Origin of the sequence: Kitasatospora sp. NPDC127067, assembly GCF_042724755.1 — a bacterium.
Taxonomy (GTDB): Bacteria; Actinomycetota; Actinomycetes; order Streptomycetales; family Streptomycetaceae; genus Kitasatospora; species Kitasatospora lactacystinica.
Genome location: NZ_JBHXEM010000047.1, coordinates 1 through 55,989, shown reverse-complemented (window position 1 = coordinate 55,989; position 55,989 = coordinate 1). Strand labels below are relative to the sequence as shown.

49 protein-coding genes and 1 tRNA gene are annotated in these 55,989 nt (G+C 74.5%); 20 read left to right on the top strand and 30 right to left on the bottom strand.

The window, feature by feature from the left end; genetic code table 11:
- Positions 1–54: 54 nt before the first annotated feature.
- From ACFWJ4_RS20215 to ACFWJ4_RS20175, 9 genes are all read right to left on the bottom strand, one after another.
- Entirely contained in the window at positions 55–1,191 is a 1,137-nt protein-coding gene (locus ACFWJ4_RS20215; protein ID WP_380545711.1) for an ABC transporter permease, read from the bottom strand.
- Entirely contained in the window at positions 1,188–2,105 is a 918-nt protein-coding gene (locus ACFWJ4_RS20210; protein ID WP_359910612.1) for an ABC transporter ATP-binding protein, read from the bottom strand. Before ACFWJ4_RS20210 ends, ACFWJ4_RS20215 begins: the two co-directional genes overlap by 4 nt.
- Positions 2,106–2,273: 168 nt before the next feature.
- Positions 2,274–3,365: an FHA domain-containing protein gene (locus ACFWJ4_RS20205; RefSeq protein ID WP_380545709.1), complete on the bottom strand. Its 1,092-nt coding sequence runs from the start codon at positions 3,363–3,365 to the stop codon at positions 2,274–2,276.
- Between the two features lie 346 nt (positions 3,366–3,711).
- The gene (locus ACFWJ4_RS20200; protein ID WP_380545707.1) at positions 3,712–5,067 is read right to left on the bottom strand and encodes a VWA domain-containing protein; all 1,356 of its coding nucleotides are present in this window, start codon (positions 5,065–5,067) and stop codon (positions 3,712–3,714) included.
- Positions 5,068–5,174: 107 nt separating this feature from the next.
- Positions 5,175–6,527, bottom strand: coding sequence for a protein phosphatase 2C domain-containing protein (locus tag ACFWJ4_RS20195; RefSeq protein ID WP_380545705.1), 1,353 nt, complete (start codon positions 6,525–6,527; stop codon positions 5,175–5,177).
- A gap of 3 nt (positions 6,528–6,530) precedes the next feature.
- Positions 6,531–9,164 (bottom strand): tetratricopeptide repeat protein, encoded by a 2,634-nt coding sequence (locus ACFWJ4_RS20190; RefSeq protein ID WP_380545703.1) that lies wholly within the window; start codon positions 9,162–9,164, stop codon positions 6,531–6,533.
- Positions 9,165–9,169: 5 nt separating this feature from the next.
- Positions 9,170–10,537, bottom strand: coding sequence for a hypothetical protein (locus ACFWJ4_RS20185; protein WP_380545701.1), 1,368 nt, complete (start codon positions 10,535–10,537; stop codon positions 9,170–9,172).
- A gap of 275 nt (positions 10,538–10,812) precedes the next feature.
- The gene (locus tag ACFWJ4_RS20180; protein WP_380545699.1) at positions 10,813–11,775 is read right to left on the bottom strand and encodes a glutamate ABC transporter substrate-binding protein; all 963 of its coding nucleotides are present in this window, start codon (positions 11,773–11,775) and stop codon (positions 10,813–10,815) included.
- Positions 11,776–11,795: 20 nt separating this feature from the next.
- A complete protein-coding gene (locus ACFWJ4_RS20175; protein ID WP_380545697.1) occupies positions 11,796–13,319 on the bottom strand; it encodes a hypothetical protein in 1,524 nt (507 codons plus the stop codon).
- Between the two features lie 347 nt (positions 13,320–13,666).
- Here ACFWJ4_RS20175 and ACFWJ4_RS20170 point away from each other — a divergent pair, with 347 nt between their 5' ends.
- The gene (locus ACFWJ4_RS20170) at positions 13,667–14,242 is read left to right on the top strand and encodes a nucleosidase (protein ID WP_380545695.1); all 576 of its coding nucleotides are present in this window, start codon (positions 13,667–13,669) and stop codon (positions 14,240–14,242) included.
- A 130-nt stretch (positions 14,243–14,372) separates the two neighbouring features.
- Here ACFWJ4_RS20170 and ACFWJ4_RS20165 read toward each other — a convergent pair whose 3' ends face one another.
- Positions 14,373–15,305 (bottom strand): sigma-70 family RNA polymerase sigma factor, encoded by a 933-nt coding sequence (locus ACFWJ4_RS20165; RefSeq protein ID WP_380545693.1) that lies wholly within the window; start codon positions 15,303–15,305, stop codon positions 14,373–14,375.
- A gap of 103 nt (positions 15,306–15,408) precedes the next feature.
- Here ACFWJ4_RS20165 and ACFWJ4_RS20160 point away from each other — a divergent pair, with 103 nt between their 5' ends.
- A complete protein-coding gene (locus ACFWJ4_RS20160) occupies positions 15,409–16,191 on the top strand; it encodes an SDR family oxidoreductase (protein WP_380545691.1) in 783 nt (260 codons plus the stop codon).
- 37 nt (positions 16,192–16,228) lie between these two features.
- Here the strand turns inward: ACFWJ4_RS20160 and ACFWJ4_RS20155 are convergent, their stop codons facing one another.
- Positions 16,229–16,825, bottom strand: coding sequence for an isochorismatase family protein (locus tag ACFWJ4_RS20155; protein ID WP_359906681.1), 597 nt, complete (start codon positions 16,823–16,825; stop codon positions 16,229–16,231).
- Positions 16,826–16,897: 72 nt separating this feature from the next.
- Between ACFWJ4_RS20155 and ACFWJ4_RS20150 the strand changes: the two genes are divergently transcribed.
- Positions 16,898–17,860 carry a GlxA family transcriptional regulator gene (locus tag ACFWJ4_RS20150; protein ID WP_380357638.1) on the top strand — a complete coding sequence of 321 codons (963 nt, stop codon included), beginning with the start codon at positions 16,898–16,900 and terminating at the stop codon, positions 17,858–17,860.
- Positions 17,861–17,942: 82 nt separating this feature from the next.
- Here ACFWJ4_RS20150 and ACFWJ4_RS20145 read toward each other — a convergent pair whose 3' ends face one another.
- On the bottom strand, positions 17,943–19,508 hold the full coding sequence (locus ACFWJ4_RS20145; RefSeq protein ID WP_380545689.1) for an AMP-binding protein: 1,566 nt from the start codon (positions 19,506–19,508) through the stop codon (positions 17,943–17,945).
- Positions 19,509–19,703: 195 nt separating this feature from the next.
- Positions 19,704–20,231, bottom strand: coding sequence for a hypothetical protein (locus tag ACFWJ4_RS20140; protein ID WP_380545687.1), 528 nt, complete (start codon positions 20,229–20,231; stop codon positions 19,704–19,706).
- 122 nt (positions 20,232–20,353) lie between these two features.
- On the opposite strand from ACFWJ4_RS20140, the gene ACFWJ4_RS20135 reads away from it, so the two are divergent.
- Positions 20,354–21,055: an alpha/beta fold hydrolase gene (locus ACFWJ4_RS20135; RefSeq protein WP_380545685.1), complete on the top strand. Its 702-nt coding sequence runs from the start codon at positions 20,354–20,356 to the stop codon at positions 21,053–21,055.
- 164 nt (positions 21,056–21,219) lie between these two features.
- Here ACFWJ4_RS20135 and ACFWJ4_RS20130 read toward each other — a convergent pair whose 3' ends face one another.
- Together ACFWJ4_RS20130 and ACFWJ4_RS20125 are read right to left on the bottom strand one after the other, a co-directional pair.
- Positions 21,220–22,149 carry a ribosome-inactivating family protein gene (locus tag ACFWJ4_RS20130; RefSeq protein WP_380545683.1) on the bottom strand — a complete coding sequence of 310 codons (930 nt, stop codon included), beginning with the start codon at positions 22,147–22,149 and terminating at the stop codon, positions 21,220–21,222.
- Positions 22,150–22,516: 367 nt separating this feature from the next.
- Positions 22,517–23,731: a pentapeptide repeat-containing protein gene (locus ACFWJ4_RS20125; protein WP_380545681.1), complete on the bottom strand. Its 1,215-nt coding sequence runs from the start codon at positions 23,729–23,731 to the stop codon at positions 22,517–22,519.
- Between the two features lie 209 nt (positions 23,732–23,940).
- Here ACFWJ4_RS20125 and ACFWJ4_RS20120 point away from each other — a divergent pair, with 209 nt between their 5' ends.
- Entirely contained in the window at positions 23,941–24,111 is a 171-nt protein-coding gene (locus ACFWJ4_RS20120) for a hypothetical protein (protein ID WP_380545679.1), read from the top strand.
- A 62-nt stretch (positions 24,112–24,173) separates the two neighbouring features.
- Here ACFWJ4_RS20120 and ACFWJ4_RS20115 read toward each other — a convergent pair whose 3' ends face one another.
- The 5 genes from ACFWJ4_RS20115 to ACFWJ4_RS20095 all read right to left on the bottom strand — a co-directional run bounded on the left by ACFWJ4_RS20115 (position 24,174) and on the right by ACFWJ4_RS20095 (position 27,681).
- Positions 24,174–25,046 (bottom strand): ribosome-inactivating family protein, encoded by an 873-nt coding sequence (locus tag ACFWJ4_RS20115; protein ID WP_380545677.1) that lies wholly within the window; start codon positions 25,044–25,046, stop codon positions 24,174–24,176.
- A 129-nt stretch (positions 25,047–25,175) separates the two neighbouring features.
- Entirely contained in the window at positions 25,176–25,544 is a 369-nt protein-coding gene (locus ACFWJ4_RS20110; RefSeq protein WP_380545676.1) for a hypothetical protein, read from the bottom strand.
- 170 nt (positions 25,545–25,714) lie between these two features.
- On the bottom strand, positions 25,715–26,578 hold the full coding sequence (locus tag ACFWJ4_RS20105; protein WP_380545674.1) for an alpha/beta fold hydrolase: 864 nt from the start codon (positions 26,576–26,578) through the stop codon (positions 25,715–25,717).
- A 117-nt stretch (positions 26,579–26,695) separates the two neighbouring features.
- Positions 26,696–27,256 (bottom strand): hypothetical protein, encoded by a 561-nt coding sequence (locus ACFWJ4_RS20100; RefSeq protein WP_380545672.1) that lies wholly within the window; start codon positions 27,254–27,256, stop codon positions 26,696–26,698.
- A gap of 14 nt (positions 27,257–27,270) precedes the next feature.
- Positions 27,271–27,681 (bottom strand): ATP-binding protein, encoded by a 411-nt coding sequence (locus tag ACFWJ4_RS20095; protein WP_380545670.1) that lies wholly within the window; start codon positions 27,679–27,681, stop codon positions 27,271–27,273.
- A 188-nt stretch (positions 27,682–27,869) separates the two neighbouring features.
- Here ACFWJ4_RS20095 and ACFWJ4_RS20090 point away from each other — a divergent pair, with 188 nt between their 5' ends.
- Positions 27,870–28,817 (top strand): Scr1 family TA system antitoxin-like transcriptional regulator, encoded by a 948-nt coding sequence (locus tag ACFWJ4_RS20090; RefSeq protein ID WP_380545668.1) that lies wholly within the window; start codon positions 27,870–27,872, stop codon positions 28,815–28,817.
- Positions 28,780–28,917, top strand: coding sequence for a DUF397 domain-containing protein (locus tag ACFWJ4_RS20085; protein ID WP_380545666.1), 138 nt, complete (start codon positions 28,780–28,782; stop codon positions 28,915–28,917). Before ACFWJ4_RS20090 ends, ACFWJ4_RS20085 begins: the two co-directional genes overlap by 38 nt.
- 69 nt (positions 28,918–28,986) lie before the next feature.
- Here ACFWJ4_RS20085 and ACFWJ4_RS20080 read toward each other — a convergent pair whose 3' ends face one another.
- Positions 28,987–29,577: a CGNR zinc finger domain-containing protein gene (locus ACFWJ4_RS20080; protein WP_380545664.1), complete on the bottom strand. Its 591-nt coding sequence runs from the start codon at positions 29,575–29,577 to the stop codon at positions 28,987–28,989.
- Between the two features lie 97 nt (positions 29,578–29,674).
- Here ACFWJ4_RS20080 and ACFWJ4_RS20075 point away from each other — a divergent pair, with 97 nt between their 5' ends.
- The 3 genes from ACFWJ4_RS20075 to ACFWJ4_RS20065 all read left to right on the top strand — a co-directional run bounded on the left by ACFWJ4_RS20075 (position 29,675) and on the right by ACFWJ4_RS20065 (position 31,972).
- Positions 29,675–30,742 (top strand): alcohol dehydrogenase catalytic domain-containing protein, encoded by a 1,068-nt coding sequence (locus tag ACFWJ4_RS20075; RefSeq protein ID WP_380545663.1) that lies wholly within the window; start codon positions 29,675–29,677, stop codon positions 30,740–30,742.
- 6 nt (positions 30,743–30,748) lie between these two features.
- Positions 30,749–31,747: an alpha/beta hydrolase gene (locus ACFWJ4_RS20070; RefSeq protein ID WP_380545661.1), complete on the top strand. Its 999-nt coding sequence runs from the start codon at positions 30,749–30,751 to the stop codon at positions 31,745–31,747.
- Between the two features lie 141 nt (positions 31,748–31,888).
- Positions 31,889–31,972 (top strand) — tRNA-Leu (locus tag ACFWJ4_RS20065).
- A 317-nt stretch (positions 31,973–32,289) separates the two neighbouring features.
- Here ACFWJ4_RS20065 and ACFWJ4_RS20060 read toward each other — a convergent pair.
- From ACFWJ4_RS20060 to ACFWJ4_RS20040, 5 genes are all read right to left on the bottom strand, one after another.
- A complete protein-coding gene (locus ACFWJ4_RS20060; RefSeq protein WP_380545659.1) occupies positions 32,290–32,559 on the bottom strand; it encodes a hypothetical protein in 270 nt (89 codons plus the stop codon).
- 330 nt (positions 32,560–32,889) lie between these two features.
- Positions 32,890–33,231 (bottom strand): hypothetical protein, encoded by a 342-nt coding sequence (locus ACFWJ4_RS20055; RefSeq protein WP_380545657.1) that lies wholly within the window; start codon positions 33,229–33,231, stop codon positions 32,890–32,892.
- A gap of 193 nt (positions 33,232–33,424) precedes the next feature.
- Positions 33,425–34,729 (bottom strand): hypothetical protein, encoded by a 1,305-nt coding sequence (locus ACFWJ4_RS20050; RefSeq protein WP_380545655.1) that lies wholly within the window; start codon positions 34,727–34,729, stop codon positions 33,425–33,427.
- Positions 34,729–35,949 carry a hypothetical protein gene (locus ACFWJ4_RS20045; RefSeq protein WP_380545653.1) on the bottom strand — a complete coding sequence of 407 codons (1,221 nt, stop codon included), beginning with the start codon at positions 35,947–35,949 and terminating at the stop codon, positions 34,729–34,731. Before ACFWJ4_RS20045 ends, ACFWJ4_RS20050 begins: the two co-directional genes overlap by 1 nt.
- A gap of 309 nt (positions 35,950–36,258) precedes the next feature.
- Complete coding sequence (locus ACFWJ4_RS20040; protein ID WP_380545651.1) at positions 36,259–36,543, bottom strand: hypothetical protein; 285 nt, start codon at positions 36,541–36,543, stop codon at positions 36,259–36,261.
- 246 nt (positions 36,544–36,789) lie between these two features.
- Here ACFWJ4_RS20040 and ACFWJ4_RS20035 point away from each other — a divergent pair, with 246 nt between their 5' ends.
- Positions 36,790–38,010 carry a histidine kinase gene (locus ACFWJ4_RS20035; protein WP_380545649.1) on the top strand — a complete coding sequence of 407 codons (1,221 nt, stop codon included), beginning with the start codon at positions 36,790–36,792 and terminating at the stop codon, positions 38,008–38,010.
- Positions 38,007–38,699, top strand: a complete 693-nt coding sequence (locus tag ACFWJ4_RS20030; RefSeq protein WP_380358134.1) for a response regulator — start codon at positions 38,007–38,009, stop codon at positions 38,697–38,699. The genes ACFWJ4_RS20035 and ACFWJ4_RS20030 overlap by 4 nt, the downstream gene beginning before the upstream one ends.
- A 73-nt stretch (positions 38,700–38,772) precedes the next feature.
- Here the strand turns inward: ACFWJ4_RS20030 and ACFWJ4_RS20025 are convergent, their stop codons facing one another.
- A complete protein-coding gene (locus ACFWJ4_RS20025) occupies positions 38,773–40,203 on the bottom strand; it encodes an amidase (protein WP_380545647.1) in 1,431 nt (476 codons plus the stop codon).
- 162 nt (positions 40,204–40,365) lie between these two features.
- On the opposite strand from ACFWJ4_RS20025, the gene ACFWJ4_RS20020 reads away from it, so the two are divergent.
- From ACFWJ4_RS20020 to ACFWJ4_RS19990, 7 genes are all read left to right on the top strand, one after another.
- Positions 40,366–40,995 (top strand): TetR/AcrR family transcriptional regulator, encoded by a 630-nt coding sequence (locus ACFWJ4_RS20020; RefSeq protein WP_359913593.1) that lies wholly within the window; start codon positions 40,366–40,368, stop codon positions 40,993–40,995.
- Between the two features lie 73 nt (positions 40,996–41,068).
- The gene (locus tag ACFWJ4_RS20015) at positions 41,069–41,572 is read left to right on the top strand and encodes a hypothetical protein (RefSeq protein WP_380545645.1); all 504 of its coding nucleotides are present in this window, start codon (positions 41,069–41,071) and stop codon (positions 41,570–41,572) included.
- 150 nt (positions 41,573–41,722) lie between these two features.
- Complete coding sequence (gene aroA / locus ACFWJ4_RS20010) at positions 41,723–42,970, top strand: 3-phosphoshikimate 1-carboxyvinyltransferase (protein ID WP_380545643.1); 1,248 nt, start codon at positions 41,723–41,725, stop codon at positions 42,968–42,970.
- 91 nt (positions 42,971–43,061) lie between these two features.
- Positions 43,062–44,084 carry an RNA ligase family protein gene (locus ACFWJ4_RS20005; RefSeq protein ID WP_380545641.1) on the top strand — a complete coding sequence of 341 codons (1,023 nt, stop codon included), beginning with the start codon at positions 43,062–43,064 and terminating at the stop codon, positions 44,082–44,084.
- Positions 44,085–44,268: 184 nt separating this feature from the next.
- The gene (locus ACFWJ4_RS20000; protein WP_380545639.1) at positions 44,269–45,321 is read left to right on the top strand and encodes an alpha/beta hydrolase; all 1,053 of its coding nucleotides are present in this window, start codon (positions 44,269–44,271) and stop codon (positions 45,319–45,321) included.
- A gap of 284 nt (positions 45,322–45,605) precedes the next feature.
- A complete protein-coding gene (locus ACFWJ4_RS19995; protein ID WP_380545638.1) occupies positions 45,606–46,517 on the top strand; it encodes a diiron oxygenase in 912 nt (303 codons plus the stop codon).
- A 58-nt stretch (positions 46,518–46,575) separates the two neighbouring features.
- Positions 46,576–48,276, top strand: a complete 1,701-nt coding sequence (locus ACFWJ4_RS19990) for an FAD-dependent oxidoreductase (RefSeq protein ID WP_380545636.1) — start codon at positions 46,576–46,578, stop codon at positions 48,274–48,276.
- A gap of 723 nt (positions 48,277–48,999) precedes the next feature.
- On the opposite strand, the gene ACFWJ4_RS19985 is transcribed toward ACFWJ4_RS19990, so the two are convergent.
- Complete coding sequence (locus ACFWJ4_RS19985) at positions 49,000–50,052, bottom strand: alpha/beta hydrolase (RefSeq protein WP_380545634.1); 1,053 nt, start codon at positions 50,050–50,052, stop codon at positions 49,000–49,002.
- A gap of 112 nt (positions 50,053–50,164) precedes the next feature.
- Here ACFWJ4_RS19985 and ACFWJ4_RS19980 point away from each other — a divergent pair, with 112 nt between their 5' ends.
- On the top strand, positions 50,165–50,764 hold the full coding sequence (locus ACFWJ4_RS19980) for a TetR/AcrR family transcriptional regulator (RefSeq protein ID WP_380545632.1): 600 nt from the start codon (positions 50,165–50,167) through the stop codon (positions 50,762–50,764).
- Positions 50,765–50,856: 92 nt separating this feature from the next.
- Here the strand turns inward: ACFWJ4_RS19980 and ACFWJ4_RS19975 are convergent, their stop codons facing one another.
- Together ACFWJ4_RS19975 and ACFWJ4_RS19970 are read right to left on the bottom strand one after the other, a co-directional pair.
- Positions 50,857–51,270 (bottom strand): PPOX class F420-dependent oxidoreductase, encoded by a 414-nt coding sequence (locus ACFWJ4_RS19975; RefSeq protein WP_380545630.1) that lies wholly within the window; start codon positions 51,268–51,270, stop codon positions 50,857–50,859.
- Between the two features lie 34 nt (positions 51,271–51,304).
- Positions 51,305–55,989 (bottom strand): DNA repair ATPase (locus ACFWJ4_RS19970; RefSeq protein WP_380545628.1); only part of this gene is annotated, 4,685 nt, incomplete at its 5' end.

Genomic DNA, 55,989 nt, shown 5'->3' with positions numbered 1-55,989 from the left:
CGGGACCAAAGGCGTACGACCCCGTCGGGATCGGTGGACGTCAACCGGGGAGGGTCAGTCCTCCCAGCGGAACAGCTTCCAGGAGATGCCGGTCAGCACGGCCGCGAAGAGCAGCAGGCCGCCCATGGTCGGCAGGGCGTCCATGACGCCGCCGCCGCGGGTGAGCACCGACTGGGCGGAGTTGACCAGGTAGTGCAGCGGCATGACCTCGGAGACGGCCTTCAGCCAGCCCGGGGCGCCGTCCAGCGGGAAGAACGAGCCGGACAGGAAGGACATCGGCAGCACGATGATCTGCGAGATGCCGTTGGCCGCCTCCTCGGTCTTGGCGACCGAGCCGGCCAGCAGGCCGATCGACATGAAGGCGAGCGTCGCGCAGGCCACCAGCGGGATGACCAGCCACCAGTTGCCGGTGAGCTTGAGCCCGAAGAAGCTCGTCGCGACCACCAGGAAGACGGCGGTCTGCAGGAACGCGGTCAGCAGCGAGACCAGGATCCGGGAGCTGATCACGGTTCCGGCGTTGATCGGGGCCAGCCGCAGCCGCCGCAGCACCTTGGACTTGCGCCAGTTGACCAGCGTCAGCGCGGCACCGAACACCGCGCCGGTGGCGACGGCCCAGCCGAGCAGGCCGGGGGTGAGGAACTGGATCGGCTTGAGCGACTTGTCCTCGACCTGCTGGGAGTCCAGCACGAAGGCCGGCTTCTGGCCGGTGGCCGCCTGGTTGGCGGTCTGGACCACCGAGTTGAGGATGCCCTGGAGCGCGCCGGCGCGGACCTGGTCGGCGGCGGTGTAGCGCAGCTCGACCGTGCCGTCCGGGCCCTGCTTGATCAGCGCGTCGTAGTCGCCCTTGCGGACCTTCTCCAGCGTGGCGGCCTCGTCGTCGGTCTTCGTGATGGTGAGGACCTTGTCCAGCCCCGCCCGCTCGTCGCCCTGGATCGAGTCGAACAGCTTCACCGCGCCGACCTGGGCCACCTTGGCGTGGGGGCTGCCGGATCCCTTGGTCACGCTGCCGAAGAACACCAGGAACACCAGCGGGAACAGCAGGATGAAGAAGGTCGCGGTGCGGTCGCGCTTCATCCCGAGCAGCATGGCGCGGGACAGGCTCCAGAACGCGCTGACCCGCTCCCGCTCGTCGGTGGCGGGGCCGCCGTGCCGGGCCGGGGCCTGCGGCTCGGTGGAGGTGCTGGCGGTCATGCGCGGAACTCCCGTCCGGTCAGCTGGAGGAAGACGTCCTCCAGGGTGGCGCCGCGCACTTCCAGGCCGCGCAGCGCGTTCTGCTCGGCGAGGACGCTGAGCACCGGGGCCGGAACGCGGGTGGAGACGGAGAGCGAGACGGTGTCGTCCTCCAGGTTGGCGATGTCCGCGCCGGCCGCGGTCATCAGCTCCCGGGCCCGGGCGAGCGGGAGTTGGCCGGAGGCCACGCTGATCCGGACGGTGTCGTCGATCTCGCGGATCAGCGCCGCCGGGGCGCCGGTGTGGAGGATCTTGCCGTGGTCCATGATCGAGACCCGGTCGCAGAGCACCTCGGCCTCGTCCAGGTAGTGCGTGGTCAGCACGACCGTGCGGCCCTCGGCGTTGATGTCCCGCAGGAGGTCCCACAGGTTGCGCCGGGACTGCGGGTCGAGTCCGGTGGTGGGCTCGTCCAGGAAGACGAGCTCCGGGTCGTGCGCCAGTGCGCAGGCGATCGACAGGCGCTGGGCCTGGCCGCCGGACATCTGGTCGGTCAGGGTCTCGGCCTTGTCCGAGAGGCCGACCCGCTCCAGCATCGCATCGGCCCGCTTGGGGCCGACCCCGTAGAACGACGCGAAGGTGCGGATGGTCTCCCGGGCCGTCAGTTTCCGGAAGAAAGCGGTCGCCTGGAACTGCACGCCGATTCGCGGCAGCAGTTTCGGATTGCGCGGCCAGGGCTCCATGCCCAGCAGCTGGATCCGGCCCTCGTCCGGTTTCCGGACTCCTTCCAGGATCTCCATCGTGGTGGTCTTCCCGGCGCCGTTGGGGCCCAGGATCCCGTAGAACTCGCCGGCCTCGACGGTGAACGACACCCCGTCGACGGCCTGCACATCCCCGTACCGCTGACGTATGCCGTCAGCGGATATAGCAGCAGTCATGTGGCCTGAGCCTAGGGGCTGCGAAGGCTCCTGTGCACATCCGTGCGAGCGAATTTGCGGATATTTTGAAGAGGACTCAAACAAAGTCGGGCCGGGCGGATGTCGAATTCCGCCCGGCCCGAACGGAGTTGGCGCTGATGACCCATCAGGGAATGATGTGGCGGTCTTTCAGCCGCGGTGCACGGTGATGGTGGTCCAGGCGCCGATGTGGATCCGGTCGCCGTCGTTCAGCGGGATCGCGGTGTGCGGGGTGATCGGCTCCGCGCCGCCGTTCACGGTGGTGCCGTTGGTCGAGTCCTGGTCGACCAGGACCCAGCTGCCGTCCGCCTGTTCGGCGAGCAGCGCGTGCTGGTGCGAGGCGCCCGGGTCCTCCGGCGGGACGGACAGGTCGATCTCCGGCACCGTGCCGCGGTGCTGGCTGCGCCGTCCGATCCGCAGCTGGCCGCGGCCGGTCAGCGGGATCCGGCGCTCGGGGCAGTACGGCGGGAAGAACAGGCCGGCCGCCTCGGGGCCGCTGCGGGCCATCATCTCGGTGAAGTAGTCCCGGTCGGCCGCGACCACGGCGATCCAGTTAGTCCGCACCGGCTCGGCCGGGGCGGGTTCCCGGGGTTGCTGCGGCTGTGCCTGCTGCGGCGGGGCCAGGTTGAAGGAGGTGCCGAAGTCGCCGCCGCGGCTGTTCGGGCCGGGGCCGGCCGGGTGGGCGTAGACCGGGCCGGAGTCCTCGCGCACGGAGGTGTCGGGGAACGCGCCCTCCGGCGCGGGCCCCTCGCCCCCGGCGTGGTGGCCGGGAGGTGCTGCCGGCCCGGTGCCGGGCTGGGCGGGCGGGTAGCCGTAGGTGTGCGGGTGTCCGGGGGCCTGCGGCTGCTGCTGGACGGGCGGCGCGACGGCCTGCTGGGCGGCCGGCGGCTGTCCGAACGGTGACTCTCCGAACGGGGGCTGGCCGGCCGGGGCGTGACCGAACGGCGGCTGGCCGAACGGGGGCTGGCCGGCGGGCGCATGACCGGGCGGGGCCTGCGGCGGGGTGCCGCCGTAGGCCGCCGGGATGTTCAGCGGCGGCTGCTGGGCCGGGCCGGGCGGGAGGTGGCCGGCGCCGGGCGCCTGGCGGCGCGAGGGCGTGGAGAGGTCGTAGTCGTAGCCGCACTCCTCGCAGAACCGTCCGGTCTGCGGGCTGCGGCAGATCGGGCAGACGGCCAGGCCCGCGGTGAGGCCCTGCGGCCCGGCCTGGGGCTGGACGGCCCCGTGCGGGGGCGGGGGCACCATGCCCGGGGGCGGCAGGGGTGCCCCGGGCGGCGGGACGGCTCCCGGGGGGACGGCCCCCGGCGGCATCGGCGGCGGAGGCGGCGGAGCGCCGAAGGACGCGCCGCCGTACCCCGGGTGGTGTCCGGCGTGCGCGCCGGGCGCGGGGTCGGCCCCGGGCGCCCCCGGGTAGCCTCCGTGCGCCCCCGGCGTGGGAGCCGGCGGAGTCATCGGGAAGCCGCAGAAGTCGCACCAGTCCTCGGCCTGCGACTCGTGGCCCCTCGGGCAGATCGGCATCAGGTCCCCCTCGTTTCGGGCCGGCTCGGTGCGGCGTCGCGCCGGGGTGCCGGCCCGGTCACGTCTTCAGCGGTCACTTCTTCACACGTACCGTCTTGGTCGACCGGGTCTCAAGGGTCATCGAGTCGGCCTCGCTCACGTTCTTACGGAACCGAACCGTACCCTCCTTCGGGTCCACCACGTCCACCACCTTCTGGAGCAGCTTGTAGGTGCCCTCGTTCCCGGTCGCGTGGGCGATCCGGACGGCCGCGCCCAGCTTGGCGGTCGCGCGGTCGACGTCCCCGGCCCGGTGGGCCTCCAGGCCCTCCTGGATGGAGGAGGCGAGCTCGGCCTGCCCGGTGTAGTGGGCGACCTGCGGGCTGATCCGGGTGGAGGAGGCCAGGTCGTCGGTCCAGACCGCCTTGACCAGGCCCTGGGTGAGCACCTCCGGGGTGCCGCCGGCGACCTGGTCGGGCAGCACCAGGCTGATCCGGGCGGCCAGCATCTCGTTGCCGACCGAGGCGGCCGGCACCTCGACGCAGACGTGGTAGTCGCGGCTCTCGTCGCCCCAGGAGCCGGTGGGGTAGTCGCCGGCCCGGGGCCCGGCCTCGGTGCGGCGGGAGGTCAGGTCCTCGACCGCGGGGGCGACCTGCTTGACGAACCTGACCGTGGCGTTGGCCGGGGTCCAGATCCGCAGGGCGACGTCGGCGACCTGCTTGCCCATCGCCCCGGCCATCATCGAGCGGAAGTCCTCGGCCAGGCCGGAGGGTTCGGCGACGATGTCGGTGGTGCCGAGCAGCGCCGAGGAGATCCTGCGCAGCTCGTCGATCCGCCAGTCGGTGCCCACGCCGCGGCAGTCGGCGGTGAAGTGGCCGGTCACCAGTTCGATGGTGCGGGCCAGGTCCTCGGCGGACTCGTGCTCGTTGTTGCCGTCGGTGAGCAGGACGGCGTGCCGGATGGCGATGTCGCGGCGGGTGAGGAAGAGCTTGTCGGCCTTGGCCAGCCAGGTGCCCATCGCGGTGCCGCCGGCGGCGGTGAGCCGGCGCAGCGACTCCTTGGCCTGCCCGCGGGTGGTGGCGGAGGCGGTGGCGAGGGTGCCGTCGCCGGGGTAGATGTCGCGAGCCTCGTGGGTGCCGGCGACCACGGCGAAGGCGGTGCCGTCGCGCAGCGCGTCGATGGCGGCGGCGGTGGCCTCGCGGGCGCCGTGGATCTTGCTCTTGGGGTAGTCCATCGAGCCCGAGCAGTCCACCAGGATGACCACGGCGGCCGCGCTGCCGGTGCCCGCCGGGGTGGCGTCGGCGAAGCCGAGCGGCCGGCCGCCGGAGGTGCCGCCGCCGGTCGCGGTGACGGTGACGATGGCGTTGACCTCGCGGGCGCCGTCGGCCAGGTACTCGTTCTGGAAGATCTCCACGTTGAACCTGGGCAGGTTCGGCTTCGCCAGTGTTGCCATGGGGCGGTCGGCTCCCGTCGGGTGAGGGGTGGACGTGCTCAGGACGGTGGGGCGGCCCGCCGGGCGGGCCGGCGGGCCGTGCTGCCGGGGCGTCCGGCGGGTGTCGGTCAGGCCGTCGGAGGGTGCGGCGGCTGCGGCGGGACGGGCGGGGCGACGGGCGGCGCGCCGGGCGGGGCCGGAGCGGCGGGGACGACCGGCGGGAGGGCCGGTGCCGGGGGCACCTCCGGCGGCGCCGGCGGGACCGGCGGGACCGGGGGCAGCGGGGCGGCGGGGGAGCCGATCACCGGGAGGTCCGGCAGGGTCGGATCGTGGTCCTCGTCCTCCTCCGCGGCCGGTCGGCCGGCCGGCCGCGGAGCGATCACCGGCAGGTCCAGCGCGGTGGGGGTCTGCTCGGCCTCCTCGACGGCGGCGGCCGGCGGGTCGATCGGCAGCACGGCGACGGTGATGTTGTCGTGGCCGCCGGCCGCGACCGCGAACTTCACCAGGGTCTGCGCGGTGGCGAGCGGCTCGGTGCGGGCGTCCGGGCGCACGTAGTACGCCAGGTCGGTGGCCGCCTCGGCGTAGTTCCACAGCCCGTCGGTGCAGATCAGCACCACCCCGGGGACGTGCGGGGTGAAGTCGAGGGTGTGCGGCACGACCTCCTCGGCGTCGGCGCCGAGCCAGCCGGTGATCGCGTGCGCGCGGGGGTCGGAGTAGGCCTCGGCCTCGCTCATCAGCCCGGCCTCGACCATCCGGGCCGCCCAGGAGTCGTCCTGGGTGAGCCGGAAGGGCTCGGCGGCGGCGCGGTCGTCCGGGATCCAGTACGCCCGGGTGTCGCCGACCCACCCGATGGTGACCCGTCCGCCCGCGGCTATGGCGCTGACGTAGGTGCAGGCGGGCGCGTTGAGGTCGGGGCGGGTGGGGCCGGCGCCGTCGGTGGCGAGGTCGGCGACGGCCTTGGCGGCGTCGGCGATGGCCTGGTGCATCGCCCGGTTCGGGTCCCGGCCGGCCTCCAGGGCGGTCAGCAGCGACTCGGAGGCGGCGTCCACGGCCGTCTCCGAGGCCTCGTCCGGGCGGTCGGAGGAGGAGACGCCGTCGCACACCACGGCGACCACGACCGGCTCGCCGCCGGGCAGCGAGGTCGCGGCGACGGTGAAGGAGTCCTCGTTGCGGTGGTGGCGCACGCCGCGGTCGCTGACCCCGGCGACGCCCCCGAGCGACTTCTCCATGTGGTCGCGCGGACGCGGCTGGGCGCCGCCGCAGCCCTCGCAGTAGCCGTCCGGGGCGACCTGCGGCTGCCCGCAGTGCACGCAGACCGGCCCGCGCGGCGACGGTACGGCCTCGCCGCGCGCGGCGGCCCAGCTCGTCGGCATCGAGCCGGGGGCCGCCCGGCCGTTCCGGCCGGTCCCGCAGGAGCCGCAGAAGGCGTCCTCCTGGTCCATCGGCTCCGAACAGCTCGGGCACTCGGTCTGCTGCGGCATCTGCTACACCCACGTCCTGGGACGGGCACGGTTGGCCCGTTCCACCATCTCGATCCTGATCTCGGCCCGGTCGGCCAACCGGGCGAGTACCCGGTAGGACTGTTCCAGGGCGAAGCGCAGTTCCCGCTCCTGTGCGGGACGTCCCAGTACCACCAGGTCGGTGGCCCTTCGGCCGGCGGCCGCCTCGGCGCCGACCCAGCCGAGGGCCGCGTCGAGCACCTCGACCGCGAGCTCCTCGCGGCGGCGGGAGTCCAGCCGCAGCGCGGTCAGCTGCGCGGAGCTCGCGCCGAGGTCGAGGGCCAGGTCGTCGGTGGCCGGGCGCTCGCGCAGCCGGGCCCGGACGGCGGCGATCCGGGCGGCCGTGTACTGGTTGGAGGTGGCCGGGACGGTCTCCAGGACGCGGACCGCGCCGGTCCGGTCCTCCTCGGCCAGCCGGACCCGGGCCAGCCCGAAGGCGGCGCTCAGGTAGGCGTGGTCGGTGGCCCACACCAGTCGGTAGAACTCGGCCGCGTCGCCGCCGTCGGCGAGCAGTTCGGCGCAGATGGCGAGGGCCAGCTTGGGGGCGGCCTCGCCGGGGAAGGCGTCGTAGACCGCGTCGAAGGCCTCCGCGGCGGCCCGCAGGGCCGCGACCCGCCCGCTCGCCTCCGGGCGCTCCTCGCTCTCGGCGCCGGCGCGCTCCTCGGCCCGGGGCGGGGCCTCGCTGCCGACCAGCGCGGTCAGGCCGCGGTACCAGACCACCCGCCAGTCGTCCGGCTGGTCCTGTTCCAGTTCGGCGAGGCGGCGCACGGCGTCCGGGTGGCGGCCGAGTTCGAGCAGGGTGCGCAGTTCGCGCAGCCGGCTCTCGACCGAGACGGTGGGCGCGGCGGCCAGCGCGGCGAGCGTCTCCTCGGGGTCGGGGGTGACCAGGACGGCCAGGAAGCCGGCGTTGGGGTCACCGGGGTCGACCCGGGGGACGGGCAGCGCGAGGGCGGCGGCGGCCGGGTCCAGGGGGGCCACCCGGAGCTGTCCGGCCTGTTCGGTGGGCAGCACCAGCTCGGTGTCGACGACGCGCAGTTCGGGGCCGAACAGGGTGGACGGCGCGGGCCGGGGCCGGTCGTCCTGGAGGGCCATGATCTCCCGCAGCACGCCGGTGAGCTGGTCGGCCATCTCCTCGGCGGAGGCGAAGCGGCGGGCCGGGTCCGGGTCGGTGGCGCGGACCAGGAAGCGGTAGTAGGACTCGTACCGGGCGAAGGCCTCGACCTGCTCGGGGCCGGGCAGTGAGTCGCGGTAGGTGCCGCTGTAGCCCTGGAAGTCGAAGGTGAGCACCGCGAGGGTGCGGGCCACGGTGTACAGGTCGGAGGCGACGGAGGGGCCGTCGGTGGCGATCTCCGGGGCCTGGTAGCCGATGGTGCCGTAGATCGGGCCGTCGTCGTCGAGCCGGCGGACCGCGCCCATGTCTATGATCTTGAGCGTGTCGCCGCTCTGGATCACGTTGTCGATCTTGAAGTCGCAGTACACCAGGCCCCGGCCGTGCAGGTACCCCAGGGCCGGCAGCGCCTCCAGCGCGTAGGCGATCGCCTGCTCGACCGGCAGCGGCTCGCGCCGGCCGTCCGCGGTGCGGCGCTCGTTGGCGATGTCCTTGAGCGACTTCCCGCCGACGTACTCCATCACGATGTAGCCGTCGGTGGCGCCGGTGCGCAGGTCCGGGTGCTCGGCGAAGTTGATGATCCGGACGATGTTCGGGTGGTCCACCTCGGCCAGGAAGCGCCGCTCGGCGACGGCCACCGCGAGCGCGTCCTCGTCCCCGGTGTCCAGCAGGCCCTTGAGCACCACCCACTTGTCGTTGACCCGCCGGTCCACCGCCAGGTAGATCCAGCCGAGCCCGCCGTGCGCCAGGCAGCCCACCACCTCGTACTGCCCGCCGACCAGGTCGCCGCGGCGCAGCTTGGGCGTGAACGAGTACGGCGTGCCGCACTTGGTGCAGAAGCCGTCCGGGCGGCCCGGGCTGCCGTTCTTCTCCCGGCCCACCGGGGCCTCGCACTTGGAGCAGAACCGCTTGCGCTCGGGCACCTCGGGGTTGGCCAGTACGGCCCGGGACGGGTCGGCCGCCTCGACGGTCGGTACGGTGACCAGGCCGGCGCCCAGCCGGCTGCGGGTGCCCGCGGTGCCGCCGCCCCGGGTGGAGCGGACCGAGAGCGAGCGGCCGCTGCCGGTGCGGGTGGAGCGGTGCGAGCGGGAGCGGCCGGACATCGTACGGGCCGAGCCGGTGCGGGCCGACATCGAACGGGCCGGGCCGCCGGAGCCGGTGGGGCCGGAGCCGGGGGAGACCCGGGCGGAGGGGACGTAGGGCTGGGTGACGCCGGTGTCGCCGCCGGGCGGGGTCAGGCCGCACTCGTCGCAGTAGCCGTCCGGGTCGATGGTGCCGGAGCAGTCGCGCGGGCAGGGCGAGCCGGGGCCGGCGGCCGCCGGTGCTCCGGTTCCCGGTGCTCCCGTCGGTGCTCCCGTCGTAGGTGCTCCCGTCCCCGCGGTCCCCGTCGTCGCCCCCCCGGGCGTGGCGGTGGTCCTGGCCGCCGGGGCCAGCCCGCACTCGTCGCAGTAGCCGTCGGCGTCGATCCTGCCGCTGCCGGAGCACTCCGGCCGTTCGCACGTCCCGCCCATCAACCTCAGCCCCCCTGAACCTCTCCGTCGGCCGGCGGCCGGCCGGCCGCCTCCTGAGCCTGCCCGGTTCCGGCCTCGGTGTGGGCCGGCCGCAGCGACTGCTGGAACCGGGCCACCGCGGCGGCCGCCGCCCGCAGGTCGCAGGGCGCGCTCCACAGCAGCCAGCGCGCCTTCTCGTACCGCTCGATCACTTCCGGGTCCTCGGAGACCCGCAGCCGGGCCGCCATCGCCTTGTAGGCGTCCAGCCGGCCGCGCAGCTCGGCCCGGACGGCCAGCGGCTGGGTCACCTCGGTGAGCGACTGCCGGGCCCGGGTCAGCTCCTTGGCGGCGGCGTCCTCCAGCGTGTCCAGCAGCGGTGCCAGCCGGCCCCACTGCCCGGCCTGGCGCAGGTCCAGCGCCGCGACGATCCGCTCGCGCAGCGCCGAGGCCGGTCCGGGCACCGCCGGGACGTCGCTGGACGCTATCTTCGCCAGCACCTCTCCGCGCGCCTGGCGGGCCTCGGCCAGAGTGGCGTCGGCCCGCTGGAGCAGGTCGCCGACGCCCTGGAGGCGGTCCTCGGCCTCGTCGCGCAGCCGCAGCAGGTCCTCCAGCTCCAGCCGGACGCCGTCCAGTGCCCGCCCGGCCCGGTCGAACCGCTCGGTGTCCACCACCCCGGCCGGGCCGGCGAAGGCCGAGCCCTCCGGGACCGTGCCGCGCTGGGCGGGCACCCGGGCCGGGCGCCACAGCGCCAGCGGGTCCCCGCGCACCTCGGTGCGCAGCTCGGTGAGGTCCTTCTCGATGCCGGCCAGGTCGTCGCCCAGCGGGTGGGCGCCGGTGCGCACGCCGAGCGAGGCGGCCAGGGTGCGCACCCGCTGGAGCTCGGCCAGCAGCAGGTCGATCCGGGCCGGCAGCGCCGACCAGACCGCGTCGGCGGCGCTGACCACCTCCAGCACGGTGGCGTACCAGGAGTTCATCCGGGTCATCAGCGCGTCCAGGCTGATCCGTTCGACCAGCTTGGCGGGCGCGCCGAGCACCTGCGGGCCGTCCGGCACCACCCCGCCCGGGACGGTCACCGCGTCGCCGGTCAGCAGTTCGCTCAGCTCGGCGAGTTCGGGTGTGCCGGGCTTGGCCTTGCGGGCCCGGACGGCCCGGGCCGAGGCCAGGGCCTCGGAGTAGCGGTCGAACAGCGCCCAGAGCAGCGGCAGTCCCTTGCCGGCGACCGACCAGCGCTCCAGGGTGCGCCCGGACAGCTCGGCGCCGTCCAGCAGCCGCAGGCCCGGGTGGTCCTGGAGGGCGAGCAGCGCCGATTCGACCGCGTCCCGCTCCGCGCCGAGGCGGGCGAGCGCGCGGTCGACCTCCTCCCGGCTCAGTACCGGGCCAGCCGATGCCGCCACCGCGGTGTCCTTCCTTCCTCGCGTGCGATCCCGACGTACCTGACGTGCTCGACGTACCGGACGTGCGGTCCCACGACAACCCCCGTGTCCACCACCGGTCTCCCCGTGGTGATCGTCCCGAACCCTAGCCGGTGGCCGTTCGGACGGAGCGGGCGCGGGGCGTCAACGTGCCGTCGACGCCCCGCTGACGGATCGTGCGCCACCTCCCCCGCGCCGTCCCCCGCGCCGTTCTGCGCCGTCCCGCGCGCCGCCCCCGGACCTGCCCCGACGCCGGATCAGTGCGGTGCGGGCCAGTAGTGCTCGGCCTCGTTGAGCATGTACGGCTTGAGCCAGCGTTCGTACGAACGGGTCCAGTCGCCGCGCGCGTAGTAGTCGGCCAGGACCTGGTTGACCCGGGCGGTCAGGTCGGTGCTGTCCTTCAGCATGGCGACGCCGATCACCTCCGGCTGGGCCTCGCCGTCCACGATCCGCACGGTCTGGTCCTGCGCGGCCTGGCCGGCCGCCAGGCCGTTGTCGGTCATGGTGGCGTCGACCTTGCCGAGCTGCATCAGGACCAGGCAGTCCAGCTGGTTCTCCACCGTGACGACCTGCCGGGCGGTCTTCCTCTCCTTGACCACGGTCAGGGCGGTGGAGCCGTCGGCGGCGCAGACCGCCTTGTCCTTGATCGCGTCGTCGATGTTCTTCGCCGGCGACGACTTCGGCACCAGGACGCGCTGGCTGATGTTGAAGTACGGCTTGGAGAAGGCGACGTCCTCCATCCGCTTGCAGTTGATCGTCATGGTGCGGACGATCAGGTCGACCCGGCCCTTCTTGATGGCGTCGATCCGGTCGGCCGTGGCCACCGGCTTGAGCACCACCTTGTCCGGGTCGCCCATGACGGCCGCGCCGATCGCCCGGGCGAGGTCGATGTCGAAGCCCTCGATCTGGCCGGTGTTCGGGTTGCGGGCGCCCCAGCGGTAGCTGTTCTGGTCCACGCCGATCACCAGGCTGCGCCGGGCCTTGACGGCCTTCACGGCCGGGCCGTCGTCGGTGCTCGGCGGCACGCTCCGGTAGACGTCGCAGCCGTCGGCCTGGTCCTGCTGGTCCTGGTGCACGGCCAGCGGCACGGCGGTCACGGCCGCCGGCGCGGCGCCGACCGGGCCGCCCCCGGTGAGCACGGCCGTGCCGGCCGCCAGCAGCGCGAGCGCGGCGGCGGTCCTGGTCCTTCTCCTCGATCCGCTGGATCCTCTGGTGCGCATCGCGTCTCCCCCTCTGCCCGTCACCGGTACTCGGCCAGTCGCCGGCCCAGGCCCCGCAGCGCGGCGGTCGCGGCCACCAGGCCGAGCAGCGCGGCGGCGACGGCGGCGGCGCGCAGGTCCCCGCCGGTGCCCTCGGCGGCCTTGTCGAAGCGGTCCTGCTCGATGTCGGCGGCCCGGGCGAGCGCCTTGTCGGTGGCGTTGAAGGCGGCGTCGGCGGTGGCCGCGTCGCCCTTGGCCGTCACGGTGGCCTCCAGGGCGCCCTGGTAGTCGGCGTTGTCGACCTCCTGGGTCCGGGCGGCGTCGTGCCGCCGGCGCCACTCCTCGAACTGCTTCGAGGCGTCCACGACGCTCGGCAGGGCGGCCGACGGCGCCAGCCGGACGGCCTGTGGCAGCGAGCCGTTGGACCGGTCCGGCGGGAGGTCCTTGGCCCCGGCCAGGTGTTCGGTGGCCTTCGTCCACTGGTCGGCGTACCTGGTGGTCGAGCCGCGGGCGACGAAGTGCAGGTTCTCCGCCAGCCGGGCGGTCAGTACGTCCACCCGGGCGGTGTTGAGCGCCCGCAGCGGGGCCGCGCCCTCGCGGTTGCTCCGCTGGAGCGCCGAGCTGGTGGTCAGCCCGGTGACGGTGAGCCACAGGGCGCCGGACAGGACGGCGGCGGTGGCGCCCAGCAGCCCGATGTTGAACACCCGGTTGGTGCGGCGGAACAGCGTCAGCTGCACCCAGGCCAGCGCGGCCAGGGCGACCAGCGCCAGGCCGTACGCCGCCCACGGGACCGCTCTGGCCTCGGCGTAGTCGTCGGACAGCTCCCGGTTCTCGACGGCGGCCAGTTCGGCGGCGGTCGGCAGCAGGACGGTCTGCATCTGCTCGGAGGCGTACCGCAGGTAGGCGCCGCCGAGCGGTATGCCCTGCCGGTTGTCGGCCCGCGCGGTCTCCACCAGGCCGGCGTACACCGGGAGTTGCTGGTTCAGCCGGGCGAGCGAGCCCTGCGCGGGCGAGGTCGCGGTGGTCCGGGCGGCGGCCTGGGCGATCAGCTTGGCGGCGGTGGCGATGTCCTGCTCGTAGCGGTTGCGGACCTCGTCGGGCTCGGCGCCGGCCAGCAGGAAGCCGCTGGCCGCGGTGGTGGCGGCGTCGGCCAGGTTGCGGTGGATCTCGGCGGCGTCCCGGCTGAGCGGCTGGCTGTACGAGACCACCCGGTCGGCGGCCTGGGCCCTGGTCTCCAGTTGCCAGGCAGTGAGCCCGCCGAAGGCCACGGTGAGCACCGCGAGCACCACGCCGGCCAGCCGCAGCCGGCCGGGGGGTGTGCGGGTGGCCTGCGCGAGCCGGGCGCGCACGCCGGTGGCGACGGCCGCCGGAGGGCGCTTCGCGGGCGCCCCGCCGGGTCTGGGTGCCGGGGGCGCCCCGCCGGACTTCGCGAGCGGGGCCGATCCGGGGACGGCCGGTGCCCCCGGTGCGGCCGTCGCCACCGCTGCGCCCGGCGCCCCCGGCAGCTGGTTCGGCCGTGCCGGGAACGCGGCGCCGGACGCGCCGCTGCCTACTGGTGTTGCCACCCGCCTCATCCTCCCCTGGGGCCGGGCCCGTCCCCGGGGCCCGACCGATGGCAGCAGTATGGCCGTGACTCCCCCCGGCCACACCTGACTTGCGCCGATCTTGAGCATGTCGTGCACGTTCCCGGGACGGCCGGTACCACTGGTGCGGCGGGTGCCGCCGGTACCGCCCGTGCCCGTCGGTCCGGCCCTTTCGGCTCGGGCCGCTCCCACCGGTCGTCCCGAGAGGTGGCGAACCGTCCGACGCGGGCCGCACCCTACGCGGTTCCCTCGCCCGGGCGGAGCGCGGGGGTCCGGTTGAGGGCGCGCAATCCCGGGTGCGGCGACCCCTCGCTCCGTACGATGGAGGTATGCGCCTGCTTGGAACGATCTCGCCCGACCGCCCGCTGCTCGTCGTCGCCGTGCGCGAGGAGGCCGCCCACCTGGACGACCGCCTGCCCGTGCTGCTCACCGGGATCGGGAAGGTCAACGCCGCCGTCGCGCTGGCCACCGTCCTCGCGCAGGGCGAGAAGCCGTCCGAGGTGATCAACCTCGGCACGGCCGGTGCGCTGCGCCCCGGCTGGGAGGGCACCCACCACGTGGTCCAGGTGATCCAGCACGACCTTGACACCGCCGCCCTGCACGCGCTCACCGGGCGTGAGTACGGCGCCCCGCTGGTGATCGGCAAGGGAGACGGCCCGGTGCTGGCCACCGGGGACCTCTTCGTCTCCGACACGGCCGCCCGCGACCGGCTCGCCGAGCACGCCGACCTGGTGGACATGGAGGGCTACGCCGTCGCCACCGTCGCGCACCGGGCCGGGCTGCCGGTGCGGCTGGTCAAGCACGTCAGCGACGAGGCCGGGGACGGTGCGGAGCACAGCTGGAAGGAGGCGGTGGACGACTGCGCCCGGAAGCTGGCCGACTGGGTGGTCGCCCAGGGCTGGTGACGCCTGCTCAAGGGGGGTGCCTGCTCAAGGGGTCGCCTGCTCAGGGTGACGCCTGCTCAAGGGGGGCGCAGGGGTGTGGAACGGGGTGGGAGGGCGACGGCCCTCCCACCCCGTTCCGTGCGCCCGCGCGTCACTGCTCCCGGAAGTCCGTGAGGTCCAGGGCCGCCAGCCGCTCCGGGTCGGTGAGCACGTCGATCGCGACGATCGCGCCGTCCACCACGGTGAAGGCCATGATCGACAGCGCCCGGCCGTTGTCGCCGACGACCACCGCGCCGGCGGTGCCGTTGACCAGCGCCGGGCGGGCGAACGGCGACAGCGTGCCCCACAGGACGGCCTGGCCGGCCACCGTGCCGGCGCCCGAGAGCACCACCGTGTGCCGGGCCATCGCCGTGCCGCCGTCCGAGCGCAGCACCACGTCCGGGTCGAGCACGGCGACGAGCGCGTCCAGGTCGCCGTTGCGCGCGGCGGCGAAGAAGGCGTCCACGGCCCGCCGCTGCCGGCCGAGGTCCGGGTCGGGCGCGGGCGCCTGCCCCTGCACCTTGCGGCGGGCCCGGCTGGCCAGCTGGCGGGTGGCGGCGGCGGTCCTCTCGATCAGCGGGGCGATCTCCTCGAAGGGCACCGCGAAGAGGTCGTGCAGCACGAAGGCGACCCGCTCGGCCGGTGACAGCGACTCCATCACCACCATCAGCGCCAGCCCGACCGAGTCCGCGAGCATCACCTCCTGCTCCGGGTCCACGACGCCCTCGCGCCGCAGCAGCGGGTCCGGGATGCGCGGCGGGCCCGGCTCGCCGCCCGGACCGGCGGGTTCCAGCGGCTCCTCGCGGCGCTGGGCGCGGGTGCGCAGCAGGTTCAGGCAGACCCGCGAGACCACCGTGGTGAGCCAGCCGCCGAGGTTGGCCACGCCGGCGGTGTCGGTGCGGTCGTAGCGGAGCCAGGCCTCCTGGAGGGCGTCCTCGGCCTCGCTGATCGAGCCGAGCATCCGGTACGCGACGGCGCGCAGGTGCGGGCGCTGCTCCTCGAAGAGCGCGGCCCGGGCAGAGCTCTCGTCCACCTTCTCGTCCACGTGTCACATTCCTTCGTCGCCGGGGGTCAGGGCAGCAGGAGCCACCCAACAACGGCCGCGGCGGGGAGATCAACTCCCGGCCCGGGACGAAACGGAGACGATCATGACGAAGCACACCGTGCTGGTCACCGGCGGGACCGGAACCCTGGGCCGGCAGGTGGTCCCGCTGCTGCGCGCGGCCGGGCCGCCGGTGCGCGTGCTCAGCCGGCAGGACCGTCCGGACGCCGACGGCGTGGCGTACGTGCGCGGCGACCTCCTCGGCGACCCGGCGACGGCGGCCCGGCAGCTGGACGCGGCGCTGGCCGGGGTGGACACCGTGCTGCACCTGGCCGGCGGCCCCAAGGGCGACGACGTCGCCACCCGGCTGCTGGTCGCCGCCGCGCGGCGGGCCGGGGTGCGGCACCTGGTGTACATCTCGGTGATCGGCGCGGACCGGCTGCCGCTCGGCTACTTCCGGGCCAAGCACGCCGCCGAGCGGGCGGTGGCCGACTCGGGCCTGCCGTACACGATCCTGCGGGCCGCGCAGTTCCACGACCTGGCGTTCACGGTGGCGGAGAAGATGGCCCGGCTGCCGCTCGTCCCGGCCCCCGGCGGGGTGCGCTGGCAGCCGGTGGACGTGCGGGAGGTCGCCGCCCGGCTGGTGGAGCTGGCGCTGGGCGGGCCGGCCGGGCCGGTGCCCGACCTGGCCGGTCCCACGGTGTACGAGATGGGCGAGCTGACCCGCGGCTACCTCGCGGCGCGCGGCCGCAGCCGCCGGCACCTGCCGCTGCGGGTGCCGGGCAGGGTCGGGCGGGCGTACCGGGCGGGGGAGAACCTGGCCCCGGCGGGGGCCGAGCACGGGCGGCGGACCTGGGAGGAGTACCTGGCGGAGCGGCTGGCGGGCTGAGGAGTGTCCGTGGCGGTCCGTGGGGTCGAGCCGCTGTTCAGGCCTTGGCCGCCCGGAGCACCTGCTCCGTCGTCACGACCTTGGCGAAGCGCATCGCGTGCAGGGTGGTGGCCGTGGCGCGGGCGAGGTCGGCGGCGGGGACGGTGGTGCCGTCGGGGCCGGTCATGTCGAAGGAGTGCATGGCGTCGACGGGGAAGACCGCGTCGTAGCCGAGGTTGCCGGCCATCCGGGCGGTGGTCTCGTTGCACACGTTGGTGATGATCCCGGTGACCACCACCTGCCGGGCGCCGCGCTCCTGGAGCCAGGCGTGCAGGTCGGGGGTGCCGTAGAAGGCGCTGTTGACGGTCTTGGTGACGTGCAGGGCGGGGGTGACGTCGGCGACGAAGTCCTTCAGCCCGTGCCCCGGGGTGCCCTCGGCGAGCGGGCCGGCCGGGGAGGTGTGCTGCACGGTGACGATCGGGCGGCCGGTGGCCTGCCAGGCGGCGATCAGCTCGGCCATCCGCTGCTCGGCCCGCGGGTTGTCGCGGGGGCCCCAGAAGGCGGTGTCCTCGAAGCCCTTCTGGACGTCGATGAGCAGCAGGACGGCGTCCTGGTCGAGGGTGAGGGGGGCGTCGAAGGCGTCGGTGTTCGTCATGCCGTCCATGGTGGTCGGGGTCGTCGGGCGGGCGTGATGGGCAGCGGGGCCACCCATCGATAGGTTCCTGCCATGCGAACGGTGGGTTGTCTGATCTTCGACGGTGTCCGGGCCTTCGACTACGCGGTGATCGGCGAGGTGTGGGCGAACCGGACCTCCCGGCCCGGCCTGCCCGCCTTCGACCTGCGGGTCTGCGGGCCGGAGGGCGCCCGGGTGCGGCTGGGCGGCGGGCTGGAGCGGGTCCCCGACCACGGGCCGGCGGCGCTGGCCGCCTGCGACCTGGTGGTGGTGCCGGGCGTCGAGGACCCGGCCGCCCGGCGCGGCCCGGAGATCCTGGACGCCCTGCGGGCGGTGGCCGCCGCCGGCGTCCCGGTCGCCTCGCTCTGTGCGGGTGCCTTCGTCCTCGCCGAGGCCGGCCTGCTGGACGGCCGGGAGGCCACCACCCACTGGGCGCTCGCCCCCGAACTCGCCCGCCGCTTCCCGGCGGTGACGGTCCGGCCCGAGGTGCTCTTCACCGGCGGCGACGGCCTGTGGACCTCGGCGGGCGTCGCGGCGGGCATCGACCTCTGCCTCCACCTCGTCCGCACCGCCCACGGCCAGCAGGCCGCCGCCGCCATCGCCCGCGCCATGGTCACCGCGCCCTTCCGGGCGGGCGGCCAGGCCCAGTTCATCCCCTCCCCGGTCCCGGACGCCGCCGCCGGTGACGATCCGCTGGCCCGGCTGCGGGCCGAGGTCGCGGCCTCCCTCGACGCTCCCTGGACGGTGCGCCGGATGGCTGCCGCCGCCCTGATGTCCGACCGGACCTTCGCCCGCCGCTTCACCGCCACCACCGGCACCACCCCGATGCGCTGGCTGCTCGACCAGCGCGTCCTCACCGCCCAGCGGCTCCTGGAGGAGACCGACCTGCCCGTCGACACCGTCGCCACCCGCTGCGGTTTCGCCTCGGCGGTCTCCCTGCGGCCGGTCTTCACGGACCGGGTGGGCGTCGCCCCGAGGGAGTACCGCCGGGCCTTCCGCGGCCGCGAGGAGGGGTAGCGGCAGCGAGGGTCGGCGGCAGCGAGGGCCGGGCGCGGGCCGGCGGGGTGGCGGCCCTCGGCGCCGCCACCCCGGACCGCCCTCAGGCCGTGGCGGCTTCGCGCAGGCGCTTCTTGTCCGGCTTGCCGACGGGCGTCAGCGGGATCTCGTCGACCAGGTGGAGCGCCTCGGGGGCGAAGATCCGGCCCTTGCGCTCGGTGACGAAGGCGCGGAGTTCGTCGAGCCGCGGCCGCTGCCCCGGGGCGGGGACGACGGCGACGTGGACGTGCTCCGTCTCCTGGTCGTCGCGGACGCCGAAGACCGCGCAGCGGGCGACGGTCGGGTGGGTGAGGAGGAGGTCCTCCACCTCGGACGGGTAGACGTGCCCGCCGACCACGATGATCAGGTCCTTGACCCGGTCGGAGAGGTAGAGGTAGCCGTCCTCGTCGAAGTAGCCGACGTCGCCGGTGTTCAGCCAGCCGTCCCGCAGCACGGCGGCGGTGAGGTCGGGCCGCTTCCAGTACCCGGCCATGATGCCGTCGGAGCGCAGGTGGACCTCGCCCTGTTCGCCGGTCGGCAGGTCGGTGCCGTCGAGGGAGCGGATCGCCACCTCGACGCCCGGGGCGGGCCGGCCGACCGGGACCTGGACGCTGTCGGGGCCGATCCGGTCGTGCTCCTGCGGGGTGAGGTAGGAGATCAGCTGCGCCTCCGACATCCCGTAGACGCCGACCAGGACGGGCCCGAACACCTTGAGCGCCTCGCGGATCCGGGTCGGCGAGGCGGCGCTGCCCCCGTAGAGGATCTGCCGCAGGCTGGACAGGTCGGTGCGGCCGATCGCCGGGTGGTCGAGCAGCTGGTGGAGCAGTGCCGGCAGCATCCAGAGGTCGGTGATGCGTTCGCGTTCGACGGCGGCCAGGACCGCGCCGGGGTCGAAGGAGCGCTGGAGGACCACCGTGCCGCCGCGCTGGAGGGTCAGGTCGGACATGATCCCGGCGAGGTGGGCGAGCGGGGTGGCGGCGAGGAGGCGGGGCGCGCCGTCGACCGGGTCGCTGCCGACCGGGGCGTCGAAGACGCGGCGGTAGGGCCCGTGCAGGCTGAGGATGCCCTTCGGGATGCCGGTGGTGCCGCCGGTGTGGCGGATGCCGAGGTCGTCCTCCGGGCCGATCCGGACGTCCGGCGGTTCGGCGGGGCGGTGGGCGGCGGCGGCGATGACGTCCTCGCCGAGGGCGCCGAGGGCGCCGGGGGCGCGGTCGGCCGGCCCCGGGCCCAGGGTGAGGACGGTGGGCCCGTCGAGCAGCGGGAGCAAGCGGGCTGCCGAGGCGTACCGTTCGGCGTCCACGAGCAGGAGGGTCGTGTCGACGCTCGCCGTGATCTCGGCCAGGACCGGCTCGCTCATGCCGTCGTACAGGTTCACCACCCGGGCGCCCGCGAGGCCGGCCGCGTACCGGGCGACGAGGGCCTCGGGGGTGTTGCCGGTCAGCAGGGTCACGGTGGTGCCGAGGGCGGCGCCCCGGGCGATCAGCTCGTGGGAGAGGCGGTAGGCGGCGGCGGCGAGGTCGCCGGCGGTGATCCCGGCGCCGTCGGCGGTGACGACGGCCCGCCGGTCGGGTTCGGAGGCGAGGGACCGGAGGATCAGGGCGGGGCCGCTGACGAACTCCGCGTCGCCCATGGCTACTTCTTCCTTGCAGTTTGCAACCATGGCCACAGGCTAACCCCACCCGCACCGTCGTACCGGGGATGTTCTGCCGGTAATTGGCGCGAACGCATCGCCATCGGCGCAATCATGACGGTCCGTCATGTCGATGGCGCCGCGCGCGCCGCCCCGTCCGGGTGAACCACGCGGGGGTCCGGTGCGGCGCCCCGCTCAGAACGCCGCCGGGGGCCGCAGGGCGAGGTCGGTGGCGGCGGCCCAGTGCTCGGTGGCGGCGGTGACGATCACGCAGCCCTGCTGGGAGGGGAGCCGGGGGACGAGGGCGCTGCGGCAGCCGTGGCTGTGGTTGACCTCGACCGGGACGCGGACGCCGTGGAGCAGGACCTCGCCCGGAGTGGGCGGGCCGTCGAGCGGGGCGAGGTGGGTGCGCGGGTCGAGGCGGTCCGAATTGGCCAGGAAGGTGGAGAGTTGGGACTGCGGGGTGGTGAGGGAGCCCACCCGGTGGCCGGCCGGAACGGGGCGGGAGGTCTGGACGACGGCGACGAGTTCGCCGTCCAGGTGGTAGTTGAGGTCGAGGTGGCAGAGGTAGCCGTCGGAGGACAGCCGCCCCAGCAGGAAGGACCACCCGGGCGGAGCGGCGCGGAGCGCGGCGATCTGCTCGCCCCACTCCTCGGCGGTCTCGCGGTGGGTCGGTATGCGGATGCTGCGCGGGCCGGTGTCGCGGAACAAGGGCTTTCCCAACGAGTGGTGGCTGATCGGTCGTTGGGACGAGTATGCGGGTGGCGCCCGGCAGTTCGGGGGCGGACCGGTCGGTAGGCTCGGGCGCGGTCCAGAAGTGATCCGTTCCGGACGAGGAGTGATCCGTGGCGACGTACGTTCTGATCCATGGCGCGGCGGCCGATGCCTGGTACTGGGGGCCGCTGGCGGCCGAGTTGCGCGGGCGGGGTCACGAGGTGGTCGCGCCGGACCTGCCGTGCGACGACGACGCGGCCGGGCTCGCCGAGTACGCGGACGCGGCGGTGGCGGCGGTGGCGGCCGTCGGGGACGGGCCGGGCGAGCTCGTGGTCGTCGCGCACTCGTTCGGCGGCTTCACCGGGCCGCTGGTCTGCGCGCGGATGCCGGTGGACCTGCTGGTCATGCTCCACGCCCAGGTGCCGGCGCCCGAGGAGACACCGGGCGAGTGGTGGGAGAACACCGGCTACTGGGCGGCCCGCCGTGAATCCGACCGCAGCAGGGGCGTGGCAGAGGGCGCGGAGGAGGACGAGCGCGCCCTGTTCCTGCACGACACCCCGGCCGCGCTGGCCGAGGAACTCCTCGCGAAGCACGGGCGGCGGCAGTCCGCGACCCCGTTCGGGACGCCGTGGCCGCTGAAGGCCTGGCCGCAGGTGCCGACCAGGTACCTGCTGGCCACCGGCGACCGGTTCTTCCCGCCCGCGTTCCTGCGGCGGCACGTCGAGGAGCGGCTCGGCTTCCGCCCGGACGAGATGCCGGGCGACCACCTCCCCATGCTCGGCCACCCGCAGGAGCTGGCCGAACGCCTGGAGGCCTACCGGGCCGCGCTGTAGGCGCCGGGGCGAGAACGCTGCCGCGGCGGCGCCAGGCAGGCGCCTCCCGCCTCGCGGGGGGGGGGTCGGGGGGGGGGTTGGCCCGCGCCCGCCGGGGGGGGCGCCGGCCCCCCCCCCCCCCCCCCCCGCGGCGGGGGGCAGGGGGCGTGGGCAGGCCGACGCCGTCAGAGCTCGTCGTGGTTCCAGTCCCCGTTGTCGGTGTGGGGGTGGCCCATGGTCATCTGCACGTACCAGCGCAGGTTCGCGAGGCTGTCGACCCGCCCGACGGTCGGAATGTCGACCGGGGTCGCGTTCTGGCCCGACGAGGCACGGTCGTAGAAGCGGGACAGGGCGTCCCAGGAGTTCTCCAGGTACTGCTGCTGGATCGGCAGGTTGCGGACGCTCCAGTCGTTCATCGCCGCACGGAAGGTGCCCTCGACGTCGTTGAACCGGGCGGCCTCGGACAGGGCCTGGATCATCAGGCTCAGCGACCGGGCGGTCGCCTGGCGGTTGCCCCACGGGTTGCTCTCGCCGGCCAGCTGCACGATGGAGTACCGCAGGTCGATCCAGCTGATGGGCGCGGCCCCCCGGTCGCGGCCGGCCGCCCCGCTCAGCCCGTTGTAGTTCGAGCCGATGTTCATGGTCTGGACGTTGGGGTTGACCGGCGGCCTCGGGGAGGTGGTCTCCGCGATCCGTGACGCCAGGGCGTTGTTGATGTCGTCGAACTGGTAGGTGACGCCGTTCTCGTTGGAGAAGCCCCACACGTAGAGGTTGGAGGGGTTGATCCAGATGTCGGTGTGACGGCGCTGGCCCCGGTCGTCGAGTGCGGTCAGCGAGACCTGGACGAGGCCGACGTCCTCAAGCTGGGTCTCCTGCGTGTTGTAGCCCGCCACCGCCGCCCGCAGGCTGGCCAGGAACGTGGAGTACCGGATCCGCTCGTTCTCGCCGGGGCCCTGCTCCGACAGGTCGAACCACACGTGGGACATCTGGTGGAATTCGGTGCGGGCCTGGGCGGCTCCGGCCCCGCCGAGCACGCCGGTGAGGGCCACGCTCAGGCCCGCGCCTGCCAGGAGGGCGGAACGGAGCCGTGCGCGGAGGGTGGTGTGCCTCTTCATCTTCTTCTCTCTTGTCTGCCGGGTCCGGGGCCTGACGGCCGGTCTGGTCCCGGGGGCGGCACCGGGGGTGCCGCGGTCGCTCTTCCGGACAGCATCGTGGCACGGGATGGTATGTCCGGGGCATGCCAATTTACCTATGGCCGAACAAGCCGGACGGTCGAGCAGGAGTGATTGCGAGTGGGGTGGCGGGATGCGGATCCGCGACATGGTGATAGCCAATTGCCCTGATATCGAACGAAGATGACGTTTGGCCAGATCGTGCGCGAGATCGGCCCGCCGGTCGAAGGCGGACGCGACACCGAACGCGGACGGTCGGCGTCGCGGCTCCACAGGCGTGCAGGGGAGGCACAGAGGTGGGCGCTGGCGGTCAAGCCGGTGGCACTGCCCCCGACCGGTCGGAACCGGGTACGACCTCGACGGACGCCAGCTGCTCGGGCGCCAGTCGCGCCGTGGCCAGGCTGCTCCTGGTGAAGAACGCCCCGGAGAGGTCGGCGTCGGTGAAGGAGCTGCCGCTCAGATCGGCGTCGGCGAAGGATGCGCCGGCGAGGATGGCATCGTCGAAGTGGCAGTTCATCAGAAGGGCCCGTTCGAAGCTGGCGTCGCGCAGGTCGGCGTACCGGAAGTTCGTGTTCTCTGCCGTGCACTCCACCAGAGAGGACTCGCGGGCCGAGGCCCATGTCAGGCGGGCTTCCGAGAGGACGGCGTTGTCCAGGACGGCGTTCGGCAACCGGGTATCGTCCATGCTCGCGCCGGATAGGAAGCACCCGGTGAGATTGGCCTCGGTGAGATCGGCGGTGTCCAGGTCGACACCGGCGAGTGTCGCCTCCATGAGTTGGGCCCCTCCGAGCTGCACGCCGTGCAGGCTGCTGCGCGACAGCAGGCTTCGACTCAGGTCGACGAACCAGAGCCGTGCTCCGTCCCAGACCAGGTTCCGGAGATCGAGACCTGAAAGGTCGAATCTGTCGGTGTAACACCGATCGGGTAGACGGCCCAGGACCAGCACTGCCACCTGGAGGTCTTCAAGCCGGGCTGGCTCCGGATCGCCGGGCGCCCCGCGTGGGCGGGCCGCCCGGAGGAAGTCGGCCAGCGCGGACGGCCACGACGGAGCGAGGGCCTCCCGGCCCGGCGTCGCGGGGCGCCAGGCGAGGCGCTCCAGGCGGTAGAGGGCGGTGATGCGGCGCTCCGGGTCGGTGGACCGGAGGTCCGCCCACAGCTCCGCGTCCGCCGAGGACGGCTGGGTCGGCGCGGCGGGGTCCGCGTCCTCGGCAGCCAGCCAGAGCCGGTGGAACCGCTCGACCTCGGCCTCCGGATCCGGCTTCTGCCGCCCGACGGCGGCGTCGACCAGGAAGCGCACGATGGACTCCACCCGTGCCCAGGAGGGGACGGTCATGCCGTGCAGCAGCTGGCTCGCGGTGTCGTGGCTCACCGTCGTCGGCAGGTCGTCGCGCCGCCTGATGCCGTCGGAGATCTCGCGGAGGCTGGGCTTGCCCGCGCCCCGGTACAGCCCGTGCAGGGCCCCGACCAGTTCCCTCCGTGGTCCGGGTGGAAGCTTTTCATCGGTCGGAACGACGATTCCCGCCACAGGCTGCCCTCGATGAACTGTCAGATTTCGTCCGTTGCTGTCAGTTCATCATGGATCGAAGGCATGCCGCTGTCAGGCGAACGCCGTTTCCCGGCAGCCGACTTCAGGCTTCGTCGGGTCTCATCGGTCGGGCGTGGCGCCGCCGTCGGCTGCGGCCAGGGTTGAACCGGGCCGCGAGAGGCGGCTGTCTTCCGGAGAGGAGAGGCGTGATGGTCGCCTGGTGCAGTGAGCGCGGTCGGATCGATGGGGCGGGCCGCCGCCGGCGGTGGCGGGTCGTTCGTCGTACGGTCGGCCTGCACTTCGTGCGGGGCATGGCCGCGGCGGCGGGCGGTGCCACCGTGACGGTCCTGCTCGCCCGGCTGGTCAGTTGGTGGGGCTAGGGACGCGAGGCGGCGGGGGCGGCCCGCCGGTCGGTGCCGGTGGGCCGCCCCGGGGCTTCGTCCTACCTGGGCTTGTGCATGATGGCGCCGTTGGCCTCGATGAAGCCGATGTAGTAGAGCACGGCCGCGATGGTGGCGACGGTGTGGCCCATGATGGAGATGGTCGCCGTGGACGGGTCGTTGCGGGCGTTGCGGATGAACTCGCTGATCTGCCCCCACTGGTTCTCCACGTTGGCGGCCAGGATGTTGCCGCGCTGCGGATCGAAGTAGTTCAGCGGCCGGTTCCGTCCGGGGTCCTGGATGTTGCCCCGGACGACGTCGAAGACCACGCCGAAGCGTGCCGCCTCCGAGAAGATCTGGATCGCTGTCAGCAGCGCCCGGCCCGTGGCGTCGTTGTACGCGGTCGCGCGGCCGAGGGTGCGCATGGCGTTGTAGATGTGCTCGGGGCTGAGGACGAGGCTTCCCCGCTCGTTGCCGCCCGGGATGTTGCTGTAGTTGCCGCTGGCGATGCGGCGGTTCGCGGGCACCGTCACGCCCAGCGCGTTCTGGAACTCGCCGAGCCGGTCCTGGAACGCCCAGTGGGAGTTGGTCTGCGGGGCGTAGAAGCCCGCGACGTAGAGGTCGTTCGCCCAGAGGTAGACGGAGACGAGGTGGACGTTGTTGGTGTCGAGGACGCGCACCTGGATCAGGCGGCCGTGCTCGGTGGTGGTCTCGGTGACGCCGTTGAGGCCGGTCGAATCGCCGTAGGTGTACCGGTGGATGGCGTCGATCAGGTTCCAGTAGTTCTGGTGGTTGGTGTTTCCGCCCGCGGTGATGTTCGAGATGTGCCAGTCGATCACCTGGTAGTTGGTCGCGGACGCGGTGCCGCTGAGCGTCGTCACCAGGCCCATCGAGATGGCCAGGGTCAGCAGGGCGGAGCAGAGTTTCTTCAGCACGGTCTTCTCGGTCTCTCCGGATGAAGGGGGCATAAGTCCTGTCGCGGCGTGAGCCTAGGAGCCTTCGTGCCACCGGAGTTGGTCGTCAGCGCACCGCCGTGTGCCCGGGAGCGCACAGACCTTTCGCGGTCATCGATCGGTGCCGTCGAGCAGCTCGTGCTTGGCCGCTCGGAAGTCCGCCAGGGCCCGGGGATCGTTGTCGAAGTAGTCGTTCCAGAAGTTCGGGCGCTGCCAGAGGGCGTGGGCCAGCCGCATGCGGCCGTTCTCCAGGACGAGGGTCCAGCTGGAGGGCAGGTGGGCGTCGACGGTCTCGAACATCGCCGGATCCCAGAACGAGCCGGGGTCGTTCCCGCTGTCGTCCAGGACGCGGATCATCCAGTAGTCGGGTCCGGTCATCATCTCCAGGACCGGGTAGACACCGCCCACGTGTATCGCGGGGTGAGCCGCGATCGTCTCGTCGCTCTGCGGATCGATGATTTGGGTGCACTTCACTCGCATGGAGGCAGTCTTCACTAGGGATTGGACCGGGTGGCTGCGAGGCGGCGCCCACCGGGCGCGGGCGAGGTGAGCCGCGAGGCCGGTCAGGACGAAGGCCTGAGCCGGGGCGTCCGGCGCGCAGGAAGTCGGCGGGGCGTCCTGCGCGGGCCACGTGCTGAGTGCGGTGGCGGTCAGGCTTCGGTGGGCAGGAGCGCGGCGAGTTCGGCCAGGACCCGGGCGGCCGCCGCCGGGTCGACCAGCCACTTCAGGTGGCTGCCGGGGAGCGTGCGGACGTCGTAGGGGTTGTCCGGGTTGAGGGCGTCGCCCTCGCGGATCATCCGGTCCTGCATGGCGAGCGGGATGCTGGTGTCGTCGGCCAGCCGCACGTACGTCTTCGGGATGCGGCCCCAGGTGTCGGCCTGGGCCCGGTCGTCCGGGGTGCCGGTGTCGAGGTTCTCGTCGGGCTGGAAGGTGTTGAGGAAGACCCGGAACTCGTCGTCCGTCCCGTCGGCGAGGAAGGCCTCCTTGTAGAACGCGAGGGCGCCGGGGTCCGCGGTGCGGAAGTTGACGCGCAGCAGCCCGAGTTCGACGGGGTTCCCGACCATCGCCGCTGCCAGGCCCGCGGCGTCGACCGTGGCCATCTCGGGCTCGGCGTAGTAGGCGCCGACGTCCAGGTCGACGGGGGCCCAGGCGGAGACGTAGACGAGGCGGTCGATCAGGTCGGGCCGCTGGTTGGCCGTGACGGTGGCCGTCAGGCCGCCGCGGCTGTGGGAGAGCAGGACGACGGGCCCGTTGCGCTTGGCCCGCTCCAGGATCCCGATCAGGTGCGCGACGTTGTCGGCGAGGGTGACGCCCTTGATGGCGCCGGGCGCGGTGGCGAGCCCTTCGAGGTCCTGCGGTGCCTGGTAGGCGGCCGGGTACGTCGCGGCGAATCCGTGCCCCGGGAGGTCGACGGCGACGGACCGGTGCCCGAGGAGGCCGAGCTCGGCTTGGAGCGGCGCGAAGGAGAAGGAGTTCGCGAAGGCTCCGTGGACCAGGACGAACGTCGGTTGCATCTGTCTGCTCACTTTCTGACCTCCGTGCGCCGGCGGCATGCGCGTCGCACGGGGGCAGCCGTCGAACAGCTGCCCAACTGTTCGACGGCACACAGTACTCAGCGAATGATCATCGCACTACCCGGAAAGGCCCTTCGCCGCTTGGGTGCGGCAGTGGGTGAGGGCGTATTTGAGGCGGGTGTCGGGGTTGGGGGTGGTGGTGAGGAGTTCGCCGGCGGTGACGAGGGTGGTCCAGTAGGTGGTGGGGTTGCCGGTGCGGGGGAGGGGTCGGGCGGCGGCGAGGGAGAGGTAGGCGGCGGTGAGGTTGCCGGTGGTGAACCAGCGGTGCAGGCCGTGGTGGTGGCCGGGTCGGATGCCGCCCATGGCGTCGATGGCGAGCAGGAAGAGGTCGACGACGGCGAGTTCGGTGTCGGTGAGGGACTTGGGGACGTCGAAGACGCCGAGGGCTTCGAGGAGTTCGCCGGTGTCGGTCTCGGAGCCCGTGCGGGGGTTGGCGAGGAGGGCGTCGTGGCACTCGTGGAGGCGGCGGAGGGTCTCGGCGAGGGGGATGGTGAGGGCGAGGCAGACGGCGCGGGCGGAGGGCAGCGGTTTGTGGGTGCGGCGGGCGAGGAGGGCGTAGGTGTCGGCGGGGGTGCGGCCGCGGGAGAGGGCGTGGCCGGCGAGGGTGGTGAGGTGCATGGGAGTTGGTGCTTTCAGGCGGTGACGAGGGTGGGACCGGGGGCGGGGGCGACGAGGGCCCAGACGTACTTGCCGATGCCGCCGGGGCGGTTGGCGCTGCCCCAGCGTTCGGCGAGTTCGTTGACGAGGAGCAGGCCACGCCCGTGCTCGTCGTCGGGGGTCGGGGTGTGGAGGGTGGGGTGGTCGGTGCCGGCGTCGTGGACTTCCAGGCGCAGACGGGAACCGGTGACGGTGAAGCGGACCTCGATGTGGCAGTCGTCGGGGGCGTCGGAGTGCTGCACGGCGTTGGCGAACAACTCGCCGAGGAGCAACTCGGCCGTGTCCGAGTACCGGTCTCCGGAGGGGAGGGCGGAGAGGTAGGCCTGGAGCAAGTACCGGGCCAGCGGCGTGGACTCGATACGGGAATCGAGGCGCGCGACGAACATGCGGGGGCGACGGTGCGTTTTGAGCATGGGGGTACCTCGGAGGGGGCGGAGGGGGGAGTGCGACAAGAGCGCACGCATTCACGCTGCGCATGCAGATGATTGCGTTCCGGTATCAATGATCGGCCCGTGGGAGTACGGTGACGCCCAGATCCACGTGTTGAGCACGTGACGCACAGCTGGGAGCAGTGATGGCACACCGGAAGATCAAGCGCGGACCGACGGCGAGCTCCGCGATCATGTTCGGCGAAGAGGTCCGCTATGCGCGCGAGTTGGCGTGCCTCACCCAGGAGGAGCTGGGCAAGCTGCTCCACCTCGACCGGACGGTGATCTCGCGGACGGAGAGCGGGCGGCGGAAGCCCTCGGTCGAGGAGGTCGAGGAGCTCGGGCAGTTGCTGAACACCGGCGACCTGCTCATGCGGCTGTACGGGCGGGTCGACTGGAACGCGTCGATCGAGCACCCGGATTGGTTCCAGGAGCGCGCGGATCTGGAGGCCGTCGCGGTCGGGCTGCGCGTGTACCAGGACAGCCTGATTCACGGCCTGCTGCAGTGCTGGCAGTATGCGCATGCGCTCTTTGCCAACGGTGCTGCGGTCCTTGGCCCGAAGGAGATCGAGGAGCGAATCCGCGCCCGACTCAGTCGACAGAGCCGTTTTCTCGTGCCTGATGGGCCGCTGTTGCTCGTCATTCTCGATGAGAGCGCTATTCGCACGGCCGTGGGCGGACCGAGTGTGATGAGAAGTCAGATGGAGCACTTGCTGCGGGTGGCGCAGCTCCCGAACGTCATCATTCATGTGGCGCCGTTCTCGAACCGGCGGACGTTCGTCAAGACGGCTATGGTGTTGCTGGAGCTGCCGGACGGAGAGCGCTGGGTCTACTCGGAGAGCCTCGACCGAGGCCATCTGAGTGATGCTTCCGACACCGTGGCCAAGCACCAGCGTCGCTATGATCAGCTCCGTGCCGAATGCCTGTCAGAGGCTGACTCGCTACGGCTGATCGCCGATGCGCTGGAGGGTTACAGAGATGATGAGCAACGAGCTCGCCGCAGCCGCCTGGCGGAAGAGCAGCTACAGCGGGGACGACGGCGGGGACTGCATCGAGGTGGCGCCCGGATTCCCCGGCCTCGTTCCGGTGCGTGACTCCAAGGACCCGCAGGGCCCGGCCCTCGTCTTCCCCGACTCCTCGTGGGGCTCGTTCATCGACGCCGTCCGGGCCGGCGAGTTGCCGATCGAGGGCTGACCCATCCCTCCACACCCCTCGGGGCGGGGCGCCGACCGGTGCCCCGCCCCGCTGCGTCTCCTGACCCGGCTACTTCGCCTTCGCCCGGTAGGCCCGCTTCTTCACCAGCGCGCCGCAGGTCTTCATCGAGCACCAGCGCCTCGCGCCCGCCCGGGACGTGTCCACGAACGGCGTTCCGCAGTCCGGGTTCCCGCAGATGCGGACGCGTGTCCGCTGCTCCGATCCGCAGAGTTCGATCAGGTCCCGCGCGACCATCGACAGCACCGCCGCCACGCCGTCCCCGTCCCACCGGACGGATCCGGCGTCGGCCGAGAGCGCGGGCACCGAAGTCGGTTCTGCCGCCGCCCCGTTGACCACTGCCACGTCCTCGTGATCAGCCACCGTCCCCTCCGCCAGTGCGACGCCGATTCGCTGGATCGCCTCGCGTAGCCGCCGCGCACCCTCCAGCTCGACCTCGTTGCAGCTCGGCGCCACCGTCGTGCAGCCGCTCTCCACGCCCCACCGGCTCAGGTCCTCCGGCCCGGCGAGCCGTTCCACCTGCACGTCCTTGCCGCGGTCGGCCAGTGTGCCGGCGAAGGCGAAGCACAGTCGTGCGTCGTCGAACCGGAAGTCGGTCCTGGCGCGCTGGCGCCCTTCTCGTCGGCCGTCCCCATCGCTCATGTCCACCACTCTATGCGGTTGACACGACTCCTCGCCTCCGCATAGCTTCCAAGTCCACCGCTTCAACCGGTGGACATCTCCCGAGGAGGTCGCGTCCATGCGCGCCGCAGTCATCGAAGAACTCCACAAGCCCCTCGTCATCCGCGAGGTGCCCGACCCCGTCTGCCCGCCGGACGGCGCGATCGTGCGCGTCGGCGCCAACGGCATCTGCCGCACCGACTGGGCCCTGTGGGCCGGGGACTTCTGGACCGGAGGGCCGCAGGTCCAGCCCCCGTTCGTGCTCGGCCACGAGTTCGCCGGCACCGTCGTGGAGGTCGGCCGGGACGTCCGCGACTGGCGGGACGGCGACCGCGTCATCTTCCCGATGAACCCCGGCGAGGGGTCCTGCGAGATGTGCCGCAGCGGCAACCAGCACGTGTGCGAGCACGTGGACTCCCTCGTGCCCGGGGTGTCCTACTGGGGCGCCTTCGCCGAGTACGTCATGGTCCGCTTCGCCGACGTCAACCTGGTCCGGGTCCCCGACACCGTCGGCTTCGTCGATGTCGCCGCCCTCGCCTGCCGCTACATGACCGCCTTCCACGGCGTCGTCGACCAGGCCCGGGTGCGCGGCGGCGAATGGGTCGCGGTGTACGGGGCCGGCGGCGGCATGGGGCTGTCCACGGTGGAGATCGCCGCGGCCACCGGCGCCAACGTCATCGCGATCGACATCTCCGACGAGAAGCTGGAGGCCGCGCGCGCCCTCGGCGCCGTCCACACCGTCAACGCGGCCGTGGACGAGCCGACCGAGGCCGTCAGGACCCTCACCCGGGGCGGCGCCCACGTGTCCGTCGACGCCGTCGGGATCGCCGAGGCCTGCCGGAACTCCGTGCTCTCCCTGCGCACCCGCGGCCGCCACCTCCAACTCGGGCACACCACCGGCGCCGAGCGGGGCGACGTCCCGCTGCCGATCGACGTCATGATGGTCAAGGAGCTGGAGATCCTCGGTGCCTTCGGCATGCAGGGGCAGCGGTTCGGCACGATGCTCAACATGATCGAGGCCGGCCGCCTCAACCCCGGCAGGATCGTCACCCGCACCGTCGGCCTCCACGAGGCGGGCTCGGTGCTGGAGTCCCTGGAGACGTACGGGCCGACCGGTGTGGTCGTCATCGACGAGTTCCGGGGCTGAGCGGCCATGGCAACGGACACCACCGGGCCCGCCCCCCGCCTGCTGATGGACCCGGAACTGCGCCGGGCCCTCGACGCCGTCCCGATGACCCCCCACGGCGCCTTCGACCTCACCGACATCGCCGCGACCCGCGAGACCCTCCGCTCCTTCGCCGCGGCCGTCGCCGCCGCCACGCCCGCCGAGCCGTCCGTCACGGTGGAGGAACACCGCGCTGTCCGGCCGGACGGCGGCCCGGACGTGCCGGTCCGCCTGCTGCGGCCCACCACCGCCACCGGCCCGCTGCCGGTGCTGCTCTGGTTCCACGGCGGCGGACAGGTGCTCGGCTTCGCCGCCCAGGACGACCCCTGGCTCAAGCAGCTGGCCGCGCGGCTCGGCTGCGCCGTCGCCGCCGTCGACTACCGGCTCGCCCCCGAGACCCCCGCCCCCGGCGCCGCCGAGGACGGGTACACCGCCCACCGGTGGCTCGTCCGCGAAGCGCCCGCGCTCGGCCTGGACGGCACCCGGATCGGCATCGCCGGCCAGAGCGGCGGCGGCGGGGTCGCGGCGGCCACCGCCCTGCTGGTCCGCGACCGCGGCGGCCCGGCGCCGCTGTTCCAGGCGCTGATGTACCCCATGCTCGACGACCGCGACCGGACCGCGTCCAGCCGTGAGATCACCGACATCGGCATCTGGGACCGCGCCACCAACCGCCTCGCCTGGCAGGCGGTCCTCGGCGACCGCGCCGGAACCGACGACGTCAGCCCGTACGCCGCCCCCGCCCGCGCGGAGGACCTCGCAGGGCTGCCGCCCGCCTTCATCGCGGTCGGCGAACTGGACTGCTTCCGCGACGAGGACCTCGACTACGCCATGCGCCTGCGCGCCCACGGCGTCCCGGTCGAACTCCACCTGTACCCCGGCGCGTACCACGCCTTCGACCTGTTCGCCCCCGAGTCGCAGCTCGCGGAGAGCTTCCAGCAGACCTGGACCGGCTACCTCGCCCGCCACCTCCGGGCCCCGAGGCCGTAGCCCCGCCCGGCCGCCGCTTTGGCCGCCCCGGCCGCCCCGGCCGCCCCGCACCCCCGCGTGCGGGGCGGCTCCCGCCCGTTGGCCCCGGGGTGGTCGGAGGCGCCCCACCAGATGGTCTATAGTTTTCCTCATCACCCAGATGCGCGGGTGGCGGAATAGGCAGACGCGCTGGATTCAGGTTCCAGTGCCCGAAAGGGCGTGGGGGTTCAACTCCCCCCTCGCGCACAGCGAACGGCCGGTTGATCTTCGGATCGACCGGCCGTTTTGTCGTCCGGAGAAGCAGATGGCCCCGCGAACCGGGATCGGCACCGGCGCCCCGGCCCTCCTCCGAGCTCTCAACTTCCGTAGACCACAGGTGAGTTCGTCGTGCTGGAACCGGGCGGCGGCAGGGACTTCTTCCCACACCCCGTCCAGGCCGTGCGGCCTCCCGGGGAGAACAGCTGAACGGCCGGTCGACCTCGCGGGTCGACCGGCCGTTTCGTCATTCCAGGGACCGGATCAGGCCGGGCCCGGAGCCCGCACCCCCGGTGGGGCGGGGTTCGTCAGCCCTGCTGCCAGGTGGCGCCGGAGCCGGTGAACGCGCCGGAGACGCCGTTGTCGTCGGCCCAGATCCAGAAGTCGGTGTGCTGGACTCCGTCGGGGGAGACGACGGAGTTCGCGTCCGCGACGCCGGCGCCGTACTGGTTGACGATGAACTGGCCGCTGCCCCAGTTCGCGTCCAGGCCCTCATGGGCCGAGGCCAGGCCGGCGGCGCCGATCACGAGCGGGACGGTGAGGGCGCTGACGGCCAGGACACGCTTGAGAGCACGCATGATGGTTTCCTCCAGGGAGTACGGGACAACAGCCGGCAGTGCCGGTCGGCCCTGCCGGAACCAGACAGCCACGTGCCGCCGGCCTCCGCAATCGGCGTCGCCATCCGAACAGACCTGACGATACGTCAGGCTCGCCGCGCCGACCTGCGGAAATGGCCGATCGGGTGATCGTATTGAGGGATCGTCCGGGCGGAGCAGACACTCTCCGGGCGGGCCCATGAGAACGGCCGGTCGACCTCGCGGTCGACCGGCCGTTTCGTCGTTCCAGGATCCGGATCAGCGGCGGCCCTGTCCCGGGGCCGCCCCGTACGTCCGATGGTGCAGGGTTCGTCAGCCTTCGTGGGTGGTGGCGCCGGAGCCGGTGAACGAGCCGGTGACGCCGTTGTCGTCGGCCCAGATCCAGAAGTCGGCGTGCTCGACGCCGTCGGGGCCGACGTGGGACTCGACGGCCGCGAGGCCGGCGCCGTTCTCGTTGGCGGTGAAGAAGCCCTTGCCGTAGTTCGCGTCGATGCTGCCGTGGGCCGAGGCCAGGCCGGCGGCGCCGATCACGAGCGGGACGGTGAGGGCGCTGACGGCCAGGACACGCTTGAGGGCACGCATGATGGTCTCCTCCAGGGAGTACGGGGTAACAGTCGGCAGCGCCGGTCGGCCCTGCCAGAACCAGACAGCCATGCCCCGCCACCCCCCGCAATCGGCGCCGCAATCCGAACAGGCCTAACGGTTCGTCAGGCGCGCCGCTGCGACCTGCGGAAATGGCCGATCGGGTGATCGTATTGAGGGATCGTTCGGGCGGAGCAGGCGCCGGCCCGCCGACGGCGAACGGCCGGCCGGTCCGAGGATCGGCCGTCCGTCCGCCGTCGAACCGTCAGGACTCCCAGGCGATCACGTGGGCCGCGACCGGCTCGCCGGCCGCGTCGAGCTCGACGGCGTTCCCGGCGACCACCCCGGCATCGTTGACGAACAGCGCCTGGGCGTACGGGCTGAGCGGGGACGGCGGGAGCGGCACGGCCGTCCCGTCGGGCCGCCACAGCAGGGCCGTGGTGCGGTTCCAGTCCGGGCCCTGCGCCTCGCCGACGGCGGTTCCCGCGCCGTTGACCGCCATCGCCTCGCTCTGCCGGCCCGCCGGGCCGCCGAGCAGGGTCTGCGTACCGTCCGGGTTCCAGCGGGCGGCGAAGGCGGAGCGGTGGGCGTCGAACGTCGCCCCGACCACGGTGCCCGCGCTGTTGACGGCCCTCGTCCGACCGTAGCCGGCGTCGCGGACGGCGCCGCCGGGCGTCCACACCAGCACCCGGTCGAACTCCGTGCCTCCGGTGCGCCGCCCGTGACCGAGCACCACGCCGTCGTCGGTCATCCCGTCCACCCGGGCCCCGTCGAGGCCCGGCGGCAGCGGAAGCGCGGACACGGCGCCCGCCGGGCTCCAGAGCACCGGAGTCTCCTGGGAGCGGCCGTCGCCGAGGCTCCGCTCGGAGGTGCCGGCGACGACGCCCGCGTTGGTGACGGCGGCGGTCGAGCCCGCGGTGTCGCCGGGCAGCAGCGGCAGATCCACCCTGGTGCCGTCGGCCCGCCACTTCAGGGGCTTGGGCCGGTACGTGTCGTCGTACGAGCCGCCGGCCACCACGCCGGCGTCGTTGACCGCGGCCGCGCTGCCGCCGCGGACACCGGCCGGCAGCGCCAGCGCCGTGGCGGTCCCGTCCGGGGCCCAGCGGACCGGGTGGTTGTCGGACATCGTCCGGTAGGAGGCCCCGACCACGGTGCCCGTGCCGTTGAGCCCCGCCGGGCGGCTGGACAGGTCGCCGGTCAGTGGCGCCAGGACGGTGTAGCCGAGATGGTCGGGATGCCAGCGGACGGCGCGCGGGGTGAACTGCCCGGAGACGTCCGAGTAGTACTCGCCGACGACGGCGCCGTCGCGGCTCAGGCCCCGCGCCAGGCTGTAAGCGGTGCCCGGCGGCTCGGGAAGGAACCGCGGGGCCGGCAGCGGTGCGGCCGGAGCGGCCGCCGTGGCCGTGGGCACCGGGCCGAGCAGCAGGGCGGCGGACGCGGCGGTGACGACGAGGGCCGCCGCGGCGACGAGGGCCGCGGGGCGCGGGGGGCGCGAGCCGGTCGTCCGGACTCCCGTCGCGTCCGTCGCGTCCGTCCTGTCGAGGTCGAGGTGGAGGCGGGCCGCGGCCATCAGGGCTTCCAGATCATCGCGCGCGGGAGGTCCTGCGCGTTCGGCGCGTCGTACCAGGTGGCATCCCCGGCGATCACCCCGGATTCGTTGACGAGGAGGGCCCGGGCGTAGGGGCTGAGCGAGGACGGCGGGAGCGGCACGGCCGTGCCGTCGGGCCGCCACAGCACCGGCGTGCGGCGGTACGGGGTCGGACCCTCCGCGAAACCGACGGTCGTGCCCGCGGCGTTGATCGTGCTCGCCCAGGCCTGCCGGCCCGCCGGGTCGTCGAGCAGCGTCAGCGCGCCGTCCAGGGTCCAGCGCGCGGCATGCTCGGAGTGGTCGGCACCGAACGTCGTTCCGACGATGGTGTTCGCGTTGTTGACGGAGCTCAGCCGGCCGTGGGCGACGTCCCGGGCGGTGCCGTTCGCGTCCCAGGCCACCACCCGGTCGAACTCGGTGCCCCCCGCGCGCCGTCCTTGGCCGAGGATCACGCCGTCGTTGGTGATCCGGACGACCCCGGCCGCGTCGATCCCCGGGGGGAGCGGGAGCGCCGTCACGTCGCCCGACGGGCTCCAGATCACCGTCCGGGTCCGGGACTCGCCGCCGACGGACCCCGAGGACCAGCCGATGACGAAGCCCGCGTCGTTGATGAACGAGGCCGAGCCGGTGCCGTCGCCGGGCAGCAGCGGCAGGTCGACCCGGGTACCGTCGGCCTGCCACTTCAAGGGCTTGGACCGGTAGCCGGAGTCGTACCAGCCGCCGATCACCACACCGGCGTTGTTGATCCTGGACGCGCTGCCGCCGCGGGCCCCGGTCGGCAGCTCCAGCGCGGTCGGGGTGCCGTCCGCCGCCCAGCGGACCGGGTGGTTGTCGGTCAGCGTGGCGAAGGAGACCCCGACCGCGACGCCCGACGCGTTCAGGGAGCCCGGGCGGGTGGCGACCTCGCCGGGCAGCGGCTCCAGGGTGGTGACGCCGGACCGGTGGGTGTTCCAGCGGAGCGCCCGCGGGGCGAACCGGTTGGGGATGTTCAGGTAGGTCTCGCCGAGGATGTCGCCCGCGTCGTTCAGGCCGTACACCGAGCTGAGCGGGGCGGCGTTCGCGGGCAGTGGCAGCAGGTACGGGGTCGGCACCGGTGCGCCAGGGTCGGCCGCCGCGGCCGTGGGCACCGGGCCGAGCAGCAGGGCGACGGCCGCCGCGGCGGCGGCCGGGGCGGCTCTGCGAAGGGTGGGGGAACCAGCCATCCGGAAACTCCTGTCGTGTCAACGATCAAGTGGATCAAGAGAGTTGATGCTCCGTCGGATTCGGGTCGGTCGGGTTCCCGGTCCGACGGCCAAGTCTCATCCACGGTCGGTTCGTTGGCAGGGCGATCGCCGAATCGGCCGGAATCACACCCCTTTTGGGCGCGTCCGCGGGGTGGCGGCGGCGCGGTTCCGAACGGTTTGGGGTGGTCTCGTGCGATGTCGGACGGCTGTGGCGGGTGCCCGGGCGGCGGGGGCGCCGAGGGTGGCGGGGGTGCGCCGCTCCCCGCCCTCCTCGGCGCGCGGGTTGTGCTACCGGGCGGCGACCGGTGGGCCGTCGTCGCCCTCGGTGCCGCCGCCACCGGGCCGACCGTCCCGGCCGGACGAGCCGCCACCGGGCCCCCGGGCGTACACCGTGAAGGAGGTCAGGCCGGCGGGCAGCGCCCAGGCCCCGGCGCTCCGGATGGACACCTTGTAGCGGTGCGGGCCGTCGTCCCGCTGGACGGGTGCGGCCTGGGCGGCCGTCGCGGCCAGTGCCGCGACGGTGGAAGCGGTCGCCAAAAGGCCTTGTCGGAAGAGCTTTTGATTGATCGTCATTCATGCGATGGTCTGGAACTCCGGCGGCCTGGCGGTGGCTTCGACCCGTATTCACGCGAACGGGTGGTCGCGATCCGGCCGAGTTCGCGGCGGCCCCCGCCGCCCCCCGGCGACCCCTCGCAGACCCCCCGTCGACCCCCACCGGCGACCGCCGATGTGCCCCGACGGGTCGCCGGGGGAGGCCGCCGGAGCTCCTCCCTCGATCGGGGGAGGGCGGGGGCGAGGGGGCCGGTGATACTGGCGAACATGATCAAGGGAATGCGGTTGCTGCTGCGCAGGTCGACGTACACGGGGGTGCTGTTCGCGGTACTCGGAGCGCTGGCCGGGCTGCCGGTGGCGATGGTGGCGCTCGGGATGACGCTCGGGGTGTCCGGCCGGCCGGACACGGTCTGGCTGGCGCTGCCGCTGTGGGTGGTGCTGCTCGCGGTGGCCGGGCTGCCCCGAGCGGTGCGCCGGGTGCTGGCGGCTGGCGCGCGGCGACTGCTGGGCGTCGCGGTGCCCGCCCCGGTGAAGGGGGCCGCGGCGGAGCGCTGGCGGACGCCGGCGTTCGTGGTGGCGCACGTGGCGCTCGGGTGGACGGTGCTGATCGGCGGCAGCACGTTCCTCGTGATGGGGATGACGCTGCCGGGACGATGGGTGGAGGGCTCGGCCCGGGTCAGCCTCTTCGGCTGGGGCGCGGACGTGACCGGCGTCTGGTCGTGGGTCATCGGGGCGCTCAGCCTGGTCCTCGCGGCGGTGCTGCTCGCCGGGGCGTCGGGGGCGCTGCGCTGGCTGGCACCGCGACTGCTCGGGCCCTCGCCCGCCGAGCGGCTCGCCATGGCCGCCGAGCGGGAGCGGCTGCTGGCCGAACGCAACCGGCTGGCCCACGAGTTGCACGACTCCATCGGGCACACCCTGACCGCCGCCACCATCCAGGCGGCCGTCGCGGGCGAGGTGCTCGCCGACGACCCGGCGGCGGCGCGGGCCGCCATGCGCAGCATCGAGGAATCGACCCGGGCCGCGCTGGAGGACCTCGACTACGTGCTCGGCGCACTGCGCGAGGAGCAGACCGGCACCGCCCCGACCCGCACCCTCGCCGACCTGCCCGAGCTGATCGACCGGCTGCGGCACGCGGGCGCCGTCGTGGCGCCGCGGACCACGGGGGACCTCGCGCAGGTGCAGGGCACCCTCTCCCGGGCCGCCTACCGGATCGTCCAGGAAGGGCTGACCAACGCGCTGCGGCACGGCAACGGCGGGCCGATCGAGCTGCGGGTGACGGCGGGACCGGAGGAACTGGAGCTGACCGTGGTCAACGGGACGGCGGGCGCCGCCGGGGGACCGGGCGCGAGCGGCTTCCCGACCTCCGGGCACGGCCTGCCCGGGCTGGCCGAGCGGGTGCGGCTGCTGCACGGCGAGTTCGAGGCCGGCCCGGACGGCGACGGGCAGTGGCGGCTGGCGGTCCGGCTGCCGATGCGGTGGTCGGCGTGAGCGGCGCCGGCCCCGACGCGGGCGCGCCGTCCGACGTCACCGTCCTGATCGCCGACGACGACCCCCTCACCCGCAGCGGCCTGGGCACCCTGCTCGGCGCCCAGCCCGGCATCACGGTGGTCGGGAAGGCCGCCGACGGCGTCGAGGCGGTCGAGCAGGCCCGGCTGCTGCGGCCCGACGTGGTGCTGATGGACGTGCGGATGCCGCGCCGCAACGGCATCGACGCCACCCGCGAACTGCTCCGGGAGCACGCCGACCCGCCCAAGGTCGTGGTGATCACCACCTTCGAGAACGACGCCTACGTCACCGCCGCGCTGAGCGCCGGCGCCAGCGGCTTCGTGCTGAAGCGGCGGCCCGTCCCGCAGATCGCCGAGGCGGTGCGGGTGGCGGCGGCGGGGGAGGCGGTGCTGTTCCCCGCCGCGCTGAGCCGGATGGTCGCGGCCCGGCCGCTGGACTCGGCCGAGGCGCTGCCCCGGGCGGCGCTGACCGGGCGGGAGGAGGGCGTGCTGCGGCTGATGGCGACCGGACTGTCCAACCCGGAGATCGCGCAGGCGCTCGCCGTCAGCCAGGAGACCGTCAAGACGCACGTGGGGAACGTGCTGGGCAAGCTCGGCGCGCAGAACCGGACCCACGCGGTGGTGATCGCGTACGAGAGCGGGTTGGTGGTGCCGGGGCTGCCGGGGGCGTAGCCGGCGGGGCGGGCGGGTCGGGCGGCCCCGGAACCGCGACGGCCCAGAGGGCCGCCGACGGCCCAGAGGGCCGCTACCGCACGGGGTCGATCGGCGTGAGGGTGCCGAGGCGGTCCTCGACGGCCTGGGCGGCGGCCAGGCACAGGTCCTCCCGGAAGGCGCGGCCGACGAGCTGGACGCCGGTGGGCAGGCCGTCCGCGGCGAGGCCGGTGGGGACGGCGACGGCCGGCACGCCGACGAAGCTGGTCACCGAGCACAGCCGCATGGCCGAGTCGACCCGGTCGCGGCCCGCCTGGTCCCGGGACTCCAGTCCGGGCTCGACCGGCGGCTCGGTGAACACCGGGCCCAGCAGCAGCGGGTACTCGTGCAGGAACTCCGTCCACGAGCGGCGGATGCTCATCCAGACGCTCATCAGCCGGATCAGGCCGGGGGCGTCCACGGGCCGGGCGCCGCGCATCATCAGCTCGATGTAGCGGTCGCCGCCCTCGCCGAGCAGCTGCCGCACGACGGGCCAGCTCGGCGCGAACTCGGTGACGGCGAGGCGGTGGTAGGCGTCGAGCGCCTCCTCCATCCGCGGGACGTCGGGGACCTCCCGGACGTCGTACCCGGCGTCGCGCAGCGCGTCGGCGGCGGTCTCGACGGCGCGGCGGACGGTGGGGTGCACCCCATGGCCGCCGTGGCTGCCGTGACCGCCGGGATCGGCGACGACGGCGACCTTGATCGGGGCGGCGAGCGGTTCCCCGTACAGCGGGACGGGCACGGCGCGCGGGTCGCGCGGGTCGGTGCCCGCCAGCGTCTCGTAGGCGAGCCGCAGGTCGGCGACCGTACGGGCCAACGGGCCGTCGGCGACCAGGACCTGGGAGGCCGGGCCGGGGTCGTCCGGGCCGATCAGGCGCTGGTCGGCGGGGAACCGGCCGGTGGTCGGATTGAGGGCGGCGACCCCGCAGAAGGAGGCGGGGACGCGGACCGAGCCGCCGGAGTCGTTGCCGAGCCCGAGCGGGGCCATGCCGGCGGCGACCGCCACGCCGTCCCCGCCGCTGCTGCCACCGGGGGTGCGGCCCGCGTCCCACGGGTTGCGGGTGTCGCCGTACAGCTCGCTGCGGGTGTGCATCCCGGCGAGGATCAGGGTCGGCAGGTTGCTGTGGCCGATCGGGATCGCCCCGGCCGCGCGCAGCCGGGCCACCGGGACGGCGTCGGCGGCGGCGACGTGGTCGCGGAAGCGCGGGCTGCCGAAGGTGGTCGGCACGCCGGCGATCGGGGTGCACTCCTTCACGGTGAACGGCACGCCCGCGAGCGGACCCAGTTCCTCGCCCGCGGCCCGGCGGCGGTCGGTCTCCCGGGCGGCCGCGCGGGCCCGGTCGGCGAGCAGCTGGGTGACGGCGTTCAGGTACGGGTTGACCTCGGCGATCCGGTCCAGGTGCTCGTCCGCCACGTCCAGTGCCGACACCTCGCCCGTGCGCACGGCGGCGGCGAGTTCGGTGGCGGGCTTGCTCCACAGGGGCATGGGAGTTCTCCTCGGCTCTCCTCGACCTGGTTCCGATGCGATCGCATCGGAACGGAATCACCATAGTCCGGAAACCGATACGCTTGCATCGAATAAAACGGTGACCAACGGTGCTCGGCGGTGACCAACGAGGACCGAAGGAAACGCGGAGGGAGACCGGGGATGCCCAAGCAGGTGGACCACGAGGGCCGGCGCCGGCGGATCGCCGAGGCCGTCTGCCTGCTGGTGGACGAGCACGGGCTGGAGGGCGTCACCCTGCGGGACGTCGCCACCCGGGCGGAGGTCTCGATGGGAGCCGTCCAGCGCTGCTTCCGCACCAAGGAGGAGATGCTGCTGTTCGCGCTCGCGCACGTCGGCGAGCGGGTCACCGAGCGGGTGCGGAGCCGGCTCGCGGCCGGCCCCGCGCAGTCGGCGGCCGGCGAACTCGGGCTGGTGGCGGGCGAGGTGGCGCTGCTGCGCGAGGAACACCGGGCCGAGGCCAGGATCTGGCTCGCCTTCGTCGCCGGGGCCGCCGTCAACCCGGCGCTGGCGGCGACCCTGCGCAGCAGCTACGCGGCGCTGGAGGAACTGATGGTGCGGCTGGTCACGGAAGCCGTCGGCGGGGCGGCCGTCGGCGGATCGGTGATCGGCGGGGCGGCCGCGGGCGGGGCCGTCGTCGCGCGGACCGAGGCCCGCGCGCTGCTCGCCCTCGCCGACGGGCTCACCACGCACGTCCTGGTCGGGCACCGGACGGTGGGGGAGGCGGAGGAGGTCCTGCACGCGCACCTGGCCGGGCTCTGGGCGCGCTGCTGACCGGAGGCCGGGCCGTTCGCCGAACCGATGAGATGATCACCACGCCAAGCGGTCGGCAATACGGAGGACAGGAATGGCGGGCAGGACGGCGGGCGTCACGGAGCAGCGCCGGTTCACCGACCCCGGGGTCAAGCTGTACGACTTCGCCGACGAGGTGCTCGTCCGCTGCCCGAAGTGCGGCGGCTGCGCCCTCGTCCTCGCGCGGCCGGGCGACGCGTGCGAGCACCGGTGGATCGGCGGCCGGGAGCAGACCCGCCTGCGGCTGAGGTGCGGCTGCGGGCACGCCGTGGACGCCTTCCCGGACCACCTGGCGTTCGGCGGCCCCGTCGACCCGTACTTCCGACTGCCGCTCTGGCTGGACGCGGACTGCTGCGGCCGGCGGCTGTGGGCGTACAACCCCGCCCACCTCGACCTGCTGGAGTCCTACGTCGGGGCCGTCCTGCGCGAACGCACCGCGGTCCCCGGCTCGCTGAGCCTGGTCGCCCGGCTGCCCGCCTGGGTGAAGTCGGCCAAGCACCGGGACGAGGTCCTGCGGACGATCCGCCGGCTGCGCGCCACCCTGCCGCCCGCCCGCTGATCCGTCGCCCGCCGGTCCTTCGCCCGCTGTTGTCGCCCCCGTCACCGTCCAGTCCGTGGAAGGCCGACGAACGCGGCGGCCGGGTGGGGCAGGATCGGGCCCGACGTCACCGGAGACGCCTGTCGGACACTCGTGTTGGGAGAGCCTGCCGTGACCGCTGTGGAGATCCCGGGATCCAAGTCCATCACCGCCCGGGCCCTGTTCCTGGCTGCCGCCGCCGAGGGCGTGACCACTCTGCGCCGCCCGCTGTCCTCGGACGACACCGAGGGCTTCGTGCAGGGCCTGGAAAGCCTCGGGTACCGGATCGAACGGACGGCCGACACCTGGCGGGTGGAGGGCCGCCCGTCCGGGCCCGCCGTGCCGGACGCCGAGGTGTACTGCCGGGACGGCGCCACCACCGCGCGCTTCCTGCCCACCCTCGCCGCCGCCGGCCGCGGCACCTACCGCTTCGACGCCTCCGCCCAGATGCGCCGCCGCCCGGTCGCCCCGCTCACCCGGGCGCTGCGCGAGCTGGGCGTGGACCTGCGGCACGAGGAGGCCGAGGGGCACCACCCGCTGACGGTCGTCGCCGACGGCGTCCGCGGCGGTGAACTCACCCTGGACGCCGGGCAGTCCTCGCAGTACCTGACCGCGCTGCTGCTGCTCGGCCCGCTCACCCGGGACGGCCTGCGGATCACCGTCACCCGGCTGGTCTCCGCCCCGTACATCGGCATCACCCTGGCGATGATGCGCGACTTCGGGGTCGAGGTGAAGCGGGAACGGACCCCCGCCGGCGAGGTGTTCGAGGTGCCCGCCGGCGGCTACCGGGCCGCCGACCACCCGATCGAACCGGACGCCTCCACCGCCAGCTACTTCTTCGCCGCCGCCGCCCTGGCCGGCCGCGAGGTCACCGTCCCGGGCCTCGGCCGGGACGCGCTCCAGGGCGACCTGCGGTTCGTGGACGTGCTGCGGCGGATGGGCGCCCGGGTGGACATCGGCGGCGACCGCACGACCGTGGCCGGCGACGGTCCGCTCGGCGGGATCACCGTCAACATGCGGGACATCTCCGACACCATGCCCACACTCGCGGCCATCGCCCCGTTCGCCACCGGCCCGGTGCGGATCGAGGACGTCCACAACACCCGGGTCAAGGAGTGCGACCGGCTGGAGGCCTGCGCCGACAACCTGCGCGCGATGGGCATCACCGTGGCCACCGGGGACGACTGGATCGAGATCCGGCCCGGCACCCCGCGCCCGGCCGAGATCACCACCCACTCCGACCACCGGATCGTGATGTCCTTCGCCGTCACCTCGCTGCGCACGCCCGGCATCACCTTCGACGACCCGGGCTGCGTGCGGAAGACCTTCCCGGGGTTCCACGAGGCCTTCGCGGAGCTGCGGGCGGCCTGGGGGATCTGACCCCCGCCGGCCGCGCGGCGCCCCGACGCCGCCGGTTGCCCGCCGGAATCCCGGTTGCCGGGCGGCGGGCCCGGCGGCGAGGATGCCGTTCGTGTCCGAGACGGTTTTCGAGACGGAGTCAGACGGGCCCGAGCTGCGGCCCTACCCCAAGATCCCCGCGCGCGGCCGCTCCGGCGGGCCCGGCAGCCGGGAGTGGACCGCGGCCGAGAAGGTGCACGGGGCACACTTCGCGGTGGTCTGCGAGGGCGGCTCGGTGCGGGCCGCGAAACGGCGTGAACTGCTGGACGACGAGGGCCTGGACGCCTTCTTCGGCGTCAGCCGGATCTGGCCCGAACTGTCCGTCGCGGCGGCCCGGTTCGCCGCCGCGGTGCGCGGGACCCGGGACGGTGCCGCGGTGACGATCTACGGGGAACTGGCCGGCGGCCGCTACCCGCACCCCGGGGTGCCCGCCGCCCCCGGGGTCGACCCGGTCCAGACCGGCGTCTGGTACGCCCCCGGCCTGCGCTGGCTGCCGTTCGACGCCACCGTCGAGACGCCCGAGGGCCGTCGGTGGATCGCCGACCGCACCCTGCGCACGGCCGCGCGGGCCGCCGGGCTCACCTGCGTGCCCCTGCTCGGGCACGGCCCCCTGACCGCGCTGCACGACCTGCCGGTGCGCTACCCCACCCGGGTGCCCGCGCTGTTCGGCCTGCCCGAACTGCCGGACAACCTCGCCGAGGGGTACGTCCTCAAACCCGCCGGCGAGTGGCACGAGTCCGGCCCGGCCCGTCCGCTGGTGAAGGTCAAGCAGCAGGCCTTCGCCGAGGACGACCGCTACGACGGCGCCCGCCCGTACCTCCCCCCGCCCCGGGGCGCGGCCGGCGTCCCGGCCTGGCTCCTCGTCCAGGCCTCCGCCCTGCTCACCCCCGCCCGGGCCGCGGCCGCCGTCAGCAAACTGGGGCCCCGTACGGCCGCGGACGCCGTGGCCGAGGAGATCGCGGCGGACGTGGCGGAGGAACTCGCCGAGGCCGTGGGCGGGTTGGAGGCGGACGTGCTGGCCGCACTGCGCCGGGCGCTCGAACCGGGCGCGCGCACGCTGGCGTCCTTCGACGCGCAGGACCGGCGCGGCGCCTGAGCGGGCGGGCCTGACGGCGCGCGGCGGGGTCGAGGGCGCGCGGCGGGGTCGAGGGCGGGTTCAGACGGTGTCCAGGAGGCTTCCACGTCCGGTGGGAGGGGCCCATCATGGGCTCCCGGTTCCGGCAGAACCGCCCCTACACCGCCCCGACACCGTTCCGGGCCGCCCTCAGGAGGCAGAAGAGATGACGATCCCACCGCCCGTCCGGATCCAGGCCGCCGTCGTCCGCGCCGCGTACGCCCTGCCGGAGGGCCTGCGGCGGGCCATCGCGGGCAAGCCGGTGGTCCGCGACGGGCAGACGCTCGCGCTGGACGCGCAGCTGATGCTCAAGCTCCAACGGCTTTCCAAGGCGGCCCTGGTGATGCCGGGCGGGGTCGGGTCGTCGCGGGCCGCGATGGAGCACGCGCGGCACCTGGTGGGCGGGCCGCAGGACCGTGCGGTGGCCGCGCGGAGCGTTGGCATCCCGCGGGAGCACGGCGAACTGGCCGCCACGCTGTACACCCCGGACGGGCTGGCGACGGGCTCCGGCCTGCTGGTCTTCCTGCACGGCGGGGGCTGGGTGGTCGGCAGCCGGGCCAGCCACGACCACGTCGCCCGCTTCCTCGCCCGGCGGGCGCGGGTGCGGGTGCTGTCGGTGGAGTACCGGCTGGCGCCCGAGCACGTGTTCCCGGCGGCGGTCGAGGACGCGCTGGCCGCCCTCGACCACGCCCACGCCGAGGCGGCCGACCTGGGCGCGGACCCGGAGCGGATCGCGGTCGGCGGGGACAGCGCGGGTGGCAACCTGGCGGCCGTCGTCGCCCAGCAGGCCGTCCGGCGGGGCGGGCCCGCCCCGGTGTTCCAGCTGCTGCTCTACCCGGCGACCGACGCCTCGGCCCGGCGCCCCTCGCGCGGGCTGTTCGCCGACGGGTTCTTCCTGACCGACGCGGACATGGACTGGTTCGCCGACCGCTACGCGCCCGCGCCCGCCGACCGCACCGACCCGCGGCTGTCGCCGCTGCTCGCCGAGGACCTGACCGGCCTGCCGCCCGCGTACGTCGGCACCGCGGGCTTCGACCCGCTGCGCGACGAGGGCGAGGCGTACGCGCGGGCGCTGCAGGAGGCCGGGGTCGCGGTGCGGCTGAGCCGGCAGCCGGACCTCATCCACGGGTACGCCAACTACCTCGGCATCGGGGGCCGCTTCCGGGAGGCGACGGCCGAGGCGGCGGAGGCGCTGCGGCAGGCGATCGGCGAGGCGTAGCGCGTACGACGCAGCGGCGCGGCCGGCGCAGCGGAGGGTACGGCGAAGGGCGGGACCCGGTGGGCGGGTTCCGCCCTTCGGCGCGCGGTGGGACGCACCCGGGGCGGACCCGGGACGGACAGGAACGGGCCCGGGACGGACACGGACGGGCAGGGGGCGCGAACCATACGCCCGCGCGCGGGTCGTTGCCGCACAGGGGGTTCTCGGCGACCGGCTCTTATTGTACTGTCCGTCTAATAAGCGGGTGAGCGGGAGCCCGCGGTGACAGGCACCTGGAGGCAGCCATGGCGCTCACCCGGCAGACGGGGCACGGCCACACCGAGGCCGACGACGACGTCTCGAAGCGGCTGCTGGAGTCGGCCGCCACCCTCTCCTACGACCCCTCGACCGAGATCGACTGGGACGCCCCCCTCCCGGAGGACCACTACGGCCTCAACCCGGAGTGGAGCACCCTCTACGGCACCCGGCTGTGGGGCGAGATGACCGAGCGGCAGCGAGTCGTGCTCACCCGGCACGAGGTCTGCTCGATCATGAACACCGGCATCTGGTTCGAGATGATCCTCCAGCAGATGGTGCTGCGCGACCAGTACCTCAGGAACCCCGCCGACGCCGCGTTCCAGTTCGCGCTCACCGAGATCGCCGACGAGTGCCGCCACTCGATCATGTTCGCCCGGGCCTGCGCCAAGATGGGCGTCCCCGCCTACCGCCCGCACAAGCTGATCGCCCAGGCCGGCCGCGCCTTCAAGGCGCTCGCCAAGGGCGAACTCGCCTACGGCGGCATCCTGGTGGCCGAAGAGGTGCTCGACGTCATGCAGCGCGACTGGATGCGCGGCGAGAACGTCCTGGAGATCGTCCGCGGCACCTCCCGGATCCACGTGGTCGAGGAGTCCCGGCACATGAAGTTCGCCCGGCAGGAGATCCGCGAGCGGATGCGCCACGCGAGCCCCGCCCGCCGGCGCGCCTCCGCCACCGGCATCGCCGTGGGCGCGTACGTCATCGTCACCAGCATGGTGCACCCGGGCGTCTACAAGGCCGCCGGGCTCGACGTGCAGCGGGCGCTCGCCGAGGTGCGGGCCAGCGAGCACCGCAAGGCGATGATGCGCACCAGCTCCCGGCACCTGATGGCCTTCCTCGCCGAGACCGGACTGCTCACCAGCCGCTCGGCGGCCGTCTACCGCCGGGTGCACATGCTCTGACGGACCGTCGCCACCAAGCCGCCCCATCCCCCACGCGCAGCGAGGACCCCACCCGGCCATGGCCTACGCGATCACCCAGACCTGCTGCAACGACGCCTCGTGCGTGTCCGTCTGCCCGGTCAACTGCATCCACCCGACCCCGGACGAGCCGGAGTTCGGCACCACCGACATGCTGTACATCGACCCGCGGGCCTGCATCGACTGCGGCGCCTGCGCGGACGCCTGCCCGGTGGACGCGGTGTACCCGGTCGACCGGCTGCGCGGGCCCGACACCGTGTTCGGCGACCTCAACCGCGACTGGTTCCGCGACCACCCCAGCGACCACGCCTGGGGCGCGCCCAGCTTCCCGCGCAGCCTGCCGGACGAGCTCGGCGCGCTGCGGATCGCGGTCGTCGGCACCGGCCCCTCCGCCGGGTACACCGCGCAGGAACTGCTGCGCGGCACCAGCGCCGAGATCACCATGATCGACCGGCTGCCGGTCACCGGCGGCCTGCTGCGGCACGGCGTCGCGCCCGACCACCAGTCCACCAAGCGGATCGCGGAGAGCTTCGCGAGCGTCTTCCGCGACCCCCGGCTGCGGATGCACCTCAACGTGGAGATCGGCACGGACCTCACCCACCAGGAGCTCGCCGCGCACCACCACGCGGTGGTGTACGCGGTCGGCGCGGCCGCCGACCGACGGCTCGGCGTCCCCGGCGAGGACCTGCCGGGCAGCCTGCCCGCGACCGCCTTCGTCCGCTGGTACAACGCCGAACCGACCGTGCCCGCCGACGCGGTGGAGCTGTCGGCCCAGCGCGTGGTGGTGATCGGCAACGGCAACGTCGCGGTGGACATCGCCCGCATCCTGCTCACCGACCCCGACCGGCTCGCCGCCACCGACATCGCCGACCACGCCCTGGCCGCGCTGCGCCGCAGCCGGGTCCGGGAGGTCGTGCTGCTCGCCCGGCGCGGGCCCGGACAGGCGGCGTGGACCAGGGCGGAGTTCCTGGCCCTGCGGCAGCTGCCGGGCGTCGAGGTGGTGGTCGAGGACCACCCGGAGGTGCGGGCGGCGATCGAGGCGGCGGGGGCGGAAGCGGGATCGGGGTCCGGCGCGGGGTCGGGCACTGGGTCGGACACGGCGGCGGGAGCGGGGTTGCTGGCCGGGCTGCCGCTGGTGCCGTTCGACGGGTCCGCGGAGCCAGGGCCGGGGCGGCGGATCGTGCTGCGGTTCCTGTCGGCGCCGGTCGAACTCTCCGGGGACGGCCGGGTCGAGGCCCTGACCGTCGAGCGGACCACCCCGACGGCGGACGGCCGGGTCGAGGGCACGGGGGCGACGGACGTGCTCCGGGCCGGGCTGGTGGTGCGCTCGATCGGACACCGGGGCGTACCGCTGCCCGGGCTGCCGTTCGACGAGCGGGCCGGGACGGTCGCGCACCGGAACGGGCGGGTCGTCGACCCGGCGACCGGCCGGCCGCTGCCGGGGACGTACGTGGTGGGCTGGGCCAAGCGCGGGCCGTCCGGCGGGATCGGCGCCAACCGGGCCTGCGCGCGGGAGACCGTGGACGCGCTGCTGGACGACGCGGCCGCCCGGGCGCTGCTCGTCCCGGAGGCGGGCCGCAAGGACTTCGAGCGGCTGGTGCGCCACCGGCGGCCGGACGCGGTGGGGCTGCGGGAGCTGCGGGCGGTGGAGCGTGCGGAACGCGAGCGCGGCGAGGCCGAGGGGCGGCCCCGGGTGAAACTCGCCAGCGTGCCCGAGCTGCTGGCGGCGGGGCGGCGGTAGCGGGAAGGACCCGGGGCCCGGGCGGGAAACCCGGGAGCCTCGCCGGGAAGAACTCACGGGCCGTGCCGGGACAATGGGGAGGGCACGACGTGCGCAGGAAGTCGGGTGGGCCGACTTCCTGCGCACCCGGCGTTGCTCCGCAGGGGGTTGACCTGCGGAGCACCGGGTTGACCCGACCGTGTCCCGGTGCGGGCGGGGCGCGTTGGGTGGGTGTGAGTGGATTCGGGTGGCTGCCGGTGCCGGAACGGCAGCCGAGTGAGGAAACGATCCTGCGCGGCATTCCGGACAGGCCGCCGGAACAGCCGTCGCCACCCGCGACGACGGAGCCGCAGGTGCCGACGGAATGGCCGGTGGCGGAGCCGCGGGTGCCGGAACGGCCGGTGCCGGAACCCGGCCCGGAAGCGCCCATCTACGCCGAGCTGGCCCGGCGCTGGCAGGCCGAGGGGCGGGCCGTCCCCGGGCTGCCCGATCCCGTCTGGGAGTCGCTGGCCGCACCGGCGGCCCGGGACCGGCCGGCGGGGCCCGGCCCGGGCCGGAGCCCCGAGCGGAGTCCCGAGCGGAGTCCCGAGCGGAGCCCTGCGCGGGGCCCGGGGTGGAACCCGGGGTGTAACCCGGCCGCGGGCCCGGAGCGGAGTCCGGGGCCGGGCCCGGGGCACTGATCCACCCGGCCGGATCGCCGACACGCGCGGATACCCCGACGGGGGGAACCGTGCGGTCGTCGGACTATCCCAGGAGAGCGGTCCTCAGCCAGGGGACGATCAGCGCCATCGCCTCGTCGAACCTCGAAATGGCGCAGTGCCCGGTGTCCGGGATCAGTTCGACCCGGGTGTCGCGGCGGCCGGCGAACACCAGGGTGTCGTGCCGTGGGACGTGGACGTCGTCGGCGCCGTTGACCACCAGCATCGGCGCCTGGTCGTCCCGGTCCAGCAGCGGGCGCAGACCGAAGGAGCCGAAGGCCCGGCCCAGGGCCGCCCGGTCCGGTGCCGCGTCGAAGCCCAGGGCGTTGCCCACGATGCCGTCCATGCCGAAGTCGAAGCCGCGGTCCGGGTCGAAGGAGTGCTCGACCGGGCCGCCGAGCACCACCGCCGCGTCCACGGCGCCGGTCAGCCCGGTGCGCGCGGAGTAGTAGCCGCCCATCGAGATGCCGAAGTGGCCGACCCGGCCGTCGCCGAGCGTACGGGCGAAGGCGATCAGGCCCTCGATCACCTCGGTGCCTCCGTCCGGGGTCATCGGCAGGTGGGAGGTCTCGCCGGTGCCCGCGAGGTCGAACAGCAGCAGCCGGACCGGCAGGGCGAGCGCGAGCTGTTCCCACATGCCGTGCAGGTCGGTCTTCCAGGAGTCCACCCCGCCGCTGGCCAGCACCACCGGGGCGTCGGCGGGCAGGCCGGGCGCCGCCATCAGGTGGACCGGGACCGCGGCCTCGCCGCCGCGGTGGGGGACGGTGAGCGTGCGGCGCTCGACGTCGACCGGGAAGCCGGGCGAGGCGAGCAGGTACTGCTCGACCTGGCGGGCCAGCGCGGTGCGCTTCGGCGCGTCGGCGAGCGAGGGGAACTTGGCCCAGCCGTAAGCCTGAGCGGCCTGGCGGTGGCGCCCGGCGCCGGCGTGCCGGGCGGCGAGGGCGGACCACTCGTACACCCAGCCGCCGGGCCGGTCGGCCCACATGTCGGTGACGGCCGCGCGGACCGCGTCCACCTCGGCGGCGGGCAGGCCGAGGGTCATCTGCGGGTAGCGCTCGACGAACAGGTCCTGCGGGTCCAGGGGCCAGGTGAAGGACATGGCGATGCCTCCTGCGCTCTTAAAGCCGGAACTCTTGCATTAGCGACTATGCGCCGGAGGGTCGCTTAATGCAAGTGCTCCTGCGTTAAGCTGGTGGCGAGGTGATCGACACATGACCGAGGAAGAGCCCGACCCGATCCGCCGCCGTCCGGGCGGCCGGGCCGCCCGGGTGCGCCGGGACGTCCTGGCGGCCGCCATGGAGGCGCTGGCCGAAGGGGGCGTCGCCCGGCTCACCATCGCCGACGTCGCGGCCCGGGCCGGCGTCAACGAGACCACCGTGTACCGGCGGTGGGGCAGCCGGGAGAAGCTGGTGCTGGACGCCATGCTGACCGCCAGCGACGAGGGCATCCCGGTCCCCGACACCGGGGCCGTCCGCACCGACCTGACCGCCTTCGCCCGCGCGCTCGCCGCGTACCTGGCCACCCCGCTCGGCCGGGCCGTGGCCCGCGCGGCCGCCCTCGGCTCCGAGGACCCGGCCCTCGCCGAGGCCTGGCAGGTCTTCTGGGACTCCCGCCTCGCCCAGGCCGGCGCCGTCGTCCGGCGCGCCGTCGACCGCGGCGAACTCCCGGCCGGCACGGACGCCGACCTCGCCCTGGAACTGCTCAGCGCACCCCTCCAGGCCCGCGCCCTGCTCGGCCACCGCGAGATCGGCCCCGAGCTCCCGGAGCGCCTCGCGGACCTGATCCTGGACGGCCTGCGGGCCCGGGAGTAGCGCACAGAGGACGGCGGCCGGCGCACACGGCGCGACGGCGCCCCCGGCCGGGGAGGCAGGGGGCGCCGCGGAGGGTGCGGGGGCCGGCCGGGTCAGCCGACGTCCCGGGCGGTGGAGCCGGGCGACTCCAGGTTCCAGGTGATGATCCGCCGGGGGTGCACCCGGATGACGTCCCGGCTGAACAGGTCGGGCGCCACCGGCGGGACGTCCACGGCGAGCACCTCCGCCCGGCCGCGGATCTCCACGCCGCGCCCCCAGCCGCCCGCGACCGGATCGTCGGCGGGCGCCAGGTCGTCGATCAGGACGGAGACCTCGGGGCGGTCCCGGGCGTTGCGGTACTTGCGGCTGCGGGCGTTGTCCGGCCCGCCGATGTCGATGGTGCCGTCGTCGTTGAGCCGGAAGCCCACCGGCCGGACCTGCGGGGAGCCGTCCGGGCCGAGGGTGGCCAGACGGGCCAGCGGTTGGCCGGTGAGATAGCTGCGCTCGCGTTCGGTGAAGTAGCCCATGCGGCCGAGGCTAGGACCTCAAGCGCCCTTCAGGTCAAGGACGTTCGGCGGCGCGCCCGCGCTCCTGCCAGGACCGCTTCAGCTCCGCCCAGCGGGCCGCCTGCTCGGGTGTCAGGGTGCCGCGGAGCTCGGCGAGCTTGAGGAGCTGGGCCTCGGCCTCGGCGCCCAGGGGCTGGGCCTCGGCCCGGTAGTGGTCGGTGAGCAGGGCGTCCAGTTCGGGGCGGGTGAGGGCGGGGTCGAGGCGCTGGGCGAGCTTGGCCATGTTGCGGTAGGAGCCCTGGAGCAGGAAGGGGGGCTCGGTGCGGGTCCGGTCGTCCTGGGCAGCGGAGGCCAGGTAGGCGCGGTTGACGGCCAGGACGGTGGAGCGCAGGTGGAGCAGACCGGCCAGGACGGCGGTCATCCGCTCGACCTCGGCGGCGGGCCAGGCTCCGGCCAGGGTGCCGCCGGGCACGCCGCCGGCGCGGGCGAGCAGGGTGTCGAGGTCGGCGCGCTCGGCGGTGGCCAGCGGGGCCAGGTGGGGGCCGGCCGGCAGGGCGTTCTCGACGAAGCTGAGCGCGAAGAGGTCCTCGCGCCCGGCGACGGCGTCGCCGAGGTTCCACACGTCGGCCCGGTTGGCGAGCATGTCGGGCAGCCGGAAGAGGCGGCCGGACTCGGTGTACGGGTTGGCGGCCATGACCACGGCGAACCGCTTGCCGCGCAGGTCCCACTCGCGGGCCTCGCCGTCCCACACGCCGTCGATCCGGCGCTGGGCGTCGCACAGCGGGATGAAGCGCTGGAGGAACTCGGGCGAGGTGTGCTGGACGTCGTCCAGGTAGAGCAGCACGTTGTCGCCCGCGTGCAGGGCGAAGTTGAGCTTCTCGACCTCGCGCCGGGAGGTGGCGTCGGGGGCCTCGGCCGGGTCCAGCGAGGTGACCCGGTGGCCGAGCGCGGGGCCGCTGACGGAGACCAGCAGCAGCCCGAGCCGCTCGGCGAGGTACTCGACCAGGGTGGTCTTGCCGTAGCCGGGCGGGGAGACCAGCAGCAGCAGGCCGCTGCGGTCGACCGGCCCGCCAGCGGCGGCTGTGCCGAGCTGCTTGGCGAGGTTGTCGCCGACCAGTGGCAGGTACACCTGGTCGATCAGCCGGTTGCGGACGAAGCCGTTGAGCGGGGCGGGCCGGTACTGGTCGAGCCGCAGCCGGGCGTGCTCGGCGGCCAGCAGTTCGCCCCGCAGTCGCTGGTAGGCCCGGTGGCCGGGCACCTCGACCTGCTCGAACTCCCGTACCTTGGCCAGCAGTTCGTCCACTCGGAGGTCGAGCGCCCCGCCCGCGAGCCGCGGGTGGTCGCCGAGCAGCCCGGTGATCCGGGCACCCACGGCGCCCTCGGCGGGCCGGCGCGGCAGCGACGGGCAGAGCAGGACGGCGGCGGCCTCGGCGAGGTCGGCCGGGTCGGCGTCGGATGCTCCCGACTCCAGCCAGGCGGCGGCCAGTTGGCGCCGTACCGGCAGCAGCCCGGGTTCCTCGGGCAGCGCGGCCAGCGCCTCGGTGAGGCCGGCCGACTCGGGTGCCGCGCGGAACTTGTCGACCAGCGCGGCGGCGCCCGGGGAGTGGGCGAAGCTGGGTGCGGCGGCGGCCAGTTCGGCCACCAGGTAGGCGCCGGAGGGCTCCGCCCCCGGAACGAACTCCGAAACGGCCGCGGAGAGTTCGGCCTCCAGTGCGGCCAGCGCCGACAGCGCGGCCGATGCCGGTGCGCCGCCGAAGGCGTCCCGGGCGAGGCCCAGCGAGCGGGCCCGGGTGTGCCAGAGCAGCCGCTGCCGCTCGTCGGCGCCGTGCGCCCAGTACAGCTGGGCGGCCGCCCGGGCGCCCGCCGGGTGGCGCAACAGCCCGGCCCCGGCGCCGAGCCGGAGCAGGGCGCGGAGCAGCAGCGCGGCGTCGTGGTCGTGCACGCCGCGCTGGTAGCCCTCGTCCGGGCGCTGCTCGGCGGCCCGCCGGACGTACTCCAGCAGCTCGTCGTCGGTGCGCGGCGCCCCCGCCTCGGCGGCCGGCAGCAGGCTCGCCGCGAGGTACTCGGCGCGGTACAGCTGCGGGGTCTCCGAGGGCAGCGGGCGGTCCCAGTACCGCTCGGTGGCGGCGAAGGCCGGGTCGGTGACGGGGGAGCGGTAGTCGGTGCCGGTGAGCGTGAAGGCGGGGCGTCCGCGCCAGGGCACCAGGGCGAGTTCGGGCCGCCGGGTGGTGACGGCGAACAGGTGACGGCCCAGCCGCAGGGTGCCGGGGCCGTCCCCGGCGAGTTCGGCGCGGTCGCGCAGGGCCCGCTGGGCGCGGCCGCGCGCCGCGCGCAGCCGTCCGGTCAGCTCCTCGGCCCGGACCCGGTCGCCGAGCGCGGTCAACTGCCCCGCCAGGTCGCGGAGTTTGACGGCGGTCGGGTCGGCGGCGAAGGCCGCCTCGATCTCCTCGGCGGTGTCCAGCGCGGCCAGCCGGCGGTGCAGGGTGTCGAGGATGCGCCCGGCGGAGGCGACCAGCCGGTCGGCGCGCCGGGCCCGCTCCTCCAGCAGATGCTGGCGGCGGGCGGTGAGCGCGTCGTGGATCTCGGTGCGCCGGGCGGTGAGCTGCTCGCCGAGGGCCGGGTCGGCGTCGGCGAAGCGGGTCTCCAACTGCTCGATCCGCAGCAGCAGCCGGCCGAGCTGCTCGTCGCAGGCCTCGGGGGTGTCGGCGGCGGCGAGCGCGGCGGTGGTGGCCTGGCCGAGCAGGGCGGTCTCGGCGGCGAACTCGGCGGCGGCCTCGCGGGTGCGCAGCTCCCGGCGGCGCACGGTCAGCGCGGACCGGGCCCGGTTGAGCAGCCCGAGCACGTCGGCGAGCCGGTCGAGGATGGCGGTGCGGGTGGTGGCGTCGGCCAGATCGAGGGTGCCGACCAGCTCCGAGACGGTCTGCAGGGCCTCGCTCTGGGCGGCCAGTTCGAGACCCAGCGGTTCGGCCTCGGCGGCGGTGGCGATCGCGGCGCACCGCTCCGCCAGCTCGCCCGCCCGCTGCCGGTGCGGCTCGAAGGCGGTCGGCTCGGCGAGCTGGACGACGGCGCGGTCGGCCGCCCGGGCCAGACCCTCGGCGAGGTGCGCGGCGAGCGCGTCGATCCGCGGGGCGTCGGCGCGCGGCAGGTCGCGCAGCGCCTCGACGCGGCCCTGGGCGCGGCGCAGCCCGGCCAGCCGGTCGACCCACTCGGCGGCGTCGGCCAGGGTCTCGCCGCGGGCGGTGCGCAGCAGGCCCTCGACGTGCTCGGCGGTCTCGTCGGCCCGCCGGGCGGCGTGCGCGGTGAGCTGGGCGACGGCCTCGTACTCGGCGACGACCTGCCGGGCGGTGTCGCGGATCTCGGCGAGCGGCGCGGCGAGGTCGCCGAGGCCGCTCTGGCCGAGCCAGTGGTGCCGGTCGGCGGTGCGGGTGCAGGCGGCGAGGACGGCCCGGTGGCCGGCCGGGGTGTCGGCGCCGGCCGCGGCCAGCCGGGCCAGGGCCAGGCAGTCGGCCAGGCCGCGGACCAGGTCGGCGTTGCCGATCCGGGCCAGCGGCCCGCTGCCGGGCGGCTGTTCGGCGGCGAAGCGCTCGCTGGTGAACGGGGTCTGCCAGATCTGGACGGGGTGCAACCGGGTCGGCCCGTCCTCGGCCGGGCGCAGCGCGATCAGGGTGCCGTCGGCGAGCAGCGAGTAGCCCTGGCAGGGCAGCGGGACGGCGGCCTCCTGGCGCACGCTGTTGTACGGCTGGAGCAGGGCGCGGCCGTCGGCGGGGGAGCGGAACTCGTACAGCACGTCCTCGCCGTTGGGCGACAGGACGGTGCGCTCGTACACCAGGCCGTCGACCGGCTGGTCGAAGACGCGCACGGTGCCGTCCACCAGGTGGCAGCCGCCGGGGAAGGCCACGCCCTGGTCGGCGGGCAGCCGCAGACAGGCCTGGCCGAGCGCGTCGATCCGGGTGACGGCGCCGGTGGGCAGGTGGACCACCAGGTGCCGGTCGGTCTCCTCCTGGTACGGGCGCACCCGCACCAGCAGCAGGGTGCCGAGCCGGGCGTGGGCGATCCGGGCGTCGGCGAGGGTCTGCAGGGCCTCGGCCAGCGGTTCGCGGTGCAGCTCCCGGCCGTCCGGGGCGGCGATGGTCAGCCGGCCGCCGTCGACGCCGATCAGCAGCTCTCCGGCCAGGTCCGCGCGGGGCGGGCGGCCGGGCCCGGCGGGCAGCTGGTCGTCCCGGGTGACGGCGGTCCAGGGCAGCTGCTGCCCGTCGGCGGGGACGTGGTCGCGCTCGCCGCGCCCGTCCAGGTAGGACGGCTGCGCGTCGTCGGCGGGGCCGCCGTCGAGGCGCCAGCGCAGCACCCGGACGTCGGCGGCGGCGGGGCCGGTACGGAAGACGGCGAGCAGCCGGCCGTCCACCGCGCGCAGCCGCTCCAGCCGGGCGTCGCGGAAGTAGCGCCGCAGATCGGCGAGGTCCTGGCGCAGCCGCGGGTCGTCCAGCAGGGTGCCCTCGGCGGGCGCGGGGGAGAGGTCGGGGTGGTGCAGGCCGAAGACGTCGTCGAAGTCCCCGGCGCCGTCCGCGGCCTCGACCGGTCGGGTGCCGAGCAGCAGCAGCCCGCCGACGGCGGTGAGGTCCTGCGGCAGGCAGGACCGGGCGGTGGTGAGCCGCCCGGTGCCGGCCAGCCGCAGCTCCCCGCCGCCGAACTCGTCGACCCGGCGGGCGGTCAACGCCGGGGCCCGGTCGGCGAGTTCGGCGG

Coding starts and splice junctions, on each gene's coding strand:
- ACFWJ4_RS20000 (WP_380545639.1), top strand. CDS start 44,269: ATGACGATCCCACCGCCCGTCCGGATCCAGGCCGCCGTCGTCCGCGCC.
- ACFWJ4_RS20045 (WP_380545653.1), bottom strand. CDS start 35,949: ATGGCTGGTTCCCCCACCCTTCGCAGAGCCGCCCCGGCCGCCGCCGCG.
- ACFWJ4_RS20105 (WP_380545674.1), bottom strand. CDS start 26,578: ATGCAACCGACGTTCGTCCTGGTCCACGGAGCCTTCGCGAACTCCTTC.
- ACFWJ4_RS20155 (WP_359906681.1), bottom strand. CDS start 16,825: ATGACGAACACCGACGCCTTCGACGCCCCCCTCACCCTCGACCAGGAC.
- ACFWJ4_RS20035 (WP_380545649.1), top strand. CDS start 36,790: ATGATCAAGGGAATGCGGTTGCTGCTGCGCAGGTCGACGTACACGGGG.
- ACFWJ4_RS20200 (WP_380545707.1), bottom strand. CDS start 5,067: ATGGCAACACTGGCGAAGCCGAACCTGCCCAGGTTCAACGTGGAGATC.
- ACFWJ4_RS20050 (WP_380545655.1), bottom strand. CDS start 34,729: ATGGCCGCGGCCCGCCTCCACCTCGACCTCGACAGGACGGACGCGACG.
- ACFWJ4_RS19975 (WP_380545630.1), bottom strand. CDS start 51,270: ATGGGCTACTTCACCGAACGCGAGCGCAGCTATCTCACCGGCCAACCG.
- ACFWJ4_RS20160 (WP_380545691.1), top strand. CDS start 15,409: ATGACGAAGCACACCGTGCTGGTCACCGGCGGGACCGGAACCCTGGGC.
- ACFWJ4_RS20120 (WP_380545679.1), top strand. CDS start 23,941: ATGGTCGCCTGGTGCAGTGAGCGCGGTCGGATCGATGGGGCGGGCCGC.
- ACFWJ4_RS19990 (WP_380545636.1), top strand. CDS start 46,576: ATGGCCTACGCGATCACCCAGACCTGCTGCAACGACGCCTCGTGCGTG.
- ACFWJ4_RS20180 (WP_380545699.1), bottom strand. CDS start 11,775: ATGCGCACCAGAGGATCCAGCGGATCGAGGAGAAGGACCAGGACCGCC.
- ACFWJ4_RS19995 (WP_380545638.1), top strand. CDS start 45,606: ATGGCGCTCACCCGGCAGACGGGGCACGGCCACACCGAGGCCGACGAC.
- ACFWJ4_RS20170 (WP_380545695.1), top strand. CDS start 13,667: ATGCGCCTGCTTGGAACGATCTCGCCCGACCGCCCGCTGCTCGTCGTC.
- ACFWJ4_RS20145 (WP_380545689.1), bottom strand. CDS start 19,508: ATGGGCGACGCGGAGTTCGTCAGCGGCCCCGCCCTGATCCTCCGGTCC.
- ACFWJ4_RS20025 (WP_380545647.1), bottom strand. CDS start 40,203: ATGCCCCTGTGGAGCAAGCCCGCCACCGAACTCGCCGCCGCCGTGCGC.
- ACFWJ4_RS20205 (WP_380545709.1), bottom strand. CDS start 3,365: ATGGTGCCCCCGCCCCCGCACGGGGCCGTCCAGCCCCAGGCCGGGCCG.
- ACFWJ4_RS20060 (WP_380545659.1), bottom strand. CDS start 32,559: ATGCGTGCTCTCAAGCGTGTCCTGGCCGTCAGCGCCCTCACCGTCCCG.
- ACFWJ4_RS20070 (WP_380545661.1), top strand. CDS start 30,749: ATGGCAACGGACACCACCGGGCCCGCCCCCCGCCTGCTGATGGACCCG.
- ACFWJ4_RS20040 (WP_380545651.1), bottom strand. CDS start 36,543: ATGACGATCAATCAAAAGCTCTTCCGACAAGGCCTTTTGGCGACCGCT.
- ACFWJ4_RS20055 (WP_380545657.1), bottom strand. CDS start 33,231: ATGGCTGTCTGGTTCTGGCAGGGCCGACCGGCGCTGCCGACTGTTACC.
- ACFWJ4_RS20110 (WP_380545676.1), bottom strand. CDS start 25,544: ATGCGAGTGAAGTGCACCCAAATCATCGATCCGCAGAGCGACGAGACG.
- ACFWJ4_RS20210 (WP_359910612.1), bottom strand. CDS start 2,105: ATGACTGCTGCTATATCCGCTGACGGCATACGTCAGCGGTACGGGGAT.
- ACFWJ4_RS20130 (WP_380545683.1), bottom strand. CDS start 22,149: ATGAAGAGGCACACCACCCTCCGCGCACGGCTCCGTTCCGCCCTCCTG.
- ACFWJ4_RS19980 (WP_380545632.1), top strand. CDS start 50,165: ATGACCGAGGAAGAGCCCGACCCGATCCGCCGCCGTCCGGGCGGCCGG.
- ACFWJ4_RS19985 (WP_380545634.1), bottom strand. CDS start 50,052: ATGTCCTTCACCTGGCCCCTGGACCCGCAGGACCTGTTCGTCGAGCGC.
- ACFWJ4_RS20075 (WP_380545663.1), top strand. CDS start 29,675: ATGCGCGCCGCAGTCATCGAAGAACTCCACAAGCCCCTCGTCATCCGC.
- ACFWJ4_RS20195 (WP_380545705.1), bottom strand. CDS start 6,527: ATGCCGCAGCAGACCGAGTGCCCGAGCTGTTCGGAGCCGATGGACCAG.
- ACFWJ4_RS20015 (WP_380545645.1), top strand. CDS start 41,069: ATGGCGGGCAGGACGGCGGGCGTCACGGAGCAGCGCCGGTTCACCGAC.
- ACFWJ4_RS20095 (WP_380545670.1), bottom strand. CDS start 27,681: ATGTTCGTCGCGCGCCTCGATTCCCGTATCGAGTCCACGCCGCTGGCC.
- ACFWJ4_RS20090 (WP_380545668.1), top strand. CDS start 27,870: ATGGCACACCGGAAGATCAAGCGCGGACCGACGGCGAGCTCCGCGATC.
- ACFWJ4_RS20190 (WP_380545703.1), bottom strand. CDS start 9,164: ATGGGCGGGACGTGCGAACGGCCGGAGTGCTCCGGCAGCGGCAGGATC.
- ACFWJ4_RS20150 (WP_380357638.1), top strand. CDS start 16,898: ATGCGAACGGTGGGTTGTCTGATCTTCGACGGTGTCCGGGCCTTCGAC.
- ACFWJ4_RS20080 (WP_380545664.1), bottom strand. CDS start 29,577: ATGAGCGATGGGGACGGCCGACGAGAAGGGCGCCAGCGCGCCAGGACC.
- ACFWJ4_RS20020 (WP_359913593.1), top strand. CDS start 40,366: ATGCCCAAGCAGGTGGACCACGAGGGCCGGCGCCGGCGGATCGCCGAG.
- ACFWJ4_RS20215 (WP_380545711.1), bottom strand. CDS start 1,191: ATGACCGCCAGCACCTCCACCGAGCCGCAGGCCCCGGCCCGGCACGGC.
- ACFWJ4_RS20100 (WP_380545672.1), bottom strand. CDS start 27,256: ATGCACCTCACCACCCTCGCCGGCCACGCCCTCTCCCGCGGCCGCACC.